Here is a 44,966-nt window from a genome sequence, read left to right on the forward strand (position 1 = left end):
GTTCCCTCACACCGTGGCTGCTCGGCATCGCGACGCACAAGGCGCACAACGCCAACCGCGGTCTGCGCCGGCGGCTCGCCTTCCTCGCGCGCACCCCGCAGCCCCGGTCCGTGGCGGACTTCGCGGACGAGACGGCCGGCCGGATCGACGACGCTCGCCGCCTGTCGTCGGTCCACGCTGCCCTGCGTCAGCTGAGTCGTCCGGACCGCGAGGTGATCGCCCTGTGCGTGGGTGCCGGGCTCGACTACCAGCAGGCCGCCGAGGCGCTGGGCATTCCGGTGGGCACCGTGCGGTCCCGGCTCTCCCGTGCCCGGGCGCGACTCGCCCGGTACAGCGCCGGTCCGGCGTCCGGAAGAAGTGCGGAACCGCGTGAGCGTCGCGGAGAGAAGGAAGGTGAGGCCGCGATCGCGGCCCTGTATCTGCAGGAGGAGACCCGATGAATGCCGACAACCTGCCCGCCGGACCTGCCCTGAGTGACGCGGAGGAACTGCTGGTGGCCTCGGCCGACTGGGACCTCTCGCCGAGTCGCCGTCTTCACCACAAGGACCTTCTGATGCAGCAGATCGACCGCGACAACAGCGCTTCCGGCGCGGGGTCGTTCGCCCCTTCCCGCCGCAGGATGCCGCGCCTGGCTCTGGCGTTGCCCGCCATGTCACTGGCCTTGGCCGGTGCTCTGGCCGTCGCGTACTCCGCGGGCGACCACGGCTCCGTACCGGAGGCCGGACACACTGCTTCGGCACCGGCCCGGGCCAACGCCGCGACCGTCACTCTCGGCCGGATCGCCGCCGCGGCGATGAAGACGGACGCGACGCCGGTGAAGGAGGACCAGTTCGTGTACGTCCAGCGCCTGGCACGCGAGAACAAGGGCGCCTTCGGCGGTCGTGTGGTGCTCGGCGCGGCGCACAAGGAAGAGATCTGGACGGCTCAGAAGCCCGGACGCGCGGCGACGACCGGTTGGCTTCGGTCGAGCGGGAAAGACGCCGTGATGCCCGGTCAGCTGATTCCCATCACGTCCGCGACACCCGTGGGCCCCGGCCTGTGGTACCCGACCTACACGTGGCTGGCCTCACTGCCCACCGACCCGGATGGCCTGCTCGAAGCGCTGTACGACCAGACCATGGTGGAAAAGGGCGAGTCGGAGGACGAGGCCGTCTTCAGGACGATCGGCGACCTGCTGGGCAGCGTGATCATGCCGCCTGAGACCGCTTCTGCCCTGTACAAGGGCGTCGCCCGCATCCCCGGCATCACCCGGATCCCCGACGCCGTTGATGCGGCCGGGCGTCACGGCATCGGCATCACCCACAGGGACTCCGGCTCCGTCACCCGCTCCGTGCTGATCTTCGACAAGGACACTCTCGCCTACTTCGGCTCGCAGGCGTACTTCACCCGGGGGGCCGGGGACGCCGGGGACGACGTGTTGTTCGGCACCGACGCCGTCATGCAGCGCGGGGTCGTCGACCGGCAGGGGGAGGTGCCCGCCAAGACCGCCGGCTGACGCCCGACGCGCGAGGTATGGTGCCGGGCGGTCTGCCTGCATGGGTGGGGTGTTGCGGGCTGGTCCGGGACGGCACCTCTTTCGTGACCGGACGGTCGGTGCCTCCTCGGTCATGCGTCAGCCCGGCCGGCCCCCGCGAAGAACGCGTGTCCGCGTGCATGGCGGGAGTCGGACCTGCCCGACTCCCGGTGGCGGGCAAGGCGGTGATCGCGGCAACGCTCAACTCGACACCGGGCCGACCGTCCCCCGCCGCTGAAGAGCCCGGCGCCTCCTGCGCGGCCAAGAGGAATCCCGGGACCGGAGTCGCGGAACGCCCTCAAAGCCCGGCACGAGGGTCCGGTGGTCATTCGAAACTCCGGTTCCCCGGTCGCGAGCCGGTGTCGACAGGGAGACGGATCGTGGGCACGGGACCGGCTGGGCCTGCGTGCAGGTCGGCACGGGCCGACAACGCTCGCGCCCCTGGTGCACCGTTTCCCTCAGACGCGTCATCTGTTCGATGGCGTCACGGGCCGGATCGATGAGGAGTCCGTCAGCTCCGGGACCTCGATCGCCATGGCGGTCGTGCCGATCGCCTCCGCCTCGCTGTCTCCGGCCGCCGGGTAGTAGTCGTGCACATGCGCGTACCTCGTCGATTCGTCCGAGAACGACCGAGTGTCCTGCGCAGCCGGCCGCTAGCCGCTGCCGCCCTATACCGATCGCCACCGGCCGTTCTCCTCACCGTTCGACCTGGAGATCAGCGCCGTCTCCGAAGCCGTTCTCCTTGTGCACCTCCCCGGGCGGCCCGGAGGTTCACGCCGTCGCGCCCTTCGGTGCATCGCGCTCGGGCCCGTATGGGGACCCGCCCCGGAGACTGCGGCGATGAGCGGGTAACTTACGGCCTGGTCCGCGCGGCACGCGTGGCCCGGACCACCGTCCGCACACTTTCCGACTGGAGTCCGCACATGTTCAGCATCACCGTTCGTGACCATCTGATGGTCGCGCACAGCTTCCGCGGAGATGTTTTCGGCCCCGCTCAGCGGCTGCACGGAGCCACGTTCCTCGTGGACGCCACCTTTCGTCGTCCAGAGCTGGACAGCGATAACATCGTTGTCGACATCGGTCGGGCCACCCAGGAGCTCGGTCACATCGTCGGGGCACTGAACTACCGCAATCTCGACGACGAGCCCGACTTCGAGAACGTCAACACCTCGACGGAGTTCCTCGCCAAGGTGATCGCGGACCGTCTCGCCGACCGCATCCACAAGGGAGCGCTGGGCGAGGGCGCACGGGGTATCACCTCCGTCACCGTGACCCTGCACGAGTCGCATGTCGCGTGGGCGGCCTACGACCGGACCGTGTGACGCAGGCGGGACATGTGCCCGAGCACACTCTGCCCGAGGAGCCATGTGTGTCCTGTGCGGTTCAGATGCGGGACGCACATGTTGCTAGCCTGTCTCCGCCCGCCGGAGACGTCACCGCCAGGCACACAGCAGCGCAGACGGGAGAAGCGGTATGGGCAATGTCCTGCGAGACAACGCTCTCATCAGCATCGACGACAACGTACACCTGGTCTCAGGCAGCAACACCAACTGGGTGATCGTCAAGGACGGCGACAACTGCACCCTGATCGACACCGGGTATCCGGGCGATCGGGACGCGGTACTCGCCTCCCTGTCCGCCGTGGGGCTCGCTCCCGAGGCCGTGAGCGCGGTGCTGGTGACACACGCTCACAACGACCACATCGGAGCCGCCGAGTATCTCCGGGCCACCTACGGCGTCCCGGTCTTGATGCATGAGCTGGAAGTACCGCACGCCCGCCGGGACTTCCTCGATCAGGTGACGGTCGGACAGGTGCTGCTGCGGGCCTGGCGGCCCGGCGTGCTTCCCTGGGCGCTGCACGCCCTGCGGGCGGGCGGCACCGCTCACGTACCGGTGGAAGAGCCGGTGGTCTTTCCCTCGCACCGGCTCGACCTGCCCGGCGGGCCCGTGCCGGTGCACACACCGGGCCACACCGATGGGCACAGTGCCTATCTCCTGCCCGGCAGTGGCATCCTGGTGAGCGGCGACGCACTGGTCACCGCTCATCCGACGTCGCGGATCAAGGGTCCGCAGCTCCTGCCCGCGATGTTCCACACCGACCGTAGCCGGACTCTCGAATCACTGTCCGTCCTGGAGTATCTCGACGCGGATACGGTGCTGCCCGGCCACGGGCCCGCCTATCGCGGGACGGTCAAGCAGGCAGTGCGATGGGCCCGTGACCGCGCTGCGCACTGAACCGTCGGCCGACCGACACCAGGCTCCGGCCGCCCCGGCGTCCCGCGACAGGGCGCCGATTGCGCCAGGGCGACGAGCCGCTCGGCGACCTCGGAGTCCTCGTTCCTGGTCTCTTCGGGGTGATGGTGCGAGGGTGGACCGCCTCGCCGGGCGCGCCGTGGCAGAACAGCACGCAGGCAGGTTGCCTGGTGGCGATCCGAACCCTGCCTAGGCCTTCCTGCGGGTTTCGGGGGACGAGGTGGCGCTGAACGCCCTCGATGAGCCCCAGCGGATCCCCGGCCCTTCGTCGGACGAGTTCGAAGGCCACATCGTCGAAGCTGCGTCCTGCCGGACGATCCGGGCGAAGGGAAGTGGGCGGATACGCCGCCAGAAGGCGAAACCGCAGGTGGAGCCGTCAGTGCACGTGCAGGAAGTCGATCCTCCTCCTTGCTCGTTCGTCCCCGAAGTATCGTCGAGGGACCGGTGCCACCGGGAAGTCTCCGTCGGCTGGGACCAGTGATCGGCAGCGGACCCGTGTGTGCAGTCCGGGTTCCCGTTGTGGGCTTCCTTGCCGGATCTCACCTCCCGGTAACAGCATTCCCGGTAACCCCCTTGACAAGTGACAGAGTTAGAGGCATCATGTTGAGGTAACTTGTTGAGCAGGTTACTTCGGGGTCGCCCTGACCGCGGGTCCCGTGCTTCCCCCGGCGCGGGACCCGCACCCCGGCCGTGCCGTCAGGGCAAACGTGAGGGACGTGACCGGCTCCGCTGGCACTTCCCGACGAGCACGGCCTGGCGCGCTCCGCACACGCGGCGGCTTCTTGCGCGGCGCTCACTGGCCCGGCCGGCCCGGCATGTGGCCACCCGTGGCCCGACGTCACGGACGTATGGATCTGGTCGGGCACGGTGGTGACAATGGGGTACGGGCCAACGCGCTCCGACCTGTGGTGACAGCCCCGTGGCCGGTTCGCGAGGTCGCAAGCCGTGTGGACCTGTCGGCCGGGCTCCTGTGCTTACCCGGTGTCTGCCACCCGCGCTTCGATCACGAGGCAGCGGGACGTGAGCTGTTCCACGGGGCGCGCCGGTCGGGCCTCTGCGGGCTCGGCGTAGTGTCCGGTCCCGACGCGCCAAGGCGAGGCCGGCCTTCGGCCTCGGCTGTGAGGGCCATCGCCGACCTCGGTGACCGGTCCGCCCAGGACGAACTGCGCCGGCTGGCCGGGCGGACCCGGAACCGTGTGACCCTGCGGGTGATTCGCAACGCGCTGGCGGCCGCCGGCGGGCCCTCCGCCGAGGGAGTGGCCGAGACCCCGGCGCCCGCGTCCGAGCGCCGGGTAGTGACGCACCCCGGCCGGCCGCGCGGTGGTCGGCCCGGGGGTTGCGCATTCAGCAGTCACTGGTCAGAATGGTTACGTGAATCATGCCTTTCCCTGCGGGACGTTGCCCCTCGATTTCGTCGGCACGCTGCGCGCTCGACGCAACGCCGCGCCGGGGGAGAAGCTGGCTTCCCCCGAGCTGCTCGACGACTGGTTCGTGGAATCGGGAATGCTCGATCTGCCGCCGGGCGCCGGCGAGGCCGACCTCGCCATCGCCGTGGAGCTGCGTGAATCGATCTACTCCCTGGTGTCCGCCCGTCTCTCGGGGGAGCGGCTGCCTCCCGAAGCGGTCGCAGAAGTGAACCTCCACGCCTCCGGACTGCCCGTGACACTGCGGCTCGGACCCGACGGCGCGACGCGTACGGGCTCGGTCGCACAGGGCCTCGCCGCACTCGCCCGCCAGACGATCGAGATCCTCGACGGTGACGACGGGGCGCTGCTGCGCGAATGCTCCCGCCCCGAGTGCACCCAGGTCTACCTCGATCGTTCCCGCGGCCACCGGCGGGAATGGTGTGCCATGAAGACCTGTGGCAACAGGGTCAAGGCCGCCGCCTACCGGGCTCGCAAGCAGGAATCGATGAGCTGATCAGGTGGCTCCGGGCCGGTTCCGTGCCGACCCGGAGCCACCTGATCAGTGGCCGTAGTGCCGGGCCGCCGCCGACGGGGCGAGTGCCGGTTTGCCGGGCATCGCCCTGACGGTGATCACCGATTGTTGCCTTCCAGGCGACTCTCGTCCCCAGCCTGCGGGAGCAGATCCACCGTGTTCCGCAGGTGCTGGAGGACGGCGCCGCTGTCCACGACGAGAGACTCCAGGGGATGGCGCCCGTGTGCACCGGGGAACAGGATCGACCTCTCGTAGGCCCTGGTGACCACGTGTTGGGTGAGCAGGGCGGTCCGCCGGATCCGTACCGCCAGCGGATCACGCGCGGCGAGGGCGACGAGCCGCCCGCGGTCGGGACCGTTGTATCGCTCCGCCATGAACGCCAGCCGCTCGTGATGCAGCAGTGCCGGCAGTTCGGCGGCCGCCCTGGTGGGGGAGAGGACGGGCATGGCCAACGGGCTCGAGCCGAGGGAGGCCAGTTCGTCGGTCAGGCGGCCCGCCGCGCCCACAGCCAGGCCGGCGGCGGCTGTGCACAGGAAGGAGGCGTCCTGGTCCAGCAGCGGGGTGCCGCCGGAGCAGGTGGTGAAACCGGCCGGTACATGGACGTCGTCCAGGTGGAAGACGGCGCGCGGGGCGACCGGGGCCGACACCACGCGCAGGCCGGCGGGCCGCGGCAGGACCTTCGAGGCGATCACGAACATGTCGGGTCGGTCCGGTGACGCTGCCGCGGCTTTTCCGGAGTGGGCGGGCCATCGACCGGCGAGCGGCAGTGCCAGCCACCGCCCGACCGGTGTACCCGGCGGCAGGCGCCACGTCCCGGACAGGGAGTACCCGCCCGGGACCGGCCGGGCGATGGGCAGGCCGCCCGGACCGTCCTGCGCGACGGCGTGGGGTAGGGGGGCGGCCCAGTTCCAGTGCGAGGTGAAGGTTGTCCACGCCAGGCCGGGAGCGGAGCGGCCCGCGCGTTCGTACCCCTCGAAGACCGCGGCCGGGGCGAGCCAGGGGCCGATCGCAGGCCGCGGCCCGTCCGCGTCCCCGGTCGCCGTCGTCCGCCTACGCGGCTCGGTCATCGCTCGCGGGCCCTGCTTCACCCGTCACACGCTCGTCTCCGGCACGCGTGCCGCCCGTCACTCGGCCGTGGATGGTGAGCACGACGTTCTCCATGGCCTCTCCCGCGGCGAACCGGTGCAGCTGCCGGACGAGGAACTCCTCGGTCATACGGGAAAACGCATCGGTGAAGGCCGCCACGTGCGGAGTGATCAGCGCGCCGGGGAGTGTCCACAGCGGGTGGCCGGGCGGGAGGGGTTCCGGAGCGGTGACGTCCAGAGCGGCCCGCAACCGTCCGTCGCCGACTTCGCGGGTGAGCGCATCGGTGTCCACGAGTTCACCGCGGCCCACGTTCACCACGTGCGCGCCGTCCTTGAGCAGGGCCAGCTCCGCGGAGCCGAGCATGCCGTGCGTCTCGTCGGTCAGCGGCGCACACAGGATGACGGCGTCCGCCGCCGGCAACAGGGCGGGCAGTTCCGCGACACCGTGCACGCGGCCGGCGGCGGTGGTGCGCGCGCGCCGGGCCACGGGGAGGATCTCGCATCCGAACGGGCGGAGCCGGGCGGTGACGGCGCGACCGACGGAACCATGGCCGACGACCAGAACCCGTTTGCCCAGCAAGGTGCGCCAGACACCGTGCGCCCAGCGACCCTTGTGCTGTCGGCGCACGAAGTCGTCGATGCCTCGTGACAGCGTCAGCAGCAGCGTGACCGCCAACTCCGCCGTCGCACCACTGTGCACACCCCGTCCGGTGGAGACACGGAGCCCTGACGGCAGGCTCTCCACCAACGGCACGATGTGCTCGTAACCTGAGCTGAGGAGCTGCAGCACCTCCAGGCGGGTGGTCGCATGCAGCAGGTCGCTCAGCTGCTTCTCCGTGCCGGGTGCGGTCGGTCCCACCAGGAACCGCACATCCGCCGGATCACCGGGCAGGCTCGGCGAGCCGTCCCAGTAGTGGTAGGTGAGTCCGTCCGGGAGGCCGGCGATCCCCTCCGGACGATAGGGAAGCCAGACGGTCCTGCCGTTTTTCATGGTGCATCAGCTCTTCTGGTTCGGCCTTCGCCGGTGCGCGTTCACGACCATCACGCGGGCGGAGGGCGCGGGGTTCACGTGAAGGTGGTCACAGCGGCAGGCCTGGGCCGCGGCTGGACATGGTGGTCCCTGTCGGCGGAGCTGACCGGACGACGGCGGTCCTCCGTCCCCCTCCGGGGGACGACCGCTGATCGGCCGGTATCACGATCGGATCCAGGAGACTGGGCCTTCCCCGGGCACCACGGCATCGAACACGTGCGGAAAAGGATCCCAACGGTGCGGTACGTCCTGCGAACACTGCTTCCCCACGGCGAAGGGCTCGAAGTGTTCGCCAGCTCGCCGACATCGCCGTTTCGGCGGCCTGGGGGCCGCTCCTGGCGGCGTTGCCCGCACCGCCCTCGTAGCGCTCCCCGGTCGTGGCCGGCAGGCGAGTGCCAGGGGAGTGCCATCCTGGCACTCGGCCGCCGAGGAACGGTTGCTCAGGAGACTGCTCGTACGCACCTGCGGGAGCCCGCACGTGCGGGCTCCCGCACGCCAAGGCAAGTGCCTCAGTTGTCGGACTGGAAGATCGACAGCACCCGCAGCGCCTCCAAGTAGATCCACACCAGCGTCATGGTGAGACCGAAGGCCGCAAGCCACGACTCATCGCGCGGGGCGCCGTAGGCGATGGCGTCCTCCACCTGCTTGAAGTCCAGAGCCAGGAAGCACGCTCCGAGGAGGATGCCGACGATACCGAAGACCACGCCGAGACCACCGCTGCTGAAGCCCAGCCCGTCACGGGCACCGAACGCGGAGAAGAGAAGGTTCGCCACCGTCAGCAGCAGGAAGCCTGTTGCCGAGGCCAGAACGAACCCGTAGAACCGTCGGGTGACACGGATCCAGCGCATCCGGTAGGCGATCAGCACGCCGGCCGAAACGGCGAAGGTGCCCAGAACGGCCTGGACGACCACGCCCGGTGCGATGTAGGTGGACGTCGCACTCGAGATGACGCCGAGGAAGACCCCCTCGAAGGCGGCGTATCCGAGGATGAGCGCCGGCGAAGGGCTGCGCTTGAACGCCTGGACGAGTGAGAGGACGAAGGCGATTAGGGCGGCGGCGACGGCGATGCCGTAGGAGCGGCCGATGCCGGCTTCGTCGACGGGCAGAAGGAGCCAGGACAGCACGGCGGTCAGTGCCACCGTGCCGAGGGTGGAGGCGGTGCGGACGACGACGTCGTCCACGGTCATCGTGGCGTGGTCGGCCGTCTCGTCCTTGACCAGGCGTATGCGTCCGTCGGCCGCGTAGGGGTTGACCGTGTGGTCGACGGTGGAGCCGACGCCGGTCGGCTGCAGCCGGTCGGCGTCGGTGTACGTGCGGTCCCGGGAGCGGGCGAATCCGCTCCGGGCGAAGATCGGGTTGCTGGACTTCACGGCATTCCTCCTAGTCCGCCGCGCGCGGCGGCCCTTGTGGTGCGTTCCGGTCGTCGTGCCTCGGCTTGCCCGCGGGAGGCGTCCCGGGGGTTCGTGGTACCGATCGACTGGGCGCGTCACCATTCTGACAGGTGACGAAGGCTGGCGCAATGAATATCACCGATCAAAAGGGTGACGATTGATGCGTCCGGGAGTGTGAGGCTCTCAGCGCAGTGCCCCCACCTCCAGGACTGCCGACGCAAAGGCTCCTGGGGCCTCCTGAGGGAGGTTGTGACCGGCACCCGGAATCACGTGGTGCACCCGGGGCCCGGTGAAGTGAGCGGCCGAAGGCGTCCCGTCGGTGGGCGGGGTGACGCCGTCGGCCTGGCCGTCCAGCGTGACGGTGGGGACGGTGATGGGCGGTTGCCCGGCCAGTCGCCGCTCGATCTCGGCGTAGCGGGGGTCGCCCGGCGCGGCTCCGAGTCGGTGACGATAGCTGTGGATCACGACGTCCACGTAGTCGGGGTTCGTCCACAGGGCCGCCGCCTGGTCGAGCTCGGCCTCGGTGAACTGCCACTGCGGCGAGTTGCGGTGCCACACCACCCGCGCAAACTCCTTCGGGTCCCTTTGAAGGCCCAGCCGGCCGCGCTCGGTGAGGAAGTAGAAGAAGTACCAGTAGCCGGACTCGATGGCCGGCGGCAACGGCTGCTGCGCCTTGGCGATGTCCTGGATCAGGTAGTTGTTCGCGGAGACGAGGCCCAGGCAGCGCTCCGGCCACAGTGCGGCGGCGACATCGGCCGCCCGCCCGCCCCAGTCGTAGCCGGCGAACACGGCCCGGTCGATGCCCAGGGCGTCCATGAAGTCCACGTGGTCCTTGCCCAGCGCGCCCTGCTGCCCCGACCGGAACGTGTCCTTGTGCAGGAAGCGGGTCCCGCCATGGCCGCGAAGGTAAGGGACATAGCACCGGTACCCGTGCCGAGCCAGAGCGGGGGCGACCTCTGCGTACGAGCCCACCGGGTCGAACGGCCAGCCGTGGGAGAGGATCACCGGTGTGCCGTGGGCAGGGCCGACCGCGTGATAGGCGATCTCCAGCGTCTCGGTGCGGACGTGACGGATCCCTCCGAGCCTCGTCGCAGATCGGATCCGGCCTGTCGCAGATCGGATCGGGCCTGCGTCCCTCGTCGGTGCCGGGGCCTGCCCTCCGGTGACCGCCGAAGCCGGCCTCGCCGCTGTCGCGAGGGTTCCTCCGGAGGCCGTAGCGGTCATCACGTACGCAAGTGCTCGCCTGCTGATCATTGCGGCTGTCCCGCTTTCCTCGAGGCGCCCGGAAGTACGGAGAGTGCAGGGCGCGTCACCGGTTGGAATGGTGACGAGGTTGGCTGATCGGGCTTCGGCTGTCAAGCGGAACCGCGTGGACGCAGCGCGGCCGCGTAGAGACATCGCCTGCACAGGCGGAAGTGTGTAGCGGGAGGAGAGGCAGGACGCGCTGTTCCGCCCTCGATTCCGAAAGCGGAACAGCGCGTCGGCCGCGGATGGCGTGTGCACCCCGACATCCGGGCGTGGCCGGCGAGTCCACAGAGGCATGCCGGCCGCTCGGCCCGGTAACCGTCCCCACGCCCGGGCCGACCCGCCCGGCCGCCGGTCCGGTGGCGCCGAGCGGGGCTGAGGGGGCGGCCTCCCCGCATCGGGGAAGCGTGTGGGGAGGCCGCTGTCCCGCCACCGACCCAGCCAATGGGCAATCGGCGGCGGGAGTCTTCAATCAGACAACGGGACAGGAGGGCAGCAGGGTTCACGGTCGGCCGAAGGATGTTCCGAAGCCTGGTCACATGCCCGGGCGCATCATGTGGGCGTCACTTGTGGACCGGCAGGGCACCGCTCGGGAGGCTGGGTGCCGAATCGGGCGGAGCGACACTGGCCGGCACATTCCGACAGGCACTCTTGCGCGAAGCGCCGTGCGGGCGAATTCCGGCTCACTTCGCGAGGCCGGCGCCCGGCCGCGGCCGATCCGGCTCACGGGCCCGCGTTGCCGTCCCCGCCGGCGGGACGGGGTCTCGCCCAGAAGGCGTTGGCCGAGGAGGGCCCGGGTCGACCCGGCCGGAGCAGGTCCTGGGCGGGTCGGGCACGCATCCGCACGGTGTCGCGACGGGTCTGTCTGCGCCGGCAGGATGTGTCGGACCTTTCGGAACGAGCGCCGGGGCTCGAGCGCGAACGAGCCCGGCTCGACCTGCGTGTCGATGGTGGCCGGGCTTCCACGTTTCGGTCGGCCGTCGTCGTCCCTCGACAACGTCCCCGTCGCCATGGGGCCCGACCGTTGATACGGTTGCCTGTCACGCTATCACCTGTCAAGATGGTGACGAATTATGAGTTGGCAGAAAGGTGATGCGCAATGAGTGATGTCGAGGAGCGGGCGCTGCTCGCCGGTGGCTGCTTCTGGGGTATGCAGGAGCTGATCCGGTCGCTTCCCGGTGTGGTGCGCACCCGGGTCGGCTACAGCGGTGACAACGACAAGCCGCACCCCACCTACCGCGACCACGGACGGCACGCCGAGTCGATCGAGATCGTCTTCGATCCCACGGCCACCGACTACCGCGCGATCCTGGAGTACTTCTTCCAGATCCACGACCCCACGACCAGCAACCGCCAGGGCAACGACATCGGGGTCAGCTACCGCTCGGCCATCTTCTACCTCGACGAGGAGCAGCGCCGGGTCGCCCAGGACACCATCGCCGACGTCGAGGCGTCCGGGCTGTGGCCGGGGCCGGTGGTGACCGAGGTCGTCCCGGCCGGCGAGTTCTGGGAGGCCGAGCCGGAGCACCAGGACTACCTGCAGCGCTACCCGGACGGCTACACCTGCCACTTCCCGCGCCCCGACTGGCGGCTGCCCAAGCGCGCCGAGGCCTGAGAGCGCCGCGTGACCGGGGAGGGCGACGTTTGGCCTTTCCCGGCCATGCCGTCCCGGGGGCCGCGGCGCGGGCACCGGAGCGGTGAGGGCTCGCCGACCGCATACGCATCGTCGATGCTCGCAGCTGCTCTGCTGATCCGGTCCGGGCGGTGCTTCGCCACTACGCGGAACCGGGGCCACGATGCCCGCCCGGTAGTCCTACGTCCAGGCTGTCCTCGCCGCCCGAGCTATGGTCTCGCGCTCCCGGCGCCTGGGAGACGGCGCCGCCACGGCGCCGAGGCGGTGCCGCGCCCGAGTCCGTGCACGCCGCCGGCATGGGCACGATCCTGACGATGATCGGCGTTTCGCCGGAGACCAGGGACCTGGAGACCGCGGATGCCGCACGCGGCGTCGTGATCGCGGCCATCACCACGCCCGCCACACACGCCGGGGACGGTGACAGGTCATACGACACCGCCGCCGCGGCCATGGCGATGCGCGCCGCGTTCCCTCACGATGGCACCTCCGCGCTCAGCTCGGCGGAGCAACCCCTGCTGATCGAGCGGCTCAACCGGCTTGCCGACAGCCGCCCGGAGGGGGCGGCGCCGCCTGAGGGCTGAGGTGCGCGGGCGCTTAGCAGGGCCGGACGGACGGGGTGCGGGCGGCGTTCGGAAGGGCGGAGGCGGTCTCCGGCGGGCCGTCGCGTACCCGGTTCCGTCCGTCCTCTGCGTCTAGGCGGTCCTGCTGCCGGGACGGGAAAGCAACCATGGTCTTCTCCTGCGGGGATACGGAGACCGGCGCCGCCGTCGGGCGTCACCCTCTGAACTAGTGACGACTATGGACAAACCTACGTCGCCAGTCGAGCTGGTTACTCGGTGCAAGGTCCCAGCCCGGCACTGCCGGCGCGGCGTCACCGCAAGTCGGCGTCCCGGGGACAGAGGCCGTCCATGACGTGTCCGGCATGCCGGTGCGCATCCGCCGGCCCCGGGCCGTGCCACGCGTACGACATCACCAGCAGGACCTGACCGGTAATCCCCCGGAGACGCAGCGGCCCCCGGGCGGACGATCAGCAGCCGGCGCCGAGTCGGCCGTACTCCGTCTTCCCCTGCCGGGCGGGACGGCCGCTCCCACGGCGCGATACACCGCCGTACCCGGGGCGTCCGCACGAGACCAGCGGTTGTACATGGCCCCCCTGCCCTGCGCCGGCGCTCCGTGCCATCTGCTTCATCGTCGCTGCACGATGTGGCGCGAACGACGCGCGCCGACCTCGACGATGCGCGCACGGCTTGGCCGTGCGTCACACCGCAGGGGAGATGAACCCACGAACGAACTGCCGAAACGTGGTGAGGAGGCGCCGCCGCACCGGTCCGGTGACCGGCGACGCCCCTCCCGCACGCACGCGCGGAGGCGCCGCCGCGGGCCGTAGCGAAACGCATACGACCGGCCTCAGGTCACCGGCCCGAGACTGGGGCCGGTGGTGCCCAGCTGCTCGGTGGAGACCACCGGCGGCACCGGCCAGGTCACTCCTTCCGGCGGCCAGCTCTGTCCGGTCGCCTCCAGGAACGCGGCCGGCGGCTCGTACAGCGGCGGCTGGCTGCCGTCCGGGATCAGAGAGGCCCACTCGACACCTGCGGTACGGCCCGCGAACTCCTGCTTCATCGCGTCCAGCAGGTCCGGTTGCTCGATCAGATCGATCGCCGCTGCCGCCAGGTAGCGCGCGGCGGACAGCAGCGCCTGGTGTCCGATGTTCGTGGCGGCCGTCGCGGTGGCGCCCCAGTTGTGGTTCGGGACACCGGGCGGGTAGGCGGCGCAGAGGAGCACGGCGGTGGGCGTCTGCCAGCTGATGTCGGCGGTGTCGGTGGCCAGACCGCCGGTGTACGCCGCCGCCGGGGGAGCGAGGGGGGTCAGGTCGGTCGGCATGCCGACCTCGGGCTTGCCCAGCGACTTCTGCACGTCCTTTGCCAGCGCGTGATCGGCTTCGGTGAACTTCGGGGCGCCGATCTGCCGCATGTTGTCGTTGAGCAGCTCCGCACCGGCCTTGTTGGCCAGCAGGTTCCACGTCGCGGAGTGGAACTTGTGCACCAGGCGGGTCTGGCTGGCCAGTGCCGCCGCCTTGCCGCACTCCACGATCTTGTCGTACAGCACCTTGGCGCGCGCCGGGCTCCCCTCGCGGACGAAGAACCAGACGGAGCACATGTCCGGGGTCACGTTCGGCGCGCCGCCCCCGTTGATGACGGCGTAATGGAAGCGACCGGACGGGGCGACGTTCTTCTCGCGCAGGTACTCCGACATCGTCGCCATCAGCAGGGCGCCGTCGAGGCCGCTCTTGTTGCCCAGCGGGGCGCCGCCGTGGCCGGAGGCGCCGAGGAAGGTGAACGTGGCCGATATCAGCGAGCTGGTGGTGTTCCAGAAGGGCACCGTGATGTTGAACGGGTGCCAGTCCAGGAACGCGTCGAGGCCCTCGTAGACACCGTCCTTGACCGCGTACGCCTTGCCGACGAGTTGCTCCTCGCCGGCGCTGCCGAACAGCTTGACGCGGGCCTTGAGCCCGTTGGTGCGGATCGCCCGGGCGACGGCGATCGCGGCGGCTGTGCCGCCCGCCCCCAGGGCGTTGTGGGCGTCACCGTGGCCCGCTCCGTAGGTGGGGCCGTACGCGTCGTAGTGGTAAACCAGGGGGTCGTGCCGCCCCACGCCCTTCTTCTGGGACAGACCGGGCAGGGCGTCGTACTCGGCGTTGAAACCGAGGACGGGCCCCTCGGTGCCGTAGGAGGCGACGAAGGCCGTGGGGAAACCGGCCGGGCCCCACTCGACGGTGAAGCCGTTGTCCTTCAGCAGCTTGGCGTGGGCGAGGGAGGATTTCCACTCGCGCAGCGACAACTCGGCGTGCTGCCACACCTCGTCGCTCAACCTGGTGATCGCGCCCTCATTGGCGCCGATCCAGTCCAGTGCCGCCTGCTTGGCCGCGGTGCTCTTGGCCAGGCCCTCAGGAGCCCTGTAGGAGGCGGGGGAGACACCGGCCTTCTCGTCGTAGCCGAGGGTCGCGGCGAGCACCGGGTCGGCCTGGAGAACGGTGGCGGTGGTAGCGGTGGCGCTCAGCCCGAACATCTTCAGCAGTCGCCTGCGACCGGGGTGGACGTCGTTCATGTCTGTCTCGTTCTCGAAGTGTGAGGGAGGAGCCGGTGCGGCGGTTGCCTGACACGGAGTCATGCATGTGTCCAGCGATGATACGTACCTCGTCCTCGGACCCATGCACGGCCGCCAGTACAACAGCCGCGCTTCGGGGGGAGTCGCGAGGACCCGATCCCCGCGACCTCATGCCCGTGCGTGGACGGCAGCCGCCGGGAAGGCTCGATCGTGCCGTCCAGCACATGGGCGTCCGGGTTTCCGCCTTTTCCCATCCCTGCGGATGGAGGACGAGCTCGGTGCAGCCCTCCAGCGCCTGTCGAAGATCTCGAGAGGCGACGAAGCCTGATCGAGTGTCATCGGCTCCCGACTCCTCGTCGCGCCGCGGGGAGGAGTCGGCCGGTCCGACCGGACTGCCCGCCTTCGGCACGGCGGGCAGGTACTCGGTGATCGACGCCGACGACACGTCATCCGTGCTTCAGCAGCGGAAGGGGGTCCCGGGCCGGGGCGACCCGCGCCGCGACCCCTTCCCCGTCGCGCCCTGTCTTCGAACGCCTGGTATGCCCAGCGCTGTCGAGATCCGTGAATGATCGCGCGTGCAGCACGGACAGCCCTGAGGCACGCATCCTTGCCCAGTCGTCAGAACAGCAGCGTGGTCTCGCTCGCCGGAACCCACCGAACCGGTGCTTGACTGACGCGCGAAGCGATCCGTTGGGGCTTGCGCCCCTCCTGCCCGTCAGCCAGCGCACGCTTTTCGGCAAAGGTTCCCGAACCAGTACTAACTCCAGGCGGAGCAGACCGGGGTGGGGAAGTTGGTGCAGACCTGGATGGTTCGTACGTCCTGGTTCAGGTTGGCAGTGGCGGAACTGTAGGTGCCGGTGGCCGTGAGCTCGTGCCTGCTGCCGTCGTTGAGGATGTAGGTCAAGCGTGCTTCGTAGTTGTCACCGGTGTACACCCAAATCCAACTGGCGGCTCCGTTGCCGGGGTTGTTGTCGTACCGGCCCTCTGCGCCCCAGACAGATACATACGTGGCGGCCGAAGCGGTGCCCGCGTTGAGGCCCAGGACCACGGTTGCCATCGCCATGGCGGTAACGGCCGACCTGGCGATCCTCTTCATCTTCATCCCGGTTTCTCCCTGCTGAGAACATGGCGTGGCAGAGCGGTCGTCGGCACGCCGAACAGTTAGTTGACTGTGCAAGTGTATATCCAAAAGTGTTGGCGTGTCAGGTCACTTCACACAGTTGGCTGCGGGACGGCGGTTGTCGCAGCGGCCGCCGCGGCGTGCGTGCGGTGTCCTTGAGGGGACCATGTCGGACGGTCGCCGGCCGCCAGGTGGTGGGTGGCGGTCTTCTCTTGCGGGTGGCGATGCGCCGCCGCTGCCCGAGGCGGCTGCCGCACCGAGCGGCGACGTAACAGGTCCGCGGGACGTCAGCGGCACGGCGGGGAGGAAGAGGCCTTCTGCTGTGCCGAGCCGCCTGCGTCGCCAGGTGCAGCAGGTGACCGCTCTCAACTGCCGACCAGTACAGGGGAACTCGTCCTGTAGTGATCAGTAACGGCGAAGGCCGCCACCAGTGAACGGAGACGGAAAGATCATGCACGCATACGATTCCCGACGGTGCAGGAGATGCAATGACTGATCGTGCCGAGTCCATCGAGTCGATGGAGCGGCTCGCCGCGGTGTGACGGGCGATGGTGCTCGACCGTGATCCGACGAGGTCACCCGCGTCCGCCCGTTCGGCACAGCGGGGCTCAACCGCATGGGGAACCAGTTCACCGACACCGACGCCCCGATCGCCCTGCCGCTGTACGGAGGCCGCATCGACCCGAGCCGCTGGCGCCCCGCCACCGGCTGAGTCTCCGGCTCACCGCTCGCCCCCCCGTGGAGCCCGTCATCATGGAGACCATCCCCGCCCAGGGTTTGACACGCGCCCTGACGCTCAGATCCGTCGTCCTGTTCGGTCTCACCTACTGACCCCGCTGATCGTGCGCGGCGCACCTTCGGCATCGTGGCCGACACCACCGGCGGCGCCGTCCCCACCGCCTATCTGCTGGCCCTGGTCGCCATGTGTTCACCGCACACAGCTACGGAAAAAGATGGCCGGGGGATGGCCGCCGCCCACCCCTGGCCGGGTCCGCTTACACCTACGTCCGCCGAGCCGTCGACTCCCGGGTGGGCTTCTTGATCGGCTGGGCCACCCTGCTCGACTACTTCTTCCTGCCCGTGGTCATCTGGCTGATCGGCGGGGCCTGCCCTCAAGCCCAGTTCCCGGACGTCCCGTTCTGGGTCTGGATCACCGGCTTCATCGTCCTGACCACCGCCCTGAACGTCCGGGGCTCAAGACCACCCAGCGGGCCAACGACCTGCTCATGGCCTTCCAGGTGCTGGTGATCGGCATCTTCGTCGCGCTGTCTCTGCGGCACGTACTCGACCTCGGGGGCGCCGGAGCGTTGGCGAGCACCGCCCCGTTCGCCAACGACGCCACCACGCTGGCGGGCATCTCCGCCGGGGCGGCGATCGCGGCGTACTCCTTCCTCGGATTCGACGCGGTCACGACCCTCACGGCGGAGGCCATCGAGCCCCAGCGCACCATGCCCCGAACCATCCTGCTGATCGCCCTGATCGCCCTGATCGCCCTGATCGCCCTGATCGCCCCGATCGGCGGCGGCATCTTCGTGGCCGTTGCCTGGACGACCCAACTGGCCCATCCCGGCAGCGCCTTCGACGATCCCAGTTCGGCCGCCTTCGAATTCGCCAGGACCGTCGGCGGCGACCTGGCCTGCTGGGCTACGTGATCGCCCCCATGATCGGCGTCGCGATGGACCTCTGGCTCCTGGCCACCCTCGACGGCAAGGCCCTCGTTCCGGGAACCACCTGGCTCGCTCTCGGCGTTTGCTACCTGGCCTACCTGACCCGAGGCTTCCGCGACCCTCCGCCTGAACTCACCTTCGAGGAAGAGCCCATCGTCGCGGCCGAGTCGGTGTGAGTGGTGCAACGGTGGCGCGCCCGTTGGGCCGTTTCCGAAGCACCGGCGCTGACTCGTAGCCGGTGGTGACGCCTGGTGTCCGTAGGGGCAGGAGGAGGCGGGGCCGGAAGAGGTCCGGGGCCGGCGTGCCTGCGCGCCCTTCTCATGATCCGCTCGGCGCAGGTGCCGACGCCTTCGGCGCGGCCGTCACATCGGGTGCGGTCAGGCCGGTATCCACGGTGGAACGGTCGACTGCCCACCACCGCGCGGGACTTCGTCCACAACCACGGCAAGAGCCTGGGCGGTCAGGGACCCCGGAGCCTGGACCACCTAAGCCCTCCTCCGGGAGACTTCCACATCGGGGAAGTGCTCTCGGCGCGCCCGCCGACCGGGAGTGAGCCCCCGCCAGACTATCAGCGCAGGTCAAGGCTGGTGTGCTTGGGGGGCTCACGCTTGTGATCTGCGGCTCCGTCAGCAGCACCACCCGGTCGGATTCGCCATCGACCTTGCGCATCGACTGGCTATGCTCCCCGGTTCGCCCTCGGGCGTCATCCGCGACCCCCGCGATCGGAGGGTGCCCCTCCCTCGAGATGGAAGAAGCCTCGATCACCAGCAGTACCGATGTGATGGAAGTCAAGATGCAGTGTTCTTGCGGATGACTGAAAGATTATTGTTGAGTCAAGAAGTTGAATTGGTTCGCCGCTTGTGGACCCCCGAGCCGTAGGGGTGGCCGCTGGTGTAGCCCAGCGTGCGCTGTCCCGAGTTGCGGGACGTACCGCCGGACGGCACCCGCGCTGTGTTACGGCAGTGAGGGGAGCGCTCCGGCTCGGGGTGTGAGGTGCCTGAGACGCGACCCAGCGAACACCTTGGCCGCTTGGACGTCTCCGGACGTCCCAGCGCAGCACTCGACAGGAGAGAAAGTGAACAGTTGGACAGTTGAGTACCACGATGCGATCGCCCTCTTGACCTTCACCAGAGCACCGGACAACGTGTACCTCGCGCAGTCGCTGTTCGAGCTCGAGGAGATTCTGGACAGGATTTCTAGAGAGACTGGCCGTGTGAAGGTGGTTGTCCTCGCCGGCGGACTCGATGGATATTTCATCAATCACGGAGACATCTCAGATCGTCCGGATTTCATCAAGTTCGGGGCCGACGGCCGGCTTCGCTCGCGCGAGTTCGAGGCGTGGCTCGACATATTCAATCGCATCGAGGACATACCGCAGCCGACCATCGCGGCCATCGACGGCCTTGCGGCCGGCGGCGGGAGCGAGATGGCACTTGCTTGCACCATGAGGGTCGGGTCACCACGTGCGCGCCTGCAGCAGTCCGAGATAACCAGCGGGATGATCGTGGGCGGCGGGTCGAGCGTCCGGCTGCCCCGGCTGGTGGGACCAGGTATCGCGGCCGAGGCGATCCTCACCGGCAGGGTGTTCGAGGCGGACGAGGCGCGGCGAGTGGGGTGGTTGAACGCCATCTTGCCCGCTGAGGGATTCATCGATCACGCATTGAAATGGGCACATGGAGTGGCCAGGCATTCCAGCCTCTCACTGTTCGCGGTCAAGGAACTGCTGCAAGAAAGTGCGAGACTTCCCCTCGCGGACGCCCTGCGCCGAGAACGGGAGATATTCCTGGGGTACCTCAGCGACTCAGGAGTGATGTCCGGCCCGCCACAGGAATGACCGAGCTGTTGTGGGCCGTTGAGATGCCGGCGTACGAGATCGGCTCGTCACTACAGGTCCGTCTCCGGCAGTGCGGCGCCGTCTTCCCGCGCCATTTCAGTTGCGTGCGAAGATCCGGAGTGCGGCTGCAGAGACGCTCTGCTGTGGCTCCGCCGGCACCGCAACGGAATGAGAAGCCGCAGTGCTACCTCACTCGGATTCACTCGGGGGCAGTAGGCATGGGCCGTGCCGACGGATATCGGACACCGCCCACGCCTTGTCCGGCGCGGAGATTGCCGCCATCATCCAGGCCCAGGTGCGTCACGTCACCGCCCTGACGCGCCGGGTGCGGCGTCAGGGCGAGGAGACGCTCGTGGTACCCGTCGCGGGACAGCGCTCCCTCAAGGACTGATCGACGGGCACCGTGTGGCAGTCCGGCGGCAGCCGCGCCTGCTACCAGGGCTCGTTCCGGCAGAGCCTCGGCACAGCAGGTCTCGGAGGGCTCAGCCCAGGTCGCTCATGAACTGGGTTAGCACGTCCGCGAAGCGCTCCGGCGCCTCGAGGTGCGGTGCGTGCCCGACACCGGGCAGAACCTGTACCTCGCCGCGCCAGAGCGTGGGCAGGGTCAGACCGCGCAGATAGTCCAGACTGACCAGTTGCTCGCCCTCACCGTGCAAAACCATGAGCGGCCGGTCCAGTGTCGCCGCGATGGCCACCTCATCGGCGAAGTTTCCCGCCTCGATGCTCGCCAGGAGGCCGGAGCGGGCCGCTCTGTCGGTAGCCAGGATGTCGGCGACGAGATCGTCGGTCGTCAGCGAGGAGCCCGGCGCCAAGAAGCTCGCGGCGTAGGAGCGGGCCGCCGCTGCGTCGACCTCGGCGGTGAAACCCACGTTCATGGCAGGGGTCGGCAGGAAAGCCCTGCCGAAATCGGCCGGACCGCTGACGGGCGGGGTGCCGAAGAGGACGAGGCCGGTGGCCCGGGGCAACCGCTCCGCCGCCTCGAGGACGACGTGTCCGCCCAGGCTCCACCCGACCAGCACCGCCTCGTCGGCATGCGCCTCCTCGACGAAGCGGGCGACGCGTGAGGCGTAGCTGGGAATCGCGTAGTCCTCGGGACCGTGACCGCGGGCCGAGCCACCGTGACCGGGGAGATCGAGTGCCAGGCAGCGGAATCGCCGCCCGAAAGGGCCTTCCAGTAGAGGGCGCCACACGCGGGCGGACGAGGAGTTGCCGTGGACCAGGACGACGGTCGGTCCGGTGCCTTCCGACGTGATGCAGGCGATGTCCTGGCCGGCTGCGCTGACCTGTTGGCTCACAGTGGTTCCTTCACCGTACGAGGACCGCACGGAGTTCGGTACGGCCGTGTGGGTGATCAAATTACTACGGCTGCCTCTCGACCCGAGAGGCCGGCGGATTTTCAGACCGTCTGCTCGTGGTGCTCGTGCTGCTGGTCGGGTGAGGTGCAAGGTGACTTGTGCCTGTCTCATCCCAGGACGTCTGGTTCTCGCGGCCGCTTGCTTCTGCTGTCGTGGCTGTGCGCCTGGGCGCTCTCGGTTCGTGGCGGTACCTCTGAACAATGCCGATGCGAGGCCCCTATCGCTGATCACCCGTGCTCGCTGCGGCTGGAAAACCGGGGTCCCGGAGGGCCTCCCGGCCGCGTCCCCCTCCCCAGCGGCTGGTGCTCTCAGGAGTGAGGGTTCCGCCCTGGGCGGTGACCGGGCCGACGGTGTTCGGGCCGAGGCGTGCGAGGAGTTGAGATGCAGTGTGGATGACGGTTCGGTGGCGAACATCGGTGCCGCCCGAGCGAAGGCCCGTTCCGGCGGGGCTGCGAGGCCGTGGAAGGCCGTCCGGCTCACCGCTATGTCCGTATAGTCATCATTTATCCTTGGCTGCGGCATGCCCGCCCCGTACCTGGCGACGACCGGGCCTGAGGCGTTCGGCTGGCCGGGGACTGGCTGTGGGGTGTCGAGTGATGAGTCGTCGGCCTTCTGCCAAGCTGGGTCGAGGGCCATGTCGTGCGGCAGCTGCCCATGGTGAAGAACGGCGTGGTACGGCTGGCCGGAAGCAGGTACGCGGATGCGTTGACGGCTGAGATCGCCACCCGCAGTCCGTCCGGGCGGAGGGTGTCGGCGGTCCACTGGACAATCCCCTTCCCACCGTCCTGCGGGGCGGCCTTCGTCAGGTGGACACGTGTTCCGTCGGGCAGGGTCTCGGCGTCCGCGAAGAGCCTGGTCGTGCCGCAGCGGTGGGCCTTCCACCGCTGCACGTGCCGAACGTCGCCTTCTGCACTCCCGAACACTCGTCCAGCACATCCGGCTCGACCTGCGACGCGTCCGGTACCGCAGCGACCTCACAAGGGCTGCCCCGTTGACACCGACCTGACCATCAGGGCCACCTGGGTATCCTAGGAACACCACGAGTTCGACCTCGGCGACGGAGCACTTCTGACCGTCGGAAGATGCTCGAACGCCAGGTTGAGCCGCAAGAGGTAGCCGACCGAGCACCTGGCTCGAGGCGTCCGAGGACGCTCGCCGGCGCTGCCCTGGCACGGGATACGAACCCGGGTAGAGCAGCGGGTATCCGGCGAGCACGGCGCCCAAGTGCAGTCAGTCGGCACGACATTGACCGTGGCACCCGCTTTCCCGTCGTCGAGCGTCGATCATTTGACTAATCAAGGACATTCTGGTTGACTCGGTTCAGCTGGCCACAACTGACGTGCGGCCGCCTCGGGTTCACCTGGTCATTCACGCTCGAAGTCAAAGAGGACTCGAAGCAGGTGATGAACTCCGTTACCCAGTCGTCGATTTGCGCAGTCGCAGCCTCGGTTCCAATCAAGCAGGTCGAGGGGTGAACGTGTTGTGCGCGAGCTGGGTCGAACGGCCGAGATGGTGTGTCGTCGACCTGCCTGCTCCATGCTGAAGTCACTCAGAAAGCTCAGTCCCATGAATCACAAAGCACTTAGGCTCCTGACTGCCGCGGCCGCCACTGCGGTTGCCGGGACGTCGCTGCTCTTCTCGGCGCCGTCCGCTACGGCGGCGAACGCTCCTTACGCTGACTGCCCGGCATGGGCGCTTTGCCTCTATCAGGATGGTGGTGGAGCGGGCTCAAAGGTCATCCTCACCCCTCCTCCGACTGGCAGCCCCTCGCAGATGGTCTACCTGATAGGCAAGCACTTTCTGAACGGTCAAGCGGCCGATAATCAGACGTCGTCCTGGCTGAACAACTCCCAGTGCGGGATCGAGTTCTACGACGACCCCAATGGGGATCTGCACCCCTCGCTCATCGACACCGCTCCCTCCTGGAACTGGGGCCTCAAGCACGACTACTCCTACGGAACCCCTCAGGCATACCTGAATGACAGGGTCTCTTCCCTCAGGTTCTACAACTGCTAGGAAGTCGCTGGGATCACCTGATCCTCCAAGTCCGTGCTCCTGGGCGAAGGCAATCGCGAGTGAGGCCTCACGCGCCTGAATGAGGTCGTGCAACCGCCCCGGGCCGGCACATGCCCCGGTATCCGCCAAGGAGCCGGGGCAGTTGTCGTTTTCGTGTCGCTCCCAGGAGCCGAGCGACACGATGACAAGACAGAAGTCACGTGAAACGGTTTCGACCAGCAGCCATTCTTCTGTCTGGCATGCTGCTCGCACTGTCATTGCCGGAGGCCGCAGCAGCGGCGCCGACGTCTCACTTGGCGGCGCCCGTCGCGGCGACTGAGGACGGGCCGACGGAGGGGCCAGGAGCTGAGGGACCGGATCTCAGTAGCGCACATCGTCCTTCCTCAACCCCGGCCTCCCGGACTGGTCACGCGTGGGATACCGGGGCGGCGCGCCGCTGCCCGGCGGCGGTGAGGTGACCGACGACGCCTCCTGTCGCATCACTCCGGAGCGACTCTCCTCCAAGTACGGGGTGACCGCGGATGACGGGATCGACGACACCACCGGACTCACACGATCAACGACATCAAGAGCCAGTGCTCGCCGTCGGCCAGTACACCGCTCTGGCCGCTCTGTACAGGGCGGATTCGTTGTTCACCGGTCTCTACATCGAGGCCTCACGTGGCACGGGGCGGGTCCTCATCCCTTCGCTGCCCGTCGTCGACTGCCCGCCACCCTCTGCTGCGTCGGCGAGACTCCCACTGCACCAGGTTCTCCAAGACGGATCAGAAATGGCAACCGGCTGGGTGGACAGCGCCGACGCCGACCAGTGGCGCCAGGAACCGTTTGGATCACGCCCCGGCGCCACACCGTCAGGCGGTAGCAGATCCGATGAAAGACGAACTAACCGGCCGTTCAGGTCGGTACGCAACCAGCTTCAGCCCGTACGGCCATACACAAACAGCGGTCAACGCCGCTTCACGACGAGGCGGTCCCCGCGAACCAGACCCGGGTGCTACGCGCTCCTAGAAGGGCCAGCACGGTCGCGGACAGGAGTACGCCGATCACGGCTCCCGACGCTCCTTGCGTCATGTTGGCGGCCTGGACGATGAAGTAGAGCACGGTGGTCACCGTCAAGGTGATACGCAGGACGCTGCGCCCGGGTCTGAGGTAGAAGACGTGGGCGGCGCTGGCCAGGGCGGGCAGAAGCGTCAGGATCCGGTACCAGAGGGGGCCCGGGTAGTAGTCGAGCGCGAGGCCCGTCACGGCTACGAGGACGATGACGCATTGGATGCAGAGCAGGCTGCGCAGCGCCGTGACCGTGCCTGGACGCTTGGTGTGTGGCGGTTGCGGGGCGGTGGGGCTGGATTCCAGGGCGGTGGCCGCGATCGTCCGTGGATCGCCGAGCTCGGCCAGGATTGCGTGCTCCTGCCCCGGGCGTTCGAAGAGGGCGACCTCGATGTGTTCGACGAGGTCGGCGAGCAGTTCCTGCCGCCGCTCGGCCGGGAGTGCCGATGCCTCACGCTCGACTGCGGTGAGGAAGGACTGTGCGGCCTGGGAGGTTTTGAGACTCATGGTGAATGGCGTTCCCGTTCGATCAGGGGCGGCGGTTGAGGGGTGAGGAAGCCGTCGACTGCGTCGCGGAAAGCCGGCCAGATTTGGGCGAAGTCCGCGAGGGCGGCCAGCCCGGTGTCGGTCAGCTGGTAGTAACGGCGGGGCGGCCCGGACGTCGATTCCTTCCACGTGGTGGTGACGAGATCGGCGCGTCGAAGCCGGGACAGCAGGGGGTAGACGGTTCCCTGGCTGGCGGCGAGGGTGCCGCTGGCCTCCAAGGACTGCACCAATTCGACGCCGTAGCGGGGTTTGTCACGCATGAGTGCCAGCACGCAGTACTCCAACACGCCCTTGCGGAGCTGGCTTTCGACCCTGCTGAGGCCACGGTCATCGGCATTACCCCGTTCCATGCACTGCATGGTAGTGGTATCTTGTTCTGCAAGGTACCCGGTTCCTCTCCGCCCCCGTCGACGCCGCCTTCCGGCGCAGACACAGTTTCCGCCCCTGGACGACTCGCGGGTGCGGCTCGTCGGCATGACCGTGCCCGACGAAGGAAAGCTCATGGTCCGGCCGCAGTCTGATCAGCCCGGATTGCGACGGTGCCCTCCCGGTCGGCGTGCCGCCGCTCGGAACGGAAGCGGTCGTCCTCCATCTGCGCTCGTCGACGGGCTGAGGTGCGACCCTGCGCGTGAGCGGGGGGACGGGTGATGCGCGGGAACGGCAGGAGAACAGTGAGGGCCCGGCCTGAGGGCGAATTCCAGTGGTCGTCGCAACACGTGATCTCTGACGTGTGGCACAAAGAGTTAAGCAGTCGCTCGGTCGTGTTCACGCGGCCAGGCGGCTGCGGTAACGCATGGGCCGTCCTGGCGGCCCTCGAGTCTGCGTATGCTCGCCTCGATTGTTGCTCAGATCGCAGAGGCTGACGGGGGTGCGCGTGCTGAGGCTGCTCGGCTTCTTCGATGACTTCGGCTATTCGAGCGAGTTGGCTGCGGGACCGCTGAGGGCTCAGGTGCAAGCGTCCGGCGAGCCGGATGAAGCGGAAATCGTGGAGTATCTCGACGTAGGCCATCACCTCACGTACTTCATGGAGGCAGGGGTCGATGTCGTCACGGGAGAGGTCCACCGGCACACGTCCGGCTGCTCGTCGCTGGTAACCGATGGCATGTGGGTATGGCGCGCGGACTTTGCGCACTATCTGGAGGCGTATCACGTGCCGATGCCCGCAAACTTCGTTGCCCGGGTTCGCGAGCTTCGCTACCAGATGCCGGATCTGGTCGGTGCGGACTTCGCACCGGTCTTCGACGAGATCGTCCTGCGGTTCGGGTGGACGGACGTCGAGCCGTGGGACGCAGGGTCGCTCCTGCGCCCGAAGCCACGGGCCGTTTCGACCCGTGCTGAATTCGTGGCAAGGGTTCGGCAGGAACGGCCTGCCGGACCCTGGGGGAAGGCGCCACGTAAGCCGCGCAGGGGCAGGGAGCACGGTTTTTAGCCCTCGCCGTCTGATCAGGCGGCGAGTAGTTTGTGCAGGCGCCCGGCTGGGGTTTCCCCAGCCGAGCGCCTTGCGTGGGCGGTTGTTGAGTTCGGCCGCGACGGTGTCGAGGTGGTCGCGAGTGTGCCCGGACAAGCTGCTGCCCTTGGGGAAGTACTGCCGCAAAAGACCGTTCGTGTTCTCGTTCGAGCCTCGCTGCCAGGGGCTGCCGGGGTCACAGAAGTAGACCGGCATGTCCGTGGCGACGCTGAAGGCGTGATGGGCGGCCATCTCGGCGCCCTGGTCCCAGGTCAGGGACCGTTTCAGATGAGGCGGAAGAGTCTGGACCGTGTCGACCAGGGCCTGGCGGACGGCGGCGGCTCCGTGGCCGTTGGGAAGGTGCACCAGCATCATGTAGCGAGTGCTGCGTTCGACCAGGGTGGCGATGGCGGATCGGGAGCTGCTGCCGATGATGAGGTCGCCCTCCCAGTGGCCCGGGACGGCTCGGTCAGCGGCCTCAGCGGGCCGCTCGCTGATCATGACCATCGGGTGGGGGAACCGCTTCCTGCGGCGTGCCGAGTGGCGATGAGGCCGGCGCACGGCGCGTCCCGTGCGCAGGGTGCGGGTCAGTTCCCGCCTCAGTTCACCGCGGCCCTGGACGTAGAGCGCCTGGTAGATCGTCTCGTGAACCACGTGCCTCTCCGGCCGGTCGGGGTAGCGCCTGCGCAGAGCGTGGCAGATCTGCTCGGGACTCCAGCGCAGGGTCAGGTGAAGCTGGACGAAGTCCCGGAGCTCTGGGTTCTGGCCGATCTTGCCGACCTTCGGCCGAGGCCGACGCCGGACCGCTCGCCGATGGGCCGCATGCGGTCGGTAGTACCACTGGCCGCTGGGCAGGACCGTGCGGTTGCGGCGGATCTCCCGGCTGATCGTGGACGGACTGCGTCCCAGCTCGGCAGCGATCGTGCGGACGGATGCCTTCTCCCGGAGGCGGTCGGCTATGTGGATCCGGTCCGCCTCGCGCAGGTAGCGCGAAGGAGCGTCGTCGGGCTCCTGGGCGGCCGCCGGGTCCATGTCCTCGGTGCAGCGCCACGGCCCCGTTTCCACGAGGGGCGGTGCCGCCTTGTTCTTCCCGGACGCCTGCCGGCCGTTACGCCATCGCCTGCCTGTCCGGTCGTTGATGCCAACGATCCGGCAGGCGTCCAGATGAGAAGTTCCTTGATCCACGAGCAGGAGGTATGTCTCCCGCTCGCGGCTTAACTTCTTCGGCCCTTGTGGCCGTCGATCCGCCCGGACCTCGAAGTCCATCGCATCCCCTGAGCTGGGGTGTTGCGACGACCACTAGAACTCAAGGAGGCCGGGCCCTCACCGAGCGGACCTGCGCGTCGTTCGTCCCACTGGGACGACACCCGAGGCGACGACTCCCCGTCCCACTGCACCATCCGCGTCAACGGGGCCCGCGTCCGGCTCTGCGGGCTTCGCCAGCCATCGCCCAGGGTGTCGTCCCATGAGTAGCAACCGCCCGAACGGCTCCTCCAGCGGCTTGAGCCGGGCGTGCTGAATGATTCTCCGGCCCGCTGGAGGAGCCCTGTACGCGGGCGGACCACGACGCTGCGAGGAGCCGACTGTCCTTGCGTGCTTGCCAGGATCGTGAGACCGCTCACTGATCATTGAGGACGATCCGGAGGCCGGCTGGCGCTGGCGCGTCAAGCCGGCCAGTCCTCAGATCGCGAGGGCTCCGCCGTCCACGGGCAGCAGTACACCGTGGATGTGTGACGCGTCCTCACTGGCGAGGAAGATCACGGCCGCGGCGGTGTCCTGCACGCTGCCCGTGCGCCTGTCCGGGTTGCTCTCGGCGAGCTCCTCCAGCAGGGAGCGGAGTTCATCGTTCGACTCCGTGATGGTGGGTCCGGGGGCGACGGTGTTCACCCGCACACCGTCGGCGGCCAACTCCGCGGCCCATGACCTCGTCAGCGAGTGCAGGCCGGCCTTGCTGGCGCCGTACAGCGAGGTGAACTTGATTCCCTCCACGCCGCCGATCGAGCCCATGTTGATCACCGAGCCCCCGCCGTGCTCCACCATGCCGGGCACCAGAGCTGCCGTCAGGAGGTACGGGGCCTTGATGTTGACCTCCAGCACCTGGTCGATCTGCTCCTCGGTCGACTCGGTCATGGGGTGGGGCGGCACGAGATAGGCCGCATTGTTGACCAGGACGTCGATCGGTCGGCCCGCCAGGGCCGCCGCCTCCTGTGCGAGGCGGCGGATCTCGGAGCCACCCGCGGAGAGGTCTGCCTCGACGAAGTGGGCGACGCCGCCCTCCGCGACGATTCCGTCGACGACCCGGGCGCCGTTCTCCGCGCCGAGTCCGGTCACGACGACGATGGCGCCCTCGCGGGCCATCGCCTCCGCGACACCGCGCCCGATTCCGCTCGTCGAGCCTGTGACCAGTGCAGCCCGCCCATCGAGACGATTCATGTCAGTACCTCCGGTTGGTGCGGTGTATCGGTGGACTCTCGTTGAAATGAAAACATCCAAGCTTGCTTGCCCAAGCAAGTATACCAACTACTTGCTCAAGCAAGTAGTGCTTTGCGTCACCCCCGGTCGGTCCCGATGCTCAGCAGAATCTGTCGTGTCACGCGGACCGCGCGGGTGCCGAAGATCAGGTTCGGGGTGACGATCGTCAGCGGGTCGGGTGCTGCCCCGACCACGACGAGCCTCCCGTTCGGGGCGAGGCTCCGAACAAGAGGATTCATGGACGCGCCGCTGGAGGGCATGGCGACGATGATCGAAGCCCCGCCCAGGGCAGTGAGCTCGGCCCCGCGGGCGGTACCGGAGCTGTCGATGCACCTCGTGTGCGCCCAGCTGCCGGGCTTACGTCTCTTTTTGCTCGCCGCGCGCCATCGCGACGACGCGGTAGCCGAGGCTGCGCGCGTACTGCACGGCCAAGCGGCCCGGACCGCCGATGCCCTGCACGGCGACGAGTGCTCCGGAAGGGCAGGCAGGGCCCTGTTGGAGCGCGGTGAAAGTGGTCAAGCCCGCGCAGAGCAGGGGAGCGGCGTCCGTCGTGGGGATGCCATCGGGAATGCGCCCGAGCCCGCTGGCTCGGGCATGGACCACCTCGGCGTATCCACCGTCGACCGTGGTGCCCGTCTGTTCCTGGTTGGCGCAGTTGACGAAGTCACCCCGTCGGCACGGCTCGCATTCCCAGCAGTGCCCGTTCAGGAAACCGCCGCCGACGCGGTCACCGGCTTGTAAGCGGAGACTCCAGCACCGACCGCGTCGATGACGGCCACGATCTCGTGACCCGGGACGATGGGACGCGAGGGGTCTTCGCGCAAGCCTTCGGTGGCCGGCACGTCGGTGTGGCAGATCGCGCAGGCTCGACCCGCAGACGTACCTGTCCAGGTGCCGGATCGGTCAGCTTGCGCTCGACGAGATGAAGGTTGTGGACAGCGGTCGCTTCGAATGCCCGCCATGTCGACGTGCTCGCTCCGGATGTTCCTTCGGCCAGACAAGTAGAGATGAGCCGGTCCCGCATCGATGGCATCTTCAGACATCACGATGAGCGTGCGACCGCCTCCGCTGACCACAGCGAGGAAAATGACCAGTCGACTTTAGACCCTATCCCATCGTGCCGCTCCCGCCGTGCTCAGGGGGCAGGGGCAGCGGGGGAGCCCTCCACCAGCAACGGGACACGATCAGGGAGATCGTGTCGGATTAGACTGATGCGGTCGGTCATCTCAGTCTGCCAGTTCAGGTCCGGCCCGTCCTCGGCGTCGTACCCCCGCGGCGCGGAGGCACGGGGGTACGACGTGACAATGCGGGATTCCCGAGGAGGCCAGAGCAATGGGGCGAGCGTCCAAGCGTGAGGAGATCGCCGAGGCGGCGTTCCGGCAGTTCCACGCACGGGGCTTCAACGCGACAGGGATCAACGACATCACCAAGGCCGCGGGAGTTCCCAAGGGCTCCTTCTACAACCACTTCTCCAGCAAGGAGGAGAGTGCCCTGGAGGCGCTGAGCCGGTACGCGGACACGCTGCGTTTCGACATGCTCACCGGGCCGGGTAGCCCCCCGCTGGACAGGCTGCGCGCGCATTTCGAGTTCTTGAGTCGAGGCGTCCTGGACAACGGTTTCGTTCGCGGCTGCCTGGTGGGCAATTTCGGCGCGGAGGTGGCTGATCACAGCGAGGAGATCCGGTCCGCAGCAAAGAGGGGCTTCGACGGGTGGGCCGAGCGGTTGCGACAGCTGCTCACCGAGGCGCAGGAGGCCGGCGACCTCAAGGGTTCCGTCGATGTCGAGACAACCGCACTGTTCATTCTCAGCGCCTGGGAGGGGACGCTGATCGCGACGCGGGTCGACAAGTCCGCAGCGCCTGTGGAGGCGTTCTTCCGGACCGTCTTCGAGGTCGTCCTGCGCTAGTCACGCGGTCGCCGCCCTGTCGGCGACCGCCCTGCCCCGGATCGCACTCACCACAGCGGGGCACGGAGGAGCGAGGCGGGAGCCGGCCGACGTGTCTGCGGCCTAGGGGAACGGCGGCTCGCGACGTCGGGCTCTTGAAAATCGGCACTTGACGTTAGGCGACCGGTCGTCTAGCTTAGGAGACCGGTCACCTAGTGGTGGTCGACCCGACTCGTCGAAGGAACGCTTTCATGTCCACTCCCGTCAAGCTCGCTGTCATCTACTACTCCTCCACCGGCACCATCACGGAGATCGCCAAGGAACTCCACGACGCCGGTGTGAAGGTCGGCGCCGAGGTTCGTCTCCTCAAGGTCGCCGAACTGGCCCCTCAGGCCGCCATCGACTCCAACCCCGCTTGGGCAGCCAACCACGCCGCCACCGCCGACATTCCGGAGGCCACCGCCGCCGACGTCGAGTGGGCCGACGCCATCATCTTCGGCACGCCCACCCGCTTCGGCAATGTCTCCTCGCAGCTGAAGCAGTTCATCGACACGCTGGGTGGTCTGTGGGCCGAGGGCAAGCTCGCCGACAAGATTTACAGCGGCTTCGTCTCCTCCGCCACCGCGCACGCCGGCCAGGAGTCGACCCTGCTCGCCCTCTACAACTCGATCCACCACTTCGGCGGCCTCACCGTCACGCCGGGCTTCACCGACCCGAACAAGTTCACTGACGGTAACCCCTACGGCACCTCGCACGTCGACGCGCAGGGCGCCAACCCGGTGGACGATGTCACGCGTACCGCCGCCCGCATCCAGGCCGAGCGTGTCATCAAGATCGCGAGCGCGATCAAGGCAGCTGCCTGACACCGGACCGTGTGGGTGCCGGCTTCGTCCGCTTAGTCGGCGGAACCTGGGTTTTCCAGGTCACCGGGCGTCCGGAGGCTCACTCCGTGAGTACTCCGACGCCCGCCCCGGCGCCGGCTCGAGTGTCGAACGGAGAGAACGGGCGGATCATGTAGGTGCCGAGCCACCCCGGTGCGGGCGGCAGGCAAGGTATGGCTCCGTGGCCCGTGCCCGTGCTCGGCAGCGCAGTCACCAGATCAGAGAGGAAAAGATCATGAAGGAGTTCATGGTCGAACTGACCACTGTCGTTCCCGAGGGGACCGACCCGGCGGAGGTTGACCGGCGTCGGGCCGCTGAAGCAGTGCGCGCCGGGGAGCTGGCAGCTCAGGGGCGCTTGTTCCGGTTGTGGCGCCCGGTGGGAGAGCTTCGCAGCGTCGGCATCTGGCTCGCCGACGACGAAGCGGATCTGCGCGCGAACGTTCTCGGGAGCCTGCCCTTGTGGCCCTGGATGAGCGCAGTGATCACGCCACTGCAGTCCCACCCGAACGATCCGGGCCGCGCCGCCTGACCTCCTCGGCGGGCCCCAGTCGCCAGGACCGATCCAGAGGTGGCCAGGTTCCGCCTCGATGAACAGGAGTACCTGATGCAGAGCACAGAGACACATCGGAGCATCCTGCGCGGTGTCATGGACCGTTGGAAGGAAGGGGTCGACACGCACGCGCCGCAGGAAGTAGCCGCATGCTTCACCGAGGACGCGATCTTCCAGGGACTGCATCCGTACAGCGTCGGACGTTCGGGCGTCGCTGAGTACTACGAATCCCAGCCGCTGGGCCTGACGGCGGCCTACGAGGTCCTTGAGACCCGCGAGCTGGCCGACGACGTCCTCCTCGGATACCTCGGTGTCGACTTCTCCTTCGTCGACCGCCCGACCATCTCCGTCAATCTCAGCATCGTGCTCAGGCGCGTCGACGGGGAGTGGCTGATCGGTCATTACCAGGTCTCCAAGCTCGGCTGAGAGAAAGACGGAGTGACTCTCGGGATCCGCCTTCACGGTGCCGTTTCCGTACACGTCGCTCAACTGGCTGGCCGTGGTCCGGGCCGCCGATGAAATCTCGGGGCGGCCTCCGACAAGCCCGTCGTGCGATCGGCTGAGGCCTTGACGAATCAAGCATGCTCGGATCCCGCAGGCAGTTGGGCATGCGCACAGCACGCGCGAGCGGTCCGCGGGCGGGCGTCGCCCTTGGCCGGTCGCCTCGTGTGATGCTGTCGGCATCCGTGGCCGGGTGGCGAGGCATGGGCGACGGCTGCACGGAAAACTCCAGGACACAGCGGCGACGACCACCGCGCCCCCGACCGTGAATGGTTACTTCACCATGTTGCTGATCCTGATGGTGGTAGGTGGTGGCAGCCCGGCACCATGGCCGGCATCTCGAGTGCTGCCGCGCCGGGCGCTGCGCTGCTGAGTTTTTGATCCCGCCACCGCCCACCCCGTCTCGGAGGCCGGTCCGGCCGCAACGGCTCGATTCTTGCCCACGGGGCGTCACTCAACGACACACATCAGTCAACGATCAGATGATCCAATCGAAATGGTCCGGCGCACCGTCACAGGTCAGACCAGCTCGAAGGCACGCCGGAAGACACCGTATTCCCCAGGCGTCTCCCAGCACCTGTAGTGGCAGCCAAGAACATCGGGCAGGGCAATCCCCAATTGTTCCGCCAGCACGTCGGCCCCGGTCTCAAACAGTCGAGACGGGTCACCGACGGCTTGACAATGAGCAGTTGTTCCACGCAGTTCGATAACGACGTACTCCATGCTCCTGCCGGCGCTGACCACCGGTTCCTCGTGGTTCTGCTCGTGCTGGGCATCCATAACCTGCCCACAGAGCCCGCACCGCAAGTGGTCGTGTGAGGCATCCACGGCAGGCATCGTACGCCTCGCTCGCACACGTACGACCCCCGTCCCCACCGGGTATCGGCTCGCCAGCTGCTTATACTCCCGTCACTGATCCGGAGGAAACGCCCAGATCACCTCGATGGCTCAGCCCTTCGTTCGGAAAGGCGCTGTGACGCCCCGGAGTAGCATGACGAGCGTGGAGCTGCGCCAACTGCGGTACTTCGTTGCTGTTGCCGAGGAACTCAACTACGCACGGGCCGCGGCCCGCTTGCGGATCGCCGGCCCGTCCCTGTCGCAGCAGATCAAAGCCCTCGAACGCGACCTGGGTGTGCGGCTGTTCAACCGTGACCGCCGCTCGGTCACCCTCACGGGAGCCGGTTCCTCCCTGCTTCCCGAGGCCCGCGATCTCGTGTCCCGAGCCGACGGTCTGCAGCATCGTGCCCGGCAGCTGTCCGGTTCGAAGCCGCTGCGGCTGGCCTACGTCCATTGGCTGCCGCCCGACCTGAGCGCCCGCACTTCGCCGGTGGCCCAGGTGCACACCGACCCGTGGGTCGCACCCTCCCACACACAGGCGGCCCGGGTGGCGGACGGCAGTCTCGACCTCGCCGTGTGCTGGGTGCGGACCGGGGACCTGGAGAAGCTCGGCCTGCGGGCGGCGCTCGTCGGTGCCCATCGACTGCATGCTGTCACCTCGCAGAAAGACCTGGGCGAGGTGGCTGCCGAGAACACGCTGCTCCTCCTCGACGACGACACCACCTGGCAGTCGTGGAACACCTACGCCGAGCAGGTGTCCCGCGCGACCGGAGCCCGAGCGGTCTCGGTCTCCGGAAGCAGTCTCACCGGGCAGGCGTTCTTCGAGCACGTCCGTCGCAGTCGCCGTCCCGTCGTCGACAACCCGAAGAACCAGGACGTCGGCCTTCCCCCCGACCTGACACGGGTACCCGTCATCAACCCGGCCGTCTACTGGACGTGGTCCCTCGTGTGGCGGGCTGACGACGACCGTGCCGAAGTCCGAGCCGTCGTGGAAACACTGCGCCGCGAACCGGCCGAGCTGGGAATCGACGGCCCGGCCGCATGGCTTCCCGGCGACGACCCCCACGGGCGCCAGGGTCCACGCGCGGTCGGTCGGAGGGACTCCGGCGACTGACGCCCCGGCGATCACAGCACCTGCTGATTGCCGTCGTTTGCCGTACGCGGCCCCGATCAGGGCCTCATCGCGTCCTCGGGGACAACGGCTGCGTCTGCGTCACCGCCCTCTCCGGCCGCGCCCGAGGTCTCATAAGGGAACCGGGACCACAGGAGGCGTTCACCCCTCCGAACGACGACCATGGGTCGGGAAGGAGCGCCGCAGCCGCCGCCGTGTTTACCTTGAGCGTAGGAAGCTCCGGTGAGGAACGGCGGTCGGCTCGCTTCGGGTTTCCCATGCGGTTCCGGCCGGCCCCCGCCGTTGCCGGCGGCGGTTCTCCACGCCCCATCTGGAGGCGTACGTGGCAACAGCCCTGCACCTGGCGGCCCTGGCTGCCGCTCACGGCGCCGAACCGGACTTCGAGCAGGGCGACTTGTCACTCGCCTTGGCAGGAGCCGAACTCATCGACCTCGCAGACCTGCACGCCGTCGTCCTCATGCGCGACCGGATCATGTCGGCTGCTGCACCACGGACAGGGAACTCGATGCTGATCGAAGCCGCTTCGGAGATCGTTCGGGACGCACCGCACGAAACCGTGGAGAGGTGGTTGTGGCGCCGGGGCCGTGACCTTGCCGCACGATACCGAGTCGCTCTCCGCGCAACCTTGCCGGAACCACTGGCGCGGGCTTATCGGCATTCCTTCCGTCAGGCAGCCCCGGCTGTCGGCCCTCAAGTTCTGTGCAGTGCGACCGACCGGCTGCTTGCGGGCGATCCCGTTCTCACCCACCTCGCAGCCGCGGCAGGGATCGCTGAGCCGTCGCCTGCCGACGCGCTCGACGGCCTCGATGAGGACGAGATCGCCGTCCTTGCCGACGTTCACCAGGCCATCACTCAACTGGCCGCCGAACGGCAACGCCGGTCGGTCGAGAGAGGGGGGTTCGACAACTTCTGGCGAGGGTGCTGACCCCCAAGGGGAGAAGCGCCGTGCATGCCTGACAGGTGGCTGTGGCAGGAGTGCCGGGTGGGGGGCACATGTCCGCTCCCACGGCGCGTCTCCGTCGTCCTCAGATGGATGGAGATCCCTCGGCGAGCGGGTCAGGGCGAGCGGGTCGCATCGGGAGGGCGCGTCCGACGAAGGATCCCGGTGGTCAGTGTCCTGCCGTCTGGCCACCGTCGACGGGCAGGATGGCCCCGGTGACGAAGGGAGCGTTCTCCAGGTAGAGCACCGCATCGGTGATGTCGCCGATCTCGCCCATGCGACCGACCGGGTGCAGACCCGCGAGGGTCTCGTGGTGTTCCTCCGGGTGCATGGGGGTCTTGATCGTGCCGAGGGCCACCGCGTTGGAGCGAATGTTCCTGGACGCGTACTCGATGGCCAGGGCCTTGGTGGCGGCCTGGAGACCCCCCTTGGAGAGCGAGGCCAGCAAGGAAGGGACGTTCGAGTTGGGGTGCTCGACCAAGCTGGTGGTGATCTGCACGATGTGGCCGCCTCCCTGCTTCAGCATCTGCTCGACCGCGAGCTGTGAGATCCGGAAGAAGCCGGCGACGTTGACTCCGAGCACCGCGTCGTAATCGGCCTCGGTGAAGTCGGTGAACTCCTTGGAGAGGAAGATGCCTGCATTGTTGACGAGCGTGTCGATGCGCCCGAACCGCTCCAGGCCGGCGGCGATGACCCGCTCGGCGGTGGCACGGTCCGCGATGTCGCCCTGCACGGTGAGGATCTGGTCATCCTGTGATTCGGCGATGGTCCGCGATGTGGCGACCACGGCCCAGCCCTGCTGGCGGTAGGCCTCCACGAGGCCCGCGCCGATACCCTGCGATGCGCCGGTGATGACGGCGACCTTCTGCCCGGTGTTGCTCATGATGCTCCTCAGGACACGTTCCGGCACGCTAGCCGACCGGTCCTCTAAAGATAGACGACCGGTCTAGTTGGGTCAACCCTCGCGCGCCTGGAGTGGCGCCCCGGCTATGTGGACGGAGCCGGCCCGACGGGACCGGCTCCGGAGAAGAAGTCGATGATCACCCCACTGCCACCGACGATGTGAACGAACCGCCGGCCCTTCCGGTGGCGGCGCGCGCACCGCGGGGGAGGGCGAGCGTGATCACGTGGCGACCTTCTGCAGCGCGGTGGCAAGTGACTTCAGGTCTATTCCGGCGAGGTGATCGAGGAAGTGGCGACGCACAGCCGCCAAGTTCGTCGGCCAGGCCTCTTCCAGTCTCGCGAAGCCGGCGTCGGTGAGGGCCGCATACCAACTGCGGCCGTCCTGGTCGCACCGCACGCGCTGGATGAAGCCCTCCTTCTCCAGCCTGTGGACGACGCGGGTCGTGCCGCTGAGCGACATCTCGCACGCTGTGGAGAGGTCGCCCATGCGCAGACGGCGGTTGGATGCCTCTGACAGATGCATCAAGGTCAGGTACTCCGTGGCGGACATGCGCTGTTCCTGCATCATGTCGGCGTCGATGGAGCGTGGCAGGGCGTAGATCAGGTGGGGCAGGGATCGGACGATGGCCTCCTCGTCCGCGTTCAGTGGTCGCACCGTGTCCTCGGCCGGCGTCGGCTGGAACGTCATCAGAAGGCTCCTGTTCAGGCAGATGGAGCCGATCGGCCGGGCCTTTTCAGTGGTCGCACCCGATCCGTCGAGCCGTTCGCAGTGCGATCCGGTTTTCGGCCCGTGAGGGCCGACTGTGGCTGTCGGCTCCTTCCGCTCATTCGGTTGTTTGGCGAAGCAATCTTAAACTTACCGCTTGTACGGGCAATCTTTCCGGGGGGTCCCTGATCCCGAGCCTGCTTTCGGTAGCGACGCCCTGATCGGGGCAAACCTCACTCAAGCCGCCGACCGGGTGGGGGAGAACCTCGCCGCCGTCGAGGTGTTGCTCAGCGGCATGACGTGCGGGTCACTCCGCGTCCGCGGTCTGGCCGCTGCGGCCGGTAACTTTCCCGGTCCTCTGAGGGGCTTGGGCTCCGACGAGCGTCACCGCGGTCACAGGGCACGGCTGACGGCGTGTGCCCTTGGTCGTCCGGTCAACGCGGACACTCCGTGTCGATCCGGTACCGGCGCGGCGGGCCGCACGAATGAGGTTCATGCCCAGCAGCGCACGCCGGCCAGCAGGCTTGTCGCCGTCTCGAAGGAATCGCCACCGCGGCACCGTCGGAACGACCCGAACCGGTGGTCGCCGGCCTGGGCGACCGGAAAGGTTCCGGATGCTGAGAGCCGGCCGCCCGACCCACAGGTGTCCCGGCCGGCTCCACCCTCGTCCGCCGCGCGTCAGGGGGCCGCTATGCGTTCCAGCACTTTGGCGGCAGCCGCGACGTCACAGCCTTCCAGCCGGGAGAAGACGTGGCGGCGCACACTGGCGAGGTTCGTCGGCCATGCCTGCCGCAGCATTTCCCATCCGGAGTCGGTAAGTATGGCCAACCAGGCCCTCCCGTCCTCCGGACTCCTCTGGCGCTGGACGAGTGACTGCGCTTCGAGACGGTTGACAACCCGCGTCATGCCGCTGAGCGAAAGGCCGCACATGGTGGCCAGTTCGCTCATGCGCATCTGGTGGTGCTGGACCTCGGAGAGATGCACCAGAACCGTGTACTCGGTACTGGTGATCGGATGTTCCCCAAGCATGTCCGCATCGACGACTCGAGGCAGCACCGCCAAAACTCTGCCCAGAGCGCGAAGGAAGGCCTCCTCGTCCGCGTTGAGGGGATCGATCGTCGTCGCGTCTGCCATGGGCGCAGTCTAATGGGCGAGTTCGTCCCTCGAAGATGCATGGATGTGTTCTCGTGGGCTTCGCAGCGGCTGGGGGACGGGAGCGGCCGTTCAGCCGCTCATGCGCAGTCGGTTCGCGCATCCATCTGAGATGACCATTCGTCTTGGCTGGATACGCGTGCGCTAAATACGGGAAAGGGTTCTAGTGACCCGGCGAGCCAGGGGAGGCGGACCGTTCCTCCGCGCCGTCGGCGAGCGGCGGGGCGAGGATCCGGCCGGCCCAGGGCTTCCGGCCGCCGGGTCACATCCGGAAGGTCAGCTTTCCGCGGCTCCGGCGTCGCCTTCTTCTGTCGGAACGCCGCCGCGCGCATCGTCCGCGAGGGTGTACATCACCGAACGCTGTTGCTTGTGGCGCTGGACCTGCCCCTTGGCGACGAGCGACTCCAAGGTGTTCCGCACCACCTGTGGCGTCGGCGACCGGTCAGGGTGCTTAGCCGTCAGCTCAGCGTGCAGCTCCTTGGCGAGGCGCGGTTCCGAGTGGGCACCAAGCAGTGCCGTCAAAATTTCCCCGAGCAGAGGCTGACGCGACTTCCCCTTCGCGCCCGACTCTGCCAGGACCCTTTTGAGCCGGCGTTCCCTCAGGTGCGCTGAGCGACGCGTCGTCTGCTGCGACGGAGGCTGCACAGGCCGTCCGGCCGGAATATGTGTTCCGGACCCTTTCTGAGCGGGCAATTGCGCTGCGCCGGGCAGGCCCTCATGACGCTCAGCGAGACTCAGGATGTCGACCAAAAGGGCTTCCTCGTGCTTCAACCGTACGAGAGCCTTGGCCAGTTCCTCCTGCTGATGACGGTTTTCTTCCAGGTCCGACGCGGCCCGTTCTACATACCGCGACCGGAGCGTGGCGGTTGATTGGCTGGTCACAACCGTTCACTCCTTTACATGAATGATCTGGCGCATCGTACCCATGCCGCTACGTCAGAGACGCGGCTATGTCATCGAGGTGGCGTTCCGCTCAGATATGCGGCGCCGCCTCCGGCTCGAATGGTCGGGCCCTCGGCACCCACCACACTCCCGCCTGGCGGGGCACCGGGGGAGAGCGCCGATCGGCCGTCGGGGCCCGTCCGCATGCGGGCGGTCACGAAGCTTCCCGAAGGCGTGAACCGGAGCCGCCGCCGTCTCGTGTTGCCATGTGGACGGGCTCGTGTGGGACGCCCTCGGCGGGGCGTCGCCCATGCCGAGCGTGTCCGACGGAGTCCCCGAGCCCCTCCCGGCCGGCGAGATCACGAAAGCGTCATAAACGCGACAGTTTTCAGGCACTCGGTTCTGCTTACGGTGCGCATGAGGAGGCACCCCACCGGCCTCCGATCAGCATGAACGGAAATGCAGGATGGCTCAGATCATGGCTACGCCCCCCACAGAAACGCCCCGGCCGGATCTGCTCGGGTTCATCATGAGGGAACATCGGGACGCCCTCGTCTCATACGCCGAGAAGATGCTGGGTGACCGAGGACTGGCCGAGGACATCGTTCAGGAGACACTCATCCGGGCTTGGCGCAACACCGACCGACTGCTGACGAGGGACGGGTCCCTACGTGGTTGGCTGTTCACCGTCACACGTCACCTGGTGGTCGACTGGGTGAGGAAGCCGCACATTCGCAAGGAAGTCGTGGGCGCCACCTACCACGACCCGCCGACGATGGGTGAGGGACTCGAAGCGGTGCACGACGCCATGGTGACGCGGCCTTCGCTTCGCCTGCTGTCTCCGGAGCATCGGGCTGTCCTCGTGCACATCTACCTCTGCGATCGCACGATCAAGGAGACGGCCGCCCTCCTCGGTATCCCCGCAGGCACCGTCAAGTCGCGGCAGCACAACGCTCTGCGCCAGCTGCGTCGCGTGCTTCAGCGCGGCGCAGCCTGAGCGGCGCGGGACGGTGCCCCCGGGGTGCGTCGGCACGGGCGCACCCGGGGGCCCGGAAAGGGCTCAATGCTGACCCGCTGGGAAGGGCGTCGCCAGCATGGCCTTCAAGTGCGCCCTGAACGACCGCCCTTGGGGATGATGGCGGAGGTGGCGGTCGAGCGTCGGCAGGAGAGACCTTTCGGCGACGACCCAGTCGGCGGCGTCGGTGCGTCCGTCGAATTCCTGGGGCCGGACGCCCGGGCGCGGCGGCGGCAGGATCACCTTTCTCCGGTGTGGTGTGAGGAGGGCGGTGGCGGCATCGGCGCTGTAGAGATAGTGCTCGAGCATCCGGGCACGAGCGGCGGAGCGCACCTCACTCGTGTCCACGGTCGCGCTGACGTCGGCCGCGAACGAGCGCAGCAGCTCATACTGGGCGTACCGGTCAGGAGCCACTTCCACGAGCAAATGGTGATCAAGGAGCTCCGCCAGGTTCTCACGTACCGTGCGTAGGCCGCCTCCCGTCAGACTGGCGGCGGCTCCGAGGGTGAATTCGCGGGACGGGTGCAGACTGAGCAGCCGGAAGAGCCTTGCCGCGCCGGCAGTCAGCGCGTCGTACGAACGTCGGAACGCGGTGGACGTATCGGTGCGGGCGTCGTGACTGGACAGGGCCACCAGCCCCTCCCGCAGTTCCCAGGCGAGAGAGGCGAGGGAGAACCTGGTACGCATCGAGGCACGGGTGCCCACCACGGCCAGCGCCAGAGGCAGTCCGTCGCACAGCTCGGCCATCTTGTCGGCGTGGGCCCGCTCGGCGCGCACCCGCTCGTTTCCGACGCGGCTTCCGAGCAGTTCGACGCCCTCTTCGCGCGTCATGGGGCTGAGTGTGACGAGGTGTGCGTGGTGGGTTACCGCCAGTCCCTCCAGGCGCCGTCGGCTGGTGACGATCACCAAGCTGCCCGCTGCCTCGGCCAGTAGGGGGCGTACCTGTTCGCACTCCCGCGCGTCGTCGAGGAGCAGGAGCAACCGCCGTCGGGCGAGTGCGCTTCGGTAGGCGGAGCCGAGCGCTGCTTCGTCGTGGTCTTCCCCTACCGGACGGGCTCCGAGGGCATCGAGCACGGCGCGCATGGCCTGCGCGGCACTGAGGGGGGCCCGTGTGGGGTGGTAGCCCTGGAGATCCACATGGATCTGCCCGTCGGGAAAGTGTTCAGTGCTCTGGCGAGCCCAGTGCACGGCCAGGGTGGTCTTGCCGACTCCCGCCATGCCGCCCACAGCGACGACCGTGGGAGCCGCGGAGCTGCCGGGAGCCGCTGTCGGCAGGAGCTGCCGACAGCGGTTCAGCACCTCGGCCCGGCCGACGAAGGGCACAGAGTTGTGAGGCAGATGAACCGGTCCGTGGGCCACCGGTCCGGTCTGGCGCATCGGCATGGAGTTCTGTCGGCGCTTCCGCAGAAAGCGTTGCTGGACGGAACGCAGGGCGGCACCGGGCTCGACGCCCAGCTCATCGGCCAGTGTGCGACGGATACGCTCGAACTGCTCCAGGGCCTCGGCCTGCCGGCCGGTGGTGGCCAAGGCGGTGATGATGTGGGCGTGCAGCCCCTCGTCGAACGGGTGTCCCTCCACCGCCTGCCGCAGGGCCGTCAGCACCTCCTCCGTCGACGCCGGGGCCGCGGTCAGGACGACATCGGCCGCCTCCTTGGCTGTGGCCACGAATTCGCGGCCGACCGAGGTGAACGCGGGATGCTGGGAGACGTACGTGCCGTCGGCCACCACCGGACTGCGCCAGAGCCGCAGGGCATCGGTGAAGTGCAGGGCGGCTTCCGTGGCGTCGCCGTCCTTCACCGCGAGTTGTGCTCGAGTGCGGAGCTCGCGGAAGCGCAGTAGATCGGATGTCGACGTGTCGAGGAGGAGGCGGTATCCGTCGGCGGACCGGGACAGGCGTTCGGCCGGGGCGCGGTTGCTCAGCCCTGGTTCCAGCAATTTGCGCAGTGCGCTGATGTTCCGGTGGACGATGTTGACGGCGCTGGCCGGTGGCTCGTCGTCCCACAGGACATCGACCGCGTCACGCAGGGAGACCGGGCCGGGCGCTCGGAGCACCAGCAGAGACAGTAGTGCCAGACGCTTGGGAGGGCCGACATCGAGCCGGGTGTGCCCGCGCATGGCCCGCACGGTGCCGAGAACCGAGTAGTACACCTTGGCGTCCATGGAGCAGTCGCCGTTCCTCAGCAGTGGTCGGACAACGCCTGGGGATCGGGTGAATCCGGCCTCCGGCAGACTTGCTGCCACGCGGCCGGATTGTCCGGGCGGCCGTCGTTGAGCCACTTCACGAGTAGCCGATCACCTGACATGACCCAAGTAAAAGAGAAAAATCGTTGACCTGTCAAATACGCATATCCGTTGCCTCGCAGTTGGCGTTGCCGTCGGCATTCCGTTGGACGCTCTCTACAAGGCGCTCGGCGGTTTCGCGAGCAATGCCGTGAGCCTTACCAAGATCGAGAGCTACCAGGTGGGTGCGGGTGCGCAGGTCAGCCGGTTCCACGCGGAGATCGAGGGGCATCCCGAGGAGCGCGGAGTGAAACTCGTCATGCAGGAGTTGGGCTTCTTCTCGTCAGAGGTGCGTGTCCTCGGTGTGTACCCGGCTCACGGGCACCGGCGGCGACGGCGCGTGACCTGAGCGGGCGGGCGGGCGAAGGGTGGGCGACCCGCGGCCGTCGACAGCAGCCGCGGAACGTCTATCGCGGATCGCTGCGGTAGACCAGGAGGGCAATCTGCACGCGGTTGTTGAGGTCCAGCTTGCTCAGGATGTGTGACACATGCGCCTTGACCGTGGGCACGCTCATGTACAGATCGGCGGCGATCTGTGCGTTGGTCTTCCCCTCGCCGACGGCGACGGCCACCTCGTGCTCGCGGGGGCCGAGCCGACCCAGCAGTTCCCTGGCGTGCCGGGTGCCCTCGCGATCGCGGGGCGGGATTCCGGCACCGCTGCGTCCCGCCGACTCCGCGGGCGTCGTCCGGGCCGTGGTGACAGCCGCGATCAGCTGTCGGAGCGCGTCGGGCGAGAGTACGGCCTCGCCGTTGGCCGCCTTGCGCAGCGCGGCCACGATGTCCTCCGGCGAGGTGTGCTTCAGCAGGAAGCCCGTCGCGCCGGCTTGTAGGGCGCGCAGCACATAGCTGTCCGTCGTGAACGTGGTGAGCATGATGATCTCGGGCGCGTCCGGGCGCGCCCGCAGGATCCGGGTGGCCTCGATGCCGTCCATGGTGGGCATGCGGATGTCCATGAGGACCAGGTCGGGTGAGTGCGCATCGACGAGGCCGGGTACCTCGTCGCCGTCGGACGCCTCGGCCACCACCGTGATGTCCTCGGCGGCCCCCAGCATCATGCGCAGCCCGGCGCGGACCAGGGCGTCGTCGTCGGCTAGGAGTACGCGGATCACATCGCTCTCCACAGGATTCACGCGGTCCACGGCAGTCGGGCCAGTACCGAGTATCGGCCTGCCTCCGCGCCATGGGTGAGCTGCCCGCCGGCCAGGGCGGCCCGCTCCGCCAGCCCGATGAGGCCCAGGCCCGCCCCCACGGGTGCACTCCGGGGCGTGGGTTCACGCAGAGTGTTGACGATCTTCAGGGTGAGTCCCTTCCCGGGCGCGCCGGCCAGTGTGACCCGCACCTTCTCGCCCGGGGCGTGCTTGCGGGCGTTGGTCAGGGCTTCCTGGACGATGCGGTAGACGGTGCGACTGGTGAAGTCGTCGGGCTGTGGTGCCTGGGTGAGCCGCATGTCCATCTCGACGTCCATGCCGGCCCCCCGGGTCTCCGCCAGGAGGTGCTCCAGGTCGCCCAGGGTCGGCTGCGGTGGCTCCGCGCGGTCGGTGGCGTCCGGGCCCAGCGGGGTGCGCAGCACGCCGAGAACCTGCCGAAGATCCTCCACGGCCCGGCGGGCGCTGACGGCGACCACCTCGGCCGCTTGCTGGATCTGCTCGGCCGGTGCGTGGGGATTGAACTTCAACGCTCCGGCGTGAACGCTCAGAAGGGAGAGGCGGTGGGCGAGGACATCGTGCATTTCCCGGGCGATCGCTTCCCTCTCCCGAAGCCGGGCTCGGGCCGCGTTCAGCTCGGACTCCCGCTCGGCTCGCAGGGCGCGTTCGCGCATCGTGCGCGTGAACAGGCCCCAGCCCACCGATCCGAGCACCACCAGAGCACCGCTGATCGCCGCGGCCACGTGCGGTGAGTCGAAGGCCCCCGCCACCGCGAGGCACAGTGGGATCGGCAGGAGGCCCACTGCGGTTGTGACGCGTGTCGTGCGGGTGTCGCACCGGGACGCGACCGTGAAGAGGGCGATCGCGGCCGCGGGAACGACGGGGAAGAGGGTGCACAGTCCTACCAGGGCCACCGCGACAACCACGGGGCGGCTGCGCCGCCACCACAGCAGCACGCCGGTGAGGAGGACGGACAGCAACGGCACGCCGAGGTACAGACTCGTCCCTCCGGGTGCGAGGTTCACTTCTCGGCTCGTGAACACTTGCGGGTACAGCCGCAAGCCCGCACGGTCGGCGTACAGCGCGCTGACCGCGGTCGCCGCCATGGCGGCGCCGGTCACTGCCGAGTCACGCAGCATGGCCCGTCTGTGCCGACCTGGTTTCTTCTGATGCACGACTACGCAACCTACGACGGACCGCTGCACCGGAGCCAGTCGATCCGCGGCGTCAGGGCCACATCTAGACCAAGGTATAGGGCTCCGTTCTCTGATGGTGCGAAGCGTCACTCACTGCTTGCCGTATCGATGCCATCTAATTGCTTGTAGAATCAAGTAATCTGGTGTGGCGGGGGGGGGGGGGGGGGGGGGGGCCCACCCCCCCCCCCCCCCACCCCCCCCTCCCCCCCCCCCCCCCCCCCCCCCCCCCTGACACAAACCCCCCCCCCCCCCCCCCACCCCAAAA

The 44,966-nt window shown here is 68.3% G+C and carries 41 protein-coding genes and 3 pseudogenes (1 of these 44 only partly in view); 22 read left to right on the top strand and 22 right to left on the bottom strand.

Going from position 1 to position 44,966, the window contains the following annotated elements; translation table 11 throughout:
• Window positions 1-440, top strand: the 3' portion of a protein-coding gene (locus tag ACZ5Y0_RS30890; RefSeq protein ID WP_469132007.1) for an RNA polymerase sigma factor. It extends 181 nt beyond the left edge of the window; 440 of the gene's 621 nt are visible here — the last part of the coding sequence; its start codon lies beyond the left edge, outside the window; its stop codon occupies window positions 438-440.
• Entirely contained in the window at window positions 437-1,495 is a 1,059-nt protein-coding gene (locus ACZ5Y0_RS30895; protein WP_469131967.1) for a CU044_5270 family protein, read from the top strand. The genes ACZ5Y0_RS30890 and ACZ5Y0_RS30895 overlap by 4 nt, the downstream gene beginning before the upstream one ends.
• A gap of 485 nt (window positions 1,496-1,980) precedes the next feature.
• On the opposite strand, the gene ACZ5Y0_RS30900 is transcribed toward ACZ5Y0_RS30895, so the two are convergent.
• Window positions 1,981-2,109: a hypothetical protein gene (locus ACZ5Y0_RS30900; protein WP_469131968.1), complete on the bottom strand. Its 129-nt coding sequence runs from the start codon at window positions 2,107-2,109 to the stop codon at window positions 1,981-1,983.
• Between the two features lie 327 nt (window positions 2,110-2,436).
• Here ACZ5Y0_RS30900 and ACZ5Y0_RS30905 point away from each other — a divergent pair, with 327 nt between their 5' ends.
• Complete coding sequence (locus ACZ5Y0_RS30905; RefSeq protein WP_469131969.1) at window positions 2,437-2,835, top strand: 6-pyruvoyl trahydropterin synthase family protein; 399 nt, start codon at window positions 2,437-2,439, stop codon at window positions 2,833-2,835.
• 151 nt (window positions 2,836-2,986) lie between these two features.
• Window positions 2,987-3,748: an MBL fold metallo-hydrolase gene (locus tag ACZ5Y0_RS30910; protein WP_469131970.1), complete on the top strand. Its 762-nt coding sequence runs from the start codon at window positions 2,987-2,989 to the stop codon at window positions 3,746-3,748.
• Here ACZ5Y0_RS30910 and ACZ5Y0_RS30915 read toward each other — a convergent pair.
• Window positions 3,705-4,055, bottom strand: coding sequence for a DUF6009 family protein (locus tag ACZ5Y0_RS30915; protein WP_469131971.1), 351 nt, complete (start codon window positions 4,053-4,055; stop codon window positions 3,705-3,707). The two genes, ACZ5Y0_RS30910 and ACZ5Y0_RS30915, sit on opposite strands and share 44 nt — an antisense overlap.
• A gap of 1,082 nt (window positions 4,056-5,137) precedes the next feature.
• On the opposite strand from ACZ5Y0_RS30915, the gene ACZ5Y0_RS30920 reads away from it, so the two are divergent.
• Window positions 5,138-5,686: a CGNR zinc finger domain-containing protein gene (locus tag ACZ5Y0_RS30920; RefSeq protein ID WP_469131972.1), complete on the top strand. Its 549-nt coding sequence runs from the start codon at window positions 5,138-5,140 to the stop codon at window positions 5,684-5,686.
• 116 nt (window positions 5,687-5,802) lie between these two features.
• Here the strand turns inward: ACZ5Y0_RS30920 and ACZ5Y0_RS30925 are convergent, their stop codons facing one another.
• The 4 genes from ACZ5Y0_RS30925 to ACZ5Y0_RS30940 all read right to left on the bottom strand — a co-directional run bounded on the left by ACZ5Y0_RS30925 (window position 5,803) and on the right by ACZ5Y0_RS30940 (window position 10,464).
• Window positions 5,803-6,771 carry a hypothetical protein gene (locus ACZ5Y0_RS30925; protein ID WP_469131973.1) on the bottom strand — a complete coding sequence of 323 codons (969 nt, stop codon included), beginning with the start codon at window positions 6,769-6,771 and terminating at the stop codon, window positions 5,803-5,805.
• A complete protein-coding gene (locus tag ACZ5Y0_RS30930) occupies window positions 6,755-7,780 on the bottom strand; it encodes a 2-hydroxyacid dehydrogenase (RefSeq protein WP_469131974.1) in 1,026 nt (341 codons plus the stop codon). Before ACZ5Y0_RS30930 ends, ACZ5Y0_RS30925 begins: the two co-directional genes overlap by 17 nt.
• 548 nt (window positions 7,781-8,328) lie before the next feature.
• Window positions 8,329-9,189 carry a Bax inhibitor-1/YccA family protein gene (locus ACZ5Y0_RS30935; protein ID WP_469131975.1) on the bottom strand — a complete coding sequence of 287 codons (861 nt, stop codon included), beginning with the start codon at window positions 9,187-9,189 and terminating at the stop codon, window positions 8,329-8,331.
• A gap of 204 nt (window positions 9,190-9,393) precedes the next feature.
• Window positions 9,394-10,464, bottom strand: a complete 1,071-nt coding sequence (locus ACZ5Y0_RS30940; protein WP_469131976.1) for an alpha/beta fold hydrolase — start codon at window positions 10,462-10,464, stop codon at window positions 9,394-9,396.
• 1,090 nt (window positions 10,465-11,554) lie between these two features.
• Here ACZ5Y0_RS30940 and msrA point away from each other — a divergent pair.
• On the top strand, window positions 11,555-12,070 hold the full coding sequence (gene msrA, locus ACZ5Y0_RS30945; protein WP_469131977.1) for a peptide-methionine (S)-S-oxide reductase MsrA: 516 nt from the start codon (window positions 11,555-11,557) through the stop codon (window positions 12,068-12,070).
• A gap of 314 nt (window positions 12,071-12,384) precedes the next feature.
• Window positions 12,385-12,669, top strand: coding sequence for a hypothetical protein (locus ACZ5Y0_RS30950; RefSeq protein ID WP_469131978.1), 285 nt, complete (start codon window positions 12,385-12,387; stop codon window positions 12,667-12,669).
• An 826-nt stretch (window positions 12,670-13,495) separates the two neighbouring features.
• On the opposite strand, the gene ACZ5Y0_RS30955 is transcribed toward ACZ5Y0_RS30950, so the two are convergent.
• Together ACZ5Y0_RS30955 and ACZ5Y0_RS30960 are read right to left on the bottom strand one after the other, a co-directional pair.
• The gene (locus ACZ5Y0_RS30955; RefSeq protein ID WP_469131979.1) at window positions 13,496-15,193 is read right to left on the bottom strand and encodes a peptidase dimerization domain-containing protein; all 1,698 of its coding nucleotides are present in this window, start codon (window positions 15,191-15,193) and stop codon (window positions 13,496-13,498) included.
• 757 nt (window positions 15,194-15,950) lie between these two features.
• The gene (locus ACZ5Y0_RS30960) at window positions 15,951-16,250 is read right to left on the bottom strand and encodes a hypothetical protein (RefSeq protein WP_469131980.1); all 300 of its coding nucleotides are present in this window, start codon (window positions 16,248-16,250) and stop codon (window positions 15,951-15,953) included.
• A gap of 1,101 nt (window positions 16,251-17,351) precedes the next feature.
• On the opposite strand from ACZ5Y0_RS30960, the gene ACZ5Y0_RS30965 reads away from it, so the two are divergent.
• From ACZ5Y0_RS30965 to ACZ5Y0_RS30985, 5 genes are all read left to right on the top strand, one after another.
• The gene (locus ACZ5Y0_RS30965; RefSeq protein ID WP_469131981.1) at window positions 17,352-17,561 is read left to right on the top strand and encodes a hypothetical protein; all 210 of its coding nucleotides are present in this window, start codon (window positions 17,352-17,354) and stop codon (window positions 17,559-17,561) included.
• Window positions 17,540-17,965 (top strand): hypothetical protein, encoded by a 426-nt coding sequence (locus ACZ5Y0_RS30970; protein WP_469131982.1) that lies wholly within the window; start codon window positions 17,540-17,542, stop codon window positions 17,963-17,965. The genes ACZ5Y0_RS30965 and ACZ5Y0_RS30970 overlap by 22 nt, the downstream gene beginning before the upstream one ends.
• Window positions 17,962-18,156, top strand: a complete 195-nt coding sequence (locus ACZ5Y0_RS30975; protein WP_469131983.1) for a hypothetical protein — start codon at window positions 17,962-17,964, stop codon at window positions 18,154-18,156. Before ACZ5Y0_RS30970 ends, ACZ5Y0_RS30975 begins: the two co-directional genes overlap by 4 nt.
• 899 nt (window positions 18,157-19,055) lie before the next feature.
• Window positions 19,056-19,814, top strand: coding sequence for an enoyl-CoA hydratase/isomerase family protein (locus ACZ5Y0_RS30980; RefSeq protein WP_469131984.1), 759 nt, complete (start codon window positions 19,056-19,058; stop codon window positions 19,812-19,814).
• Window positions 19,815-20,070: 256 nt separating this feature from the next.
• The gene (locus tag ACZ5Y0_RS30985) at window positions 20,071-20,205 is read left to right on the top strand and encodes a hypothetical protein (protein WP_469131985.1); all 135 of its coding nucleotides are present in this window, start codon (window positions 20,071-20,073) and stop codon (window positions 20,203-20,205) included.
• 91 nt (window positions 20,206-20,296) lie between these two features.
• Here the strand turns inward: ACZ5Y0_RS30985 and ACZ5Y0_RS30990 are convergent, their stop codons facing one another.
• A complete protein-coding gene (locus ACZ5Y0_RS30990; protein ID WP_469131986.1) occupies window positions 20,297-21,109 on the bottom strand; it encodes an alpha/beta fold hydrolase in 813 nt (270 codons plus the stop codon).
• A gap of 1,626 nt (window positions 21,110-22,735) precedes the next feature.
• Here ACZ5Y0_RS30990 and ACZ5Y0_RS30995 point away from each other — a divergent pair.
• Window positions 22,736-23,185: a peptidase inhibitor family I36 protein gene (locus ACZ5Y0_RS30995; protein WP_469131987.1), complete on the top strand. Its 450-nt coding sequence runs from the start codon at window positions 22,736-22,738 to the stop codon at window positions 23,183-23,185.
• Window positions 23,186-24,142: 957 nt separating this feature from the next.
• Here ACZ5Y0_RS30995 and ACZ5Y0_RS31000 read toward each other — a convergent pair.
• Entirely contained in the window at window positions 24,143-24,739 is a 597-nt protein-coding gene (locus ACZ5Y0_RS31000; protein ID WP_469131988.1) for an HAAS signaling domain-containing protein, read from the bottom strand.
• The gene (locus ACZ5Y0_RS31005; protein WP_469131989.1) at window positions 24,736-25,128 is read right to left on the bottom strand and encodes a PadR family transcriptional regulator; all 393 of its coding nucleotides are present in this window, start codon (window positions 25,126-25,128) and stop codon (window positions 24,736-24,738) included. The genes ACZ5Y0_RS31000 and ACZ5Y0_RS31005 overlap by 4 nt, the downstream gene beginning before the upstream one ends.
• Window positions 25,129-25,646: 518 nt before the next feature.
• Here ACZ5Y0_RS31005 and ACZ5Y0_RS31010 point away from each other — a divergent pair.
• Window positions 25,647-26,207, top strand: a complete 561-nt coding sequence (locus ACZ5Y0_RS31010; protein ID WP_469131990.1) for a hypothetical protein — start codon at window positions 25,647-25,649, stop codon at window positions 26,205-26,207.
• Window positions 26,208-26,221: 14 nt separating this feature from the next.
• Here ACZ5Y0_RS31010 and ACZ5Y0_RS31015 read toward each other — a convergent pair.
• The 3 genes and pseudogenes from ACZ5Y0_RS31015 to ACZ5Y0_RS31025 form a co-directional block, all read right to left on the bottom strand.
• Window positions 26,222-27,491, bottom strand: a pseudogene (locus ACZ5Y0_RS31015) (IS30 family transposase).
• A 414-nt stretch (window positions 27,492-27,905) separates the two neighbouring features.
• The gene (locus ACZ5Y0_RS31020) at window positions 27,906-28,658 is read right to left on the bottom strand and encodes an SDR family NAD(P)-dependent oxidoreductase (protein ID WP_469131991.1); all 753 of its coding nucleotides are present in this window, start codon (window positions 28,656-28,658) and stop codon (window positions 27,906-27,908) included.
• A gap of 396 nt (window positions 28,659-29,054) precedes the next feature.
• A pseudogene (locus ACZ5Y0_RS31025) lies at window positions 29,055-29,740 on the bottom strand (alcohol dehydrogenase catalytic domain-containing protein).
• Window positions 29,741-30,029: 289 nt separating this feature from the next.
• Here ACZ5Y0_RS31025 and ACZ5Y0_RS31030 point away from each other — a divergent pair.
• The 4 genes from ACZ5Y0_RS31030 to ACZ5Y0_RS31045 all read left to right on the top strand — a co-directional run bounded on the left by ACZ5Y0_RS31030 (window position 30,030) and on the right by ACZ5Y0_RS31045 (window position 32,438).
• Window positions 30,030-30,602 (top strand): TetR/AcrR family transcriptional regulator, encoded by a 573-nt coding sequence (locus ACZ5Y0_RS31030; protein WP_469131992.1) that lies wholly within the window; start codon window positions 30,030-30,032, stop codon window positions 30,600-30,602.
• Window positions 30,603-30,832: 230 nt separating this feature from the next.
• On the top strand, window positions 30,833-31,444 hold the full coding sequence (wrbA, locus tag ACZ5Y0_RS31035) for an NAD(P)H:quinone oxidoreductase (RefSeq protein ID WP_469131993.1): 612 nt from the start codon (window positions 30,833-30,835) through the stop codon (window positions 31,442-31,444).
• 253 nt (window positions 31,445-31,697) lie between these two features.
• On the top strand, window positions 31,698-31,991 hold the full coding sequence (locus tag ACZ5Y0_RS31040; RefSeq protein ID WP_145828889.1) for a muconolactone Delta-isomerase family protein: 294 nt from the start codon (window positions 31,698-31,700) through the stop codon (window positions 31,989-31,991).
• A 75-nt stretch (window positions 31,992-32,066) separates the two neighbouring features.
• Complete coding sequence (locus tag ACZ5Y0_RS31045) at window positions 32,067-32,438, top strand: nuclear transport factor 2 family protein (protein ID WP_469131994.1); 372 nt, start codon at window positions 32,067-32,069, stop codon at window positions 32,436-32,438.
• A 594-nt stretch (window positions 32,439-33,032) separates the two neighbouring features.
• On the opposite strand, the gene ACZ5Y0_RS31050 is transcribed toward ACZ5Y0_RS31045, so the two are convergent.
• Window positions 33,033-33,341: a hypothetical protein gene (locus ACZ5Y0_RS31050; protein WP_469131995.1), complete on the bottom strand. Its 309-nt coding sequence runs from the start codon at window positions 33,339-33,341 to the stop codon at window positions 33,033-33,035.
• A gap of 163 nt (window positions 33,342-33,504) precedes the next feature.
• Here ACZ5Y0_RS31050 and ACZ5Y0_RS31055 point away from each other — a divergent pair, with 163 nt between their 5' ends.
• Entirely contained in the window at window positions 33,505-34,464 is a 960-nt protein-coding gene (locus tag ACZ5Y0_RS31055; protein ID WP_469131996.1) for a LysR family transcriptional regulator, read from the top strand.
• 340 nt (window positions 34,465-34,804) lie between these two features.
• Window positions 34,805-35,407 carry a GPP34 family phosphoprotein gene (locus ACZ5Y0_RS31060; RefSeq protein ID WP_469131997.1) on the top strand — a complete coding sequence of 201 codons (603 nt, stop codon included), beginning with the start codon at window positions 34,805-34,807 and terminating at the stop codon, window positions 35,405-35,407.
• Window positions 35,408-35,591: 184 nt separating this feature from the next.
• Here the strand turns inward: ACZ5Y0_RS31060 and ACZ5Y0_RS31065 are convergent, their stop codons facing one another.
• The 4 genes from ACZ5Y0_RS31065 to ACZ5Y0_RS31080 form a co-directional block, all read right to left on the bottom strand.
• Window positions 35,592-36,305, bottom strand: a complete 714-nt coding sequence (locus ACZ5Y0_RS31065; RefSeq protein WP_469131998.1) for an SDR family NAD(P)-dependent oxidoreductase — start codon at window positions 36,303-36,305, stop codon at window positions 35,592-35,594.
• A gap of 240 nt (window positions 36,306-36,545) precedes the next feature.
• Complete coding sequence (locus tag ACZ5Y0_RS31070) at window positions 36,546-37,013, bottom strand: MarR family winged helix-turn-helix transcriptional regulator (protein WP_469131999.1); 468 nt, start codon at window positions 37,011-37,013, stop codon at window positions 36,546-36,548.
• A 696-nt stretch (window positions 37,014-37,709) separates the two neighbouring features.
• Complete coding sequence (locus tag ACZ5Y0_RS31075; protein WP_469132000.1) at window positions 37,710-38,165, bottom strand: MarR family winged helix-turn-helix transcriptional regulator; 456 nt, start codon at window positions 38,163-38,165, stop codon at window positions 37,710-37,712.
• Window positions 38,166-38,459: 294 nt separating this feature from the next.
• Window positions 38,460-39,065 carry a hypothetical protein gene (locus ACZ5Y0_RS31080; RefSeq protein ID WP_469132001.1) on the bottom strand — a complete coding sequence of 202 codons (606 nt, stop codon included), beginning with the start codon at window positions 39,063-39,065 and terminating at the stop codon, window positions 38,460-38,462.
• 466 nt (window positions 39,066-39,531) lie between these two features.
• On the opposite strand from ACZ5Y0_RS31080, the gene ACZ5Y0_RS31085 reads away from it, so the two are divergent.
• The gene (locus tag ACZ5Y0_RS31085) at window positions 39,532-40,062 is read left to right on the top strand and encodes a sigma-70 family RNA polymerase sigma factor (protein ID WP_469132002.1); all 531 of its coding nucleotides are present in this window, start codon (window positions 39,532-39,534) and stop codon (window positions 40,060-40,062) included.
• A gap of 63 nt (window positions 40,063-40,125) precedes the next feature.
• Here ACZ5Y0_RS31085 and ACZ5Y0_RS31090 read toward each other — a convergent pair whose 3' ends face one another.
• Window positions 40,126-42,240: an AfsR/SARP family transcriptional regulator gene (locus tag ACZ5Y0_RS31090; RefSeq protein WP_469132003.1), complete on the bottom strand. Its 2,115-nt coding sequence runs from the start codon at window positions 42,238-42,240 to the stop codon at window positions 40,126-40,128.
• Window positions 42,241-42,472: 232 nt separating this feature from the next.
• Here ACZ5Y0_RS31090 and ACZ5Y0_RS31095 point away from each other — a divergent pair.
• Window positions 42,473-42,709: pseudogene (locus ACZ5Y0_RS31095) on the top strand (prephenate dehydratase); the annotation flags it as partial.
• A gap of 58 nt (window positions 42,710-42,767) precedes the next feature.
• Here the strand turns inward: ACZ5Y0_RS31095 and ACZ5Y0_RS31100 are convergent.
• Together ACZ5Y0_RS31100 and ACZ5Y0_RS31105 are read right to left on the bottom strand one after the other, a co-directional pair.
• Window positions 42,768-43,523: a response regulator transcription factor gene (locus ACZ5Y0_RS31100; RefSeq protein WP_469132008.1), complete on the bottom strand. Its 756-nt coding sequence runs from the start codon at window positions 43,521-43,523 to the stop codon at window positions 42,768-42,770.
• Window positions 43,487-44,644: a sensor histidine kinase gene (locus tag ACZ5Y0_RS31105; protein ID WP_469132004.1), complete on the bottom strand. Its 1,158-nt coding sequence runs from the start codon at window positions 44,642-44,644 to the stop codon at window positions 43,487-43,489. Before ACZ5Y0_RS31105 ends, ACZ5Y0_RS31100 begins: the two co-directional genes overlap by 37 nt.
• Between the last annotated feature and the right edge of the window lie 322 nt (window positions 44,645-44,966).

The organism is Streptomyces sp. NPDC033216 (genome assembly GCF_055577115.1).

Coding starts and splice junctions, on each gene's coding strand:
- ACZ5Y0_RS30895 (WP_469131967.1), top strand. CDS start 437: ATGAATGCCGACAACCTGCCCGCCGGACCTGCCCTGAGTGACGCGGAG.
- ACZ5Y0_RS30905 (WP_469131969.1), top strand. CDS start 2,437: ATGTTCAGCATCACCGTTCGTGACCATCTGATGGTCGCGCACAGCTTC.
- ACZ5Y0_RS30910 (WP_469131970.1), top strand. CDS start 2,987: ATGGGCAATGTCCTGCGAGACAACGCTCTCATCAGCATCGACGACAAC.
- ACZ5Y0_RS30925 (WP_469131973.1), bottom strand. CDS start 6,771: ATGACCGAGCCGCGTAGGCGGACGACGGCGACCGGGGACGCGGACGGG.
- ACZ5Y0_RS30930 (WP_469131974.1), bottom strand. CDS start 7,780: ATGAAAAACGGCAGGACCGTCTGGCTTCCCTATCGTCCGGAGGGGATC.
- ACZ5Y0_RS30940 (WP_469131976.1), bottom strand. CDS start 10,464: ATGATCAGCAGGCGAGCACTTGCGTACGTGATGACCGCTACGGCCTCC.
- msrA (WP_469131977.1), top strand. CDS start 11,555: ATGAGTGATGTCGAGGAGCGGGCGCTGCTCGCCGGTGGCTGCTTCTGG.
- ACZ5Y0_RS30950 (WP_469131978.1), top strand. CDS start 12,385: ATGGGCACGATCCTGACGATGATCGGCGTTTCGCCGGAGACCAGGGAC.
- ACZ5Y0_RS30955 (WP_469131979.1), bottom strand. CDS start 15,193: ATGAACGACGTCCACCCCGGTCGCAGGCGACTGCTGAAGATGTTCGGG.
- ACZ5Y0_RS30960 (WP_469131980.1), bottom strand. CDS start 16,250: ATGGCAACCGTGGTCCTGGGCCTCAACGCGGGCACCGCTTCGGCCGCC.
- ACZ5Y0_RS30970 (WP_469131982.1), top strand. CDS start 17,540: ATGGCCTTCCAGGTGCTGGTGATCGGCATCTTCGTCGCGCTGTCTCTG.
- ACZ5Y0_RS30995 (WP_469131987.1), top strand. CDS start 22,736: ATGAATCACAAAGCACTTAGGCTCCTGACTGCCGCGGCCGCCACTGCG.
- ACZ5Y0_RS31000 (WP_469131988.1), bottom strand. CDS start 24,739: ATGAGTCTCAAAACCTCCCAGGCCGCACAGTCCTTCCTCACCGCAGTC.
- ACZ5Y0_RS31005 (WP_469131989.1), bottom strand. CDS start 25,128: ATGGAACGGGGTAATGCCGATGACCGTGGCCTCAGCAGGGTCGAAAGC.
- ACZ5Y0_RS31020 (WP_469131991.1), bottom strand. CDS start 28,658: ATGAATCGTCTCGATGGGCGGGCTGCACTGGTCACAGGCTCGACGAGC.
- ACZ5Y0_RS31030 (WP_469131992.1), top strand. CDS start 30,030: ATGGGGCGAGCGTCCAAGCGTGAGGAGATCGCCGAGGCGGCGTTCCGG.
- wrbA (WP_469131993.1), top strand. CDS start 30,833: ATGTCCACTCCCGTCAAGCTCGCTGTCATCTACTACTCCTCCACCGGC.
- ACZ5Y0_RS31040 (WP_145828889.1), top strand. CDS start 31,698: ATGAAGGAGTTCATGGTCGAACTGACCACTGTCGTTCCCGAGGGGACC.
- ACZ5Y0_RS31045 (WP_469131994.1), top strand. CDS start 32,067: ATGCAGAGCACAGAGACACATCGGAGCATCCTGCGCGGTGTCATGGAC.
- ACZ5Y0_RS31055 (WP_469131996.1), top strand. CDS start 33,505: ATGACGAGCGTGGAGCTGCGCCAACTGCGGTACTTCGTTGCTGTTGCC.
- ACZ5Y0_RS31065 (WP_469131998.1), bottom strand. CDS start 36,305: ATGAGCAACACCGGGCAGAAGGTCGCCGTCATCACCGGCGCATCGCAG.
- ACZ5Y0_RS31070 (WP_469131999.1), bottom strand. CDS start 37,013: ATGACGTTCCAGCCGACGCCGGCCGAGGACACGGTGCGACCACTGAAC.
- ACZ5Y0_RS31075 (WP_469132000.1), bottom strand. CDS start 38,165: ATGGCAGACGCGACGACGATCGATCCCCTCAACGCGGACGAGGAGGCC.
- ACZ5Y0_RS31085 (WP_469132002.1), top strand. CDS start 39,532: ATGGCTCAGATCATGGCTACGCCCCCCACAGAAACGCCCCGGCCGGAT.
- ACZ5Y0_RS31090 (WP_469132003.1), bottom strand. CDS start 42,240: ATGGACGCCAAGGTGTACTACTCGGTTCTCGGCACCGTGCGGGCCATG.
- ACZ5Y0_RS31105 (WP_469132004.1), bottom strand. CDS start 44,644: ATGCTGCGTGACTCGGCAGTGACCGGCGCCGCCATGGCGGCGACCGCG.